Source organism: Streptomyces hirsutus, assembly GCF_001418415.1.
In the GTDB taxonomy this organism is placed as follows: Bacteria; Actinomycetota; Actinomycetes; order Streptomycetales; family Streptomycetaceae; genus Streptomyces; species Streptomyces hirsutus.
The window spans coordinates 1-47534 of record NZ_LIQT01000196.1; the positions used below are offsets into that span (position 1 = coordinate 1).

The window sequence follows — 47534 nt, forward strand, 5'->3', positions numbered from 1 at the left end:
ACCAGTAGCGGGCTACCTGGTGGCCACCGCCGGGTCCCTGCTGCTCTCCGGCGACCGCGGCCTGCGGGCCCTCGGTGTTCTGGCCGGTGCGGGCGCGTTCGTCTGCTGGGCCCTGTGGCGGCTGGAGTTCGTCTCGACCTGGTGCGCGTTCGCCGCCGTGTGCTCGCTGGTCCTGTTCGGGTGGGTGCGGGGGCGTGGGCGGCGGGCGGGTGACGGCCCCGGCCGGCAGGAGGATGTGATGCGCATCATGTCACCTCGATTGAGTCGGGCACCAGGACAATGTCCGTACCCTCACGTGACGCTCGAGATCCGGATGCGAGGATGAGGCCACCATGACCAGTGGGTGGTGTTCTCGCACGGTACGGGCCGCGGTGTTCGCGGCTGTCTGTGTGCTGCTCGCCGCCCTCGGCCACGTCCTGATGTCGGAGACCGCGGTGCCCGGGTGGGCCCTGGCGGCAGGGGCGGCGACGACCGGCGTCACCGCCTGGCTCCTGGCCGGCCGGGAGCGCGGGCCGTGGCTGGTCGGCTCCGTCGCGGTGGCCGCCCAGGCCGCCCTGCACACCTTGTTCGCCCTCGCCCAGGCACTCGTCCACCCGGACCCCGCGGGTGGAGGTTCGTTGCTCGAGCGCGGGCTGGGCAACCTGCTGATGCGTCAGCACGCCGCGCCCCACCACTTCCCGGGTGACGGCACGGGGCACGGCATGGGCGGCGGGACGGCGGACAGCCCGCATTCCGCGTACGCCGCCCATGCCGACCACGCCGTGCACTCCACGGCCGCGGACGGCATGTCGTCGACCGGGATGCTCGCCGCCCACCTGCTGGCCGCGCTGGTGTGCGCCCTCTGGCTCGCGCGGGGCGAACGTGCCGTGTTCCGCGTCCTGCGGGCCTTCGCCGGCGGGCTGTTCGCGCCGCTGCGTGGACTGCTGCTGCGGTTGCCCGCACCGCCGGACCGCCCACGCGTCCGCGCGCGCCGCGCCGGCCGGGACCGGGTGCCGCGCCGGCTCCTCCTCACCCACACGATCACCACTCGGGGTCCGCCAGCCGGGGTCGCTGTCGTCTGACGACAGCCGGTTCCCCGAGGCCTCCCGGAACCCGACGCGCCGACGGATCGACACCACGGTCGAGCCGTCGGCCGCCGGTGTTCCCGCCTCGGGCACCGGCCGCGCACTTCCGTGCCCGGCCGCCACCCAACCCCTCACCGGCACCGTCGTGCCGCACGCGTCGGGCCGTCGGGCCCGCCGAGCCGGTCGCGCCCGCGGTGTCCCACGGACACGGCCGCGCCGTACCGCTGCCCGCGTACGCCGACGGCGCGACGCGCCGACGCGGATTCGGCCGCCGGTGCCGGAACTCCCGGAAGGACAGTCGCAGGTGAGCACTGTTGCCCTGCTCCCCCCACGGAAACAGCCGAAAGAGGAGTCGATCACCGCCTGGGCGCTCGCCGCCCGCGGCGGAGACGCCGAGGCCGTGGAGCATTTCGTACGTGCTCTGCACCCGGACGTCCGCCGCTACGTGACGTTCCTCGGCGCCGACCCGCAGAGCGCCGACGACCTGGCTCAGGACACGTTCCTGCGGGCCCTGAGCAGCCTGCACCGGTTCGAGGGCCGCTCGTCGGCCCGTACCTGGCTGCTGACGATCGCCCGCCGAGCCGTGATCGACGGCATCCGTCACAGCTCCGTCCGTCCCCGCCTGTCGGACGCGGCGGACTGGGAGGCGGTCGTCGAACGCAACCAGCCGCGTGATCTGCCGGGCTTCGACGACGGCGTCGTCCTCGCGGAACTGCTGGACGCGCTCCCCGACGACCGGCGGGAGGCGTTCGTCCTCACGCAAATGCTCGGTCTCCCTTACGCGGAGGCCGCCCTCGTCACCGGCTGCCCGATCGGCACGGTGCGCTCGCGGGTCGCCCGCGCCCGCGTCTCACTGGTGCAGTGGCTGGGTGAGGCCGACGACGGGTGACGGCCGGAGCCGGGCACCGTACCGCCGCCCGGCCGGGTGAAGGCCGGGCGGCGGTCTGGACTGTTGGTCCAGCAGTTGGACGTATAATCTAAGAGGGCTGAGTCGGCCGAGGAGGAACCACCCATGCCCGCTGCCCGGATCACGCACGGCGACCGTGCCCTGGAGGCCGAACGGGACGCGATCCTGGCGGCCTTGGCGCCCGTGACCGAAGGGATCGCGGCGACCTTCGGGCCCGTGTGCGAGGTGGTGCTGCACGACTACCGGCACCCGGAGGGGTCGGTGGCCGCCGTGGCCGGATCGGTGACCGGGCGGACGGTGGGCGGGGCGATGAGCGAGATCGGCATGCGGATGCTCGCCCGGGGCGACCGGGCGGCCGACGAGCTCAACTACCTCACCCGGACCGGCGACGGGACCATGGTGAAGTCCTCCACCATGGTCCTGCGGGACTCCACGGGCGCGGTCTTCGGAGCCCTGTGCGTCAACGTCGACGTCACCGCGGTCGGTCAGGCGCACACCCTGCTCGGAGCGCTCGCCGGGATCGGCGCCGCCCCGGCCCAACCGCCGACGACCACCTTCGGCGACGACATCGATTCCGTGGTCGAGGCCATCGTCGACGCCCACCGGCTGCGGCAGCACCGCAGTTGGGTGGAGCTCGACCGGGCGGAGCGCGTACGGCTGTTTCGCGACCTCGATGCCCGCGGCGTCTTCGCCGTGCGCCGCGCGGTGGAACAGGTCGCTTCCCGGCTCGGCATCTCCCGGGCCTCCGCCTACCACTACCTCTCCCGGGCCAGAGCAACGGCCGACGCACCGGCCGACGCCCCCACCGATCCCACGGACGCAGCCGACACGACCACGACTCCCCCCGGAGGCACCGCGTGACGACCACCACCCCGCCGGTCACCCTCGACGACGTCCGTGCCGCCGCCGAACGGCTCGCCGGCGTCGCCCATCGCACCCCCGTGCTGCGCTCCCGCACTCTGGACGCGCTGGTCGGCGCCGAGGTCCACCTGAAGTGCGAGAACTTCCAGCGCGTGGGCGCCTTCAAGTTCCGGGGCGCCTACAACGCGGCCTCCCGGCTCACCCCCGAGCAGTTGTCCCTGGGCATCGCCGCCTACTCCTCCGGCAACCACGCCCAGGCCGTCGCCCTGGCCGCGCGGGAACTCGGCACCACGGCCGTCATCGTCATGCCCGACGACGCCCCGCCGTCGAAGCGGGCGGCCACCGAGGCGTACGGCGCGGAGATCGTCACGTACGACCGGTACACCGGCGACCGGGTCGCCGTCGCGGAAGCCCTGGCCGCAGAGCGCGGCCTGGCGCTCATCCCGCCCTACGAGCATCCGCACGTCATCGCGGGACAGGGCACGGCGGCTCTCGAACTCATCGAAGAAGCCGGAGAGTTGGATGCGCTCATCGCACCGGTCGGCGGCGGCGGGCTGATCGCCGGAAGCGCCACCGCGGTCAAGGGCCTGCACCCCGGGACGCGGGTGACCGGGGTCGAGCCCGAGGCGGGCGACGACACCAAGCGGTCCCTGGAGGCGGGACACCGCGTGAGCGTCCCGGTCCCGCGCACCATCGCCGACGGCCAGGCACTGCCCACCCCGGGCGAACTGACGTTCTCCGTCAACCAGCGGCTCCTGGACGGGATCGTCCTGGTCGGCGACGACGAGATCAGGGACGCCATGCGGTTCGCCTTCGAGCGGCTGAAGATCGTCCTCGAGCCGAGCGGCGCCACTCCCTTGGCAGCGCTCCTCACCGGACGCGCCGGCCGTCTCCCGAACAAGGTCGGACTGATCCTCTCCGGCGGCAACATCGACGCGGCGCGCTTCGCCCTCCTCTGCGGCCCCCGTGCCTAGGAGGACTCCATCAACTCCTTGAGCCGTGCCAGGTCGGCGGCGACCGTGCGGGCGTCACGCTCGAATGCGGCGTCGCTCGTCCCCGGCTGCCGGCGGAGGGTGAACACCACCTCGCTCCCCGAACCGTCGACGAGCACCCGGACCGGGTTGTGGACGGTCTCCCCCGAAGGCAGCGTGACGTCGTGGTCGAGTACACCCCATTCATTGCGTGGTGCGAAGGCGACCACCACCCGGCCCATGGGGGAGGACTTCGCGACCCATTGGTCATCGATTCTTTCGAGGGAGCCTCCCAGGCCATGGGCCCATGCGGGCAGGTTGGCCGGTTGTGAAGCATAGGCGTAGACATCGGCGACGGTGCGGTCGATGCGGATGCTGAGGTGGCGCGATTCCCTGCCGGTGCTCTTCATCGCAGCGACGGTAGCGGGACACCGTCCCTCTTCTCTTGAACGAATCGGACACGTGTGACCCGCCGGGCGGCCCCGGGACGTACCGGTACTGGCCCCGTCACTCGAATGGCGTACCCGTCTTGACGGACTGACGATGGAATGGTGGGCCGAGACCCCCGCCGGCGCCGCGCGGACGGACGGAGACCGGCCCCGGCCGCGCAGAGCGACGGCCGGAAGGAGCAGGGACATGCTGGAGATCAAGACACTGGACAAGCCGGACGAGCGGCGGGACTTTCCCGGGGGCCACCTCGAGGCCGTCCACATGACCGGGCTGGACTTCGCCGTGGCCGTCTTCGAGCCCGGATGGCGCTGGTCCGAGTCCGTCGGACCGATCGCCGGAACACCGAGCTGCCGGATCCACCACAACGGTTACGTCCTCCAGGGCCGCTTGCGCATCCGCATGGACGACGGCGCCGAGAGCGAGGTCGGCCCCGGCGACGTCTTCGTCTGCACACCCGGCCACGACGCCTGGGTCGTCGGCGAGCAACAGGTCGTGGTGTACGACTTCGCGGGCGCCATGGCGCAGAGCTACGCGAAGGCCGCCGACCGGCCCTCCGACGGCTAGAGCGCGCCGGGCAGGGCATGCGGTGAGGAGGGCGGCACGGCGAAGGTGATCGAGGGGACCGAGGCCGATCGGGCGTTGAAGGCCAAGCACCGGGCGATGTGGGCCCGGGGTGCTTACCCCTCCGTGGCCGCCGAGCTCATCCCGGAGCTGGGCAGGGAACTGGTCGAGGCGGCCGGCGTGGGGTCCGGGAACCGGGTGCTCGATGTGGCGGCGGGAACCGGAAACGCGGCGATTCCGGCGGCACCGGCCTGGCCGGACTCGCCCGCCGTCACGACCGGGGGATCGGGGAGGGCACCTGGTCATGGACTGGCAATACCTGTTGTACACCGCGCACCGCTCGCCCGCCTGAACCCGAGGTGTGCGGCCGCGGACGTCATACCGGCAGCAGCCGTCCGATCAGGTCGCTCAACTGGCGTACGGTACGGCACTCGTGCATGCCGACCAGCCCGGCGTACTCGAGGGCCGCCGAGTCGCCGGTGCCCCAACGGGAGCGCGGCTCGGGGTTCAACCAGTGGACGCGGCGGGCACGCCGGCCCAGCTCGCCGAGGGCCGGGAGGTTCGGGTCGCCCATGTTGGTGCGGGCGTCGCCGAGGACGAACACGGTGGTCCGTGAGCCCACGGCCCCGGCATACCGTTCGGTGAACTCGCCCAGGGCGGCGCCGTAGTCGCTGCTGCCGTGCCAGCCGGTGACCGCGGCCTCCCCGCGGATGCGGGCGCCGAGGCCGTCCGGGTCGGCGGCGCCGTGCACCAGCAGCCCGGTCACCTCGTCGATCCGGTTGACGAAGGCGAACACCCGCACCTTGCCGAACTGGTCGTGCAGCGCCTGCACCAGCAGCATCGTGAAGTCGGAGAACCCGGAAACCGACCCCGACACATCGCACAGCAGCACCAGTTCGGGCCGCGCGGGCCGACGCCGACGCAGCACGGGACGCATCGGCACCCCGCCCGTCGACAGGGAACCGCGCAGGGTGCGCCGCAGGTCGATGCTGCCGCGGGCGGCCCTGCGGCGGCGGGCGGCCAGCCGGGTCGCCAGCTTGCGGGCCAGTGGCTGCACCGTCCGGCGCAGCTCGGCCAGCCGGTCCTTCCCGGCGAACAGGAAGTCGACGCGGTCGGCCGTCGGGGCCACCGCACGCCGGGCGATCTCGTCCCGGTCCCGCCGTTCGGCGACCCGGCGCCGCGCCTCCGCGGCCACCATCCGGCGGAACTCCTCGATGCGGCGCCGGATCTCGTCCTCCAGCAGCCGGTCGCCGAACCCCGCCGCGCCGTCCCGGGCCCGTACCTCGTCCCGGACCCGCGCGAGCAGCGTCTGCGGGCGCAGCCGGTCCAATGTCTGGTACGACGACCAGCCGTCCGACGCCGGTGAACTCCCGTATCCGCCGAAGCCGTCGACCGCCTCCATCGCCAACCGGGCCATCAGCGCCGTGTCATCGGCGGCGAGCGCCGCCGCCAGCCGCTCGCGCAGAGCCGCACGGTCCGCGGGGTCCGTGCGGCCTTCGGGCGCGCCGACCCGGCGGGGGAAGTACAGGTCGAAGACCGCGTCGAACACCGGGCGTTGACCCGTGGTGTGCAGCAGGGTCGCGGCCAGGCCCTCACGGAGCGACTCCCGGTCCGCGAGCCCCAGTTCCCGGGTCGCCCGGGCCGCGTCCACGGTCTCACCGGTGCCGATGCGCACACCGTGCGCGCGGAGCGCGTCGACGAGGCCGGTCAGCCGGGCGGTGAGGTCCGCGGTGGCGTTCACACGGCGTCCAGGTCGAGTTTGGCCTCGGCCTTCAGGATGTCGTCCTGGTGCTTGAGGATCACGCCCAGGCTGTCCCGTACGACCGCCTCGTCCAGCGTGCCGGCGCCGAGCGCCAGCAAGGTGCGGGCCCAGTCGACGGTCTCGGCCACCGACGGCGCCTTGCGCAGGTCCATCGCGCGCAGCGCCCCGACCACCCGCACCACCGACTCGGCCAGCGCCGCGTCGATCCCCGGCACCTTCAGCCGGACGATCCGCCGTTCCAGCTCCGCGTCGGGGAAGCCGATGTGCAGGAACAGGCAGCGGCGGCGCAGCGCCTCGGACAGTTCACGCGTCGCGTTCGAGGTGAGGACGACGAAGGGGCGGCGGCTCGCGGTGACCGTGCCGAGTTCGGGAACGGTCACCTGGAAGTCGCTGAGCACCTCCAGCAGCAGCCCCTCGACCTCGACGTCCGCCTTGTCGGTCTCGTCGATCAGCAGCACCTTGGGATCGTTCCCGCGGATGGCCGTCAGCAGCGGACGCGGCAGCAGGAACTCCTCGCTGAAAATGTCCGTACGCGCCTCGTCCCACGTCTCGTCCCGGCCGGCGCTGATGCGCAGCAGCTGTTTGGCGTGGTTCCACTCGTACAGGGCCCGGGACTCGTCGACGCCCTCGTAGCACTGCAGACGCACCAGCCGGGCCCCGGCGACCTGGGCCACCGCCTTGGCCAGCTCCGTCTTGCCGACCCCGGCGGGGCCCTCCACCAGCAGCGGCTTCCCGAGCCGGTCGGCGAGGAAGACGGTCGTGGCCACCGCGGGCGACGCCAGATAGCCCGCCTCGGCGAGTCGCGCCAAGACGTCGTCGACGGAAGTGAACACCTGGGCCTCCAGCTCGGGGCGGCATGGACCGAGTACGGACTGAGCACTGGCTGACGCAGCTATCTAAGCGCTTGTTCACCTCCCCTGTCATCATCACGAGGAACCCCCACGGAGCCCGCGAACAGTGCCGCGCAGGCCAGAAACCGCCGTGCCCCGGGACGCCGCGTGCCGGCCCGGCCGACCCGCCGCAGGGCCAGGAACGCGGCGCCCGCCGACGAGAGCAGCGTGACGGCCACCCCGCCGAGGACGGCGCGACGCGTCCCGGAGGAACCGGAGAGGAGCGGAGTCAGTCGACCAGGACGACCTCCATGACGCGCGGGCCGTGGACGCCCTCCACCCGGTCGAGTTCGATGTCGCTCGTCGCCGAGGGACCGGAGATCCAGGTGAGGGGACGCGCCGGGTCGAGGCGTTCGAGGGCGTACGGGACGGAGGGGACGACCTGCGCGGCGCGGACGACACAGATGTGGTGGTCCGGGACGAGGGTGATCCGGCGGCGGCCCTGGTCGGGGGAGCCGTCGAGGACGATCGTGCCGGTCTCGGCGACGGCGACCGCGCAGGCGGTGACCACGCTGTCGACCCGGTCCAGTTCGTGCGGGGTGTTCTCCGCCCGGTCCGCGATCCGTCTCACGTCGCTCCCCGCGAGCCAGCTCTCGTCCAGCCCCGGCGGGACGAGGACCGACGAGGAGCCGCGCGAGACCAGGAGCCCGGCGACGACCTCGACCAGGTGGCCGGCGTCGGTGCGGTGGACGACCGCCCGGTAGTCGGCGAGGTTCCCGGCGAGGAGGTCCAGCGTCTGCGCGGGGGTGCGGTCACCGTGCTCACGCAGGTAGTCGCGGGTGACCGCCCGCTCGTAGGGGGGGTACCTCCCGGGCCGTTCAGGCGCGGGGGGAGTCTCGTCGCCGCGCGGGACGTCGGCGAGGGCGCGCCGCACCCGGCCCAGGATCCGTTCCCTGCTGCTCACCGGTCACCACCCTTGTCCTCGGCTTTGTCCGCGGCACTGTCCTTCGCCGGCGTCCCGGCACCGGGCGTCGTCCTCGGCAGGGCGGGGCCGCCCTTGCCGTGTGTGCGCTGCCACCAGTCGCGGAAGGGCTCCGCGGGCACCGCCGGAAGGTCCCGGGTGCCGCTCCACGCCCGGCCGGGGCCCGGCAGGGTGCGCGGATGGAGGCGCCGGGTGCGGGAGGCGAGGCGCTGGCCGGTGCGCAGCGCGCCCGGGTGGGAGAACGCCCAGCGGGCCGCGCGCATCGCGGCGCGCTCGGCGGCGTGCCCCTTCGCGGGCTGGAGCACGACCTTGTTGCCGCCCCGGACGACCTGGCCGCCCTCCACGATCCGTTCCCGCAGATGCACCAGCACCTCGGGGATGTCGATGGCCACCGGGCACACCTCGTAGCAGGCCCCGCACAGCGACGAGGCGTACGGCAGGGAGGCGTCGATCTCGCTTGCCGTACCCCGTAGTTGAGGGCTGAGGATGGCGCCGATCGGGCCCGGGTAGACGGAGCCGTAGGCGTGGCCGCCGGCCCGCTCGTAGACCGGGCAGACGTTCAGGCACGCCGAGCAGCGGATGCAGCGCAGCGCCTGGCGGCCGACCTCGTCGGCGAGCGTGTCGGTGCGGCCGTTGTCCAGCAGGACGAGGTGGAAGGCGCGCGGGCCGTCCTCGTCGGCGGTGCCGGTCCAGGTGGACGTGTACGGGTTCATGCGCTCGGCGGTCGAGGAACGCGGGAGGGTCTGCAGGAACACCTCCAGGTCCTGCCAGGTCGGGATGATCTTCTCGATGCCGACGACCGAGATCAGCGTCTCCGGCAGGGTCAGGCACATCCGCCCGTTGCCCTCGGACTCCACCACCACCAGCGTGCCGGTCTCGGCGACCATGAAGTTGGCCCCGGAGATGCCGACCTTGGCGCGCAGGAACTTCTCCCGCAGGTGCAACCGCGCGGCTTCGGCGAGTTCGGCGGGCGTGTCGGTGAGGCCCTCGGGCGCCGGGCGGCCCCAGCCGCTCATCTCACGGGCGAAGATGTCCCGGATCTCCCCGCGGTTGCGGTGGATCGCGGGGACGAGGATGTGCGAGGGCCGGTCCTTGCCCAACTGCACGATCAGCTCGGCCAGATCGGTCTCGTAGGCGCGGATGCCCGCCGCCTCGAGGGCCTCGTTGAGCTCGATCTCCTGCGTGGCCATCGACTTGACCTTGACGACCTCCGACTCGCCCGTCTCCTTGACGAGTCCGGTCACGATCCGGTTGGCCTCGGCGGCGTCGGCGGCCCAGTGGACCGTGCCGCCCGCGGCCGTCACCGACTCCTCCAACTGCACGAGGTAGTGGTCCAGGTGACGGAGCGTGTGGTCCTTGATCTGCTTGCCGGCCTCCCGCAGCTGTGCCCAGTCCGACACCTCGGCGACGGCCTTCGCCCGTTTGGCCCGGATGGTGTGCGTGGCGTGCCGGAGGTTGCCGCGCAGGGTGGCGTCGCGCACCGCCTCCCGCGCGGCCCGGGGAAAGGCCGGCATTCCGACGAACGTTCCGCTCATACGGCCGCCGCCTCCTCTTCCGTGCGCGCCAGGATCTCCGCGAGGTGCACCGGCCGCATGCCGGTCCGCAGCCTGGTCATCGTCCCCCCGATGTGCATCAGGCACGAGTTGTCCGCCGCGCACAGCACCTCGGCGCCCGTCGACTCGGCGTTGCGCACCTTGTCGGCGCCCATCGCCGCGGAGACGTCGGGGTTCTTCAGTGCGAACGTGCCGCCGAAGCCGCAGCACTCGTCGGCCCCCGGCAGTTCGACCAGCTCCAGCCCCTTCACCGCCTCGAGGAGACGCCGGGGCCGGTCGCCGAGTCCCAGGGAACGCAGCCCGTGGCAGGTCGGGTGGTAGGTCACCGTGTGCGGGTAGTACGCGCCGACGTCCGTCACCCCCAGGATGTCCACCAGGAACTCGGTGAGTTCGTACGTCTTCGGCACCACCGGCGCCAGCGTGGCCGCGAGGCCGCCCCCGCGTCCCTCCGCACGGGCCCGCTCGCCCATCCGCGGATACAGCTCCCGCACCATCGCCCCGCACGACCCGGAGGGCGTCACGATCGCCTCGTAGTCCCCGAAGACCTCGGAGAAACGCCGGGCCATCGGCTCGGCCTCGTGCCGGTACCCGGTGTTGTAGTGCGCCTGCCCGCAGCAGGTCTGCGCCATCGGGAAGTCGACCTCGACGCCGAGCCTGGTCAGCAGCTTCACCACCGCGCGCCCGGTGTCGGGATAGAGCGTGTCGTTGACGCAGGTCAGGAACAGGGCGACACGCATCGCGGCTCCTTGTGGATCGAACATCGGGTGAGTGCAGGGTAGTGCGCGGTCGCTCGCGCGGGGAGACCCCCGAGGGGGCCGTGGCCCGTCCGGCGGATCCGGGGGGGTCCGCTCGGGGCAGGCCCTACGTGAGCCGGGCCTGTGCGGCCTCCCACCGCCGCGTGCCGCCGCGCGGTTCGTACCGGGTCAGCGGCTGGGTACGGGTGAGCAGGCGCCGCATCCCGGCCAGGTCGCCGGCCGGCCCGTGCGCACGGGCCTGCACGAGGACGTTGCCCAGCGCGGCCGCCTCGGTCGGGCCGGCCACCACCGGCAGCCCGCAGGCGTCCGCGGTCAGCTGGCACAGCAGGGCGTTGCGGGTGCCGCCGCCCACGATGTGCACGACGTCGACCGCCCGCCCGGCGAGCCGCTGGGCGTCCCCGACGGCCCTGCGGTGCGCGAGCGCGAGCGAGTCGAGGATGCAGCGGGTGATCTCGGCGGGGGAACCGGGCACCGGCTGCCCCGAGGTCCGGCAGGCCTCGGCGATCCGCTCCGGCATCCGCCCCGGCGCCAGGAACGCCGCGTCCCCGGCGTCCACCACCGACCGCAGCGCGGGCACCTTCGCCGCCTCCAGCAGCAGCGCCCCCAGGGCGTCCGGTCCGCCCCAGGCCCGTACGCACTCCTGGAGCAGCCACAGGCCCATGATGTTGCGCAGGTACCGGACCGTTCCGTCCAGCCCCAGCTCGTTGGTGAAGTTGGCGGCGCGGCTCTCCTCGGTCAGGACCGGAGCGTCCAGTTCGAGGCCGGCCAGGGACCAGGTGCCGGTGCAGATGTAGGCGAACCGCTCGCCGGTGGCGGGGACGGCGGCCACCGCGGACGCCGTGTCGTGCGAGCCGACCGCCGTCACCGCGACGGGCCCGGCCAGACCGGTCTCCTCCAGCACCTCGGGCCGCAGCTCCCCGGCCGGGTCCCCGGGGTGCCGCAGCGGTGCGAAGAGGGAGAGGTCGATGCCGAGGCGCTCGGCGACGCCGTGGGACCAGTCGCGGGTGCGCGGGTCGATCAACTGCGTGGTCGAGGCGTTGGTCAGCTCCGTGCCCTGCTCACCGGTGAGCCAGTACGTCAGCAGGTCCGGGATCAGCAGCAGCCGTCTGGCCTGCGCCAGTTGGGCTGTGCCACGGGCCGCCGTCAACTGGTACAGCGTGTTGAACGGCGCGTACTGCAGACCGGTCGCCGCGTACAGCTCCCCGGCGGGGACGCTCGCCCACACCTTCTCCGCGACCCCCTCCGTACGGCGGTCACGGTAGTGCACCGGGTTGCCCAGCAGTGCCCCGTCCGCGTCCAGCAGACCGTAGTCCACGGCCCAGCCGTCGACACCGACGGACACGAGCCCGTCGCCCGCCTCCCGCAGCCCCTCCAGCACTCCGGCGTACAGTCCGAGCACGTCCCAGCGCAGCCCCTCGGGCACCCGCACCGGCCGGTTCGCGAAGCGGTGGACCTCGGTCAGCTCCAGACTGTCGGGGCCCACGCGGCCGACCATGACGCGCCCGCTGGACGCGCCGAGGTCGACCGCCGCGTACGGCCGCGCACCGGCGTTCATCGTAGGAACGCGGCGGCGACGCCGGCGTCGACCGGGACGTGCAGGCCGGTGGTGTGGGTGAGGTCACCGCCGGTCAGCGCGAAGACGGCGGCCGCGACATGGTCGGGCAGCACCTCCCGCTTCAGCAGCGTGCGCTGCGCGTAGAACTCGCCCAGCTTCTCCTCCGGCACCCCGTACACCGCCGCCCGCTGCGCACCCCACCCGCCGGCGAAGATGCCCGAGCCGCGCACCACACCGTCCGGGTTGACGCCGTTGACCCGGATGCCGTGCTCACCCAACTCGGCTGCGAGAAGCCGTACCTGATGGGCCTGGTCGGCCTTGGCGGCCGAGTAGGCGATGTTGTTCGGACCGGCGAACACCGCGTTCTTGGACGCGATGTAGACGAGGTCGCCGCCCAGTCGCTGCGCGATCATCACGCGGGCCGCCTCGCGGGAGACGAGGAAGGAACCGCGGGCCATGATGTCGTGCTGGAGGTCCCAGTCCTTCGCGGACGTCTCCAGGAGCGGCTTGGAGATCGAGATCCCGGCGTTGTTCACCACCAGGTCGACCCCGCCGAACGCGAGCACCGCCGCCCGGAACGCCTCCTCGATCTGCTCCTCCGACGTCACGTCCGCTCTCACCGCGACGGCCTTGTCCGGACCGCCCAGTTCCTCGGCGACCGCGGCCGCGTTGTCCCCGTTCAGGTCCGCCACGACGACACAGGCGCCCTCGGCCGCCAGCCGCCGCGCGATCGCCTTCCCGATCCCGCTTCCGGCCCCGGTGACCAGCGCCACCCGGGTGGCGAGCGGCTTCGGCTCCGGCATCCGCCGGAGCTTCGCCTCCTCCAGGGCCCAGTACTCGATGCGGAACTTCTCCGACTCCTCGATCGGCGCGTACGTCGAGACCGCCTCGGCACCGCGCATCACGTTGATCGCGTTGACGTAGAACTCGCCGGCCACGCGCGCGGTCTGCTTGTCCTTGCCGAAGCTGAACATGCCCACGCCCGGCACCAGCACGATCGCCGGGTCGGCGCCGCGCATGGCGGGGGAGTCGGGCGTGGCGTGGGCCGCGTAGTAGGCGGCGTACTCCTCGCGGTAGGCGGCGTGCAGCTCCTCCAGCCGGGCCACGGCCTCGTCCGTCGGGACCGACGGCGGCAGGTCGAGGACGAGCGGCCGGACCTTGGTGCGCAGGAAGTGGTCCGGGCAGGAGGTGCCGAGCGCGGCCAGCCGGGGGTGCTCGGCGCGGGCCAGGAAGTCCAGTACGGCCTCGGAGTCGTCGAAGTGCCCGACCTGCGGCCGGTCCTGCGAGGCGACGGCCCGCACGTACGGTGCGAGAGCCGCCGCCCGCTCCCGGCGCTCGGCCTCGGGCAGCGGCTCGTACCCGTCGAGCACCGGCCCGAACGGCTCCGGCCGGCCCCGCTCGGCGAGGAACCGCTCGGCGGTGCGGATGATGTGCAGCGAGTTGCGCTCGCACTCCTCGGACGTGTCGCCCCACGCCGTGATCCCGTGCCCGCCCAGGACGCACCCGACGGCCCGCGGGTTGGCCTCCTTCACGGCGGCGATGTCCAGACCGAGCTGGAAACCGGGCCGTCGCCACGGCACCCATACGACGGTGTCACCGAAACACTCGGCGGTCAGCTTCTCCCCGTCGGCCGCACAGGCGAGCGCGATGCCGGAGTCGGGGTGCAGATGGTCCACGTGCGGGGCTTCGACCAGCCCGTGCATCGCCGTGTCGATCGAGGGCGCCGCACCGCCCTTGCCGTGCAGGCAGTAGTCGAACGCGGCGACCATCTCGTCCTCGCGGTCGACCCCGGGATAGACGTCGGTCAGCGCCCGCAGCCGGTCCAGCCGCAGCACGGCGAGCCCCGCCCCGGTCAGTGTCCCGAGATCCCCACCGGACCCCTTGACCCACATCAGCTCCACATCACCCCCGGTGACGGGGTCGGTCGCGGTGCCCTTGGCGGAGGTGTTCCCGCCGGCGTAGTTGGTGTTGCGGGGGTCGGCACCGAGGCGGTGGGAACGGGCGAGGAGGGCGTCGGCTGCGGGGTGGGTAGACATGAACCTCAGTCCTTATCCAAGAGACGTAGGGGAAAGCGCGCCCCTTCAGGGGCGCGGGGAAGTGCCCATGTGCGGCTACCGCCGCGTGGGCGCGGCCGGCCACATCCGGCCCGCGGTCCGCGACGAACAGAAAACGAGCAGCCGCCTACGCCCCCCATCCCGCCTGCTCCCCGCCCACCCGCTCCGCGACGATCCTCTCGGCCCACCCGGACCGCCGGTACGCCCCGACGGGGTCGGGGTCCAGCCCCATCTCCTCGCGGACCTCCCGCAGCAACGGCCGCACATCCGTGTTGTACGCGTCCATCAGCACGGCGTTGGCACCCAGCACATCGCCGGAGGCCTGCGCAGCGGCCAGCGCCTCCGCATCGACGAGCAGCGCCTTCGCCGTGGCCTCCTGCACGTTCATCACCGACCGGATGATCGCCGGGATCTTCGCCTCGATGTTGTGACACTGGTCGAGCATGAACGCGGCCCCGGACGTGAACCCGCCCCCGCGCACCACCTCGTGCATGATCCGGAACAGCTGGAACGGGTCGGCGGAACCCACCATCAGGTCGTCGTCGGCGTAGAAGCGCGAGTTGAAGTCGAACCCGCCGAGCCGTTCCTCGCGCAGCAGTGTCGCGACGATGAACTCGATGTTGGTGCCCGGCGCGTGGTGACCCGTGTCGACGACGACCCGGGCACGCGGCCCGAGCTTCAGGCAGTGCGCGTACGCGGTGCCCCAGTCCGGGACGTCCGTCGTGTAGAACGCCGGCTCGAACAACTTGTACTCCAGCAGCATCCGCTGCCCCTCACCGAGCCGCTCGTACACCTCCGCGAGAGCTTCGGCGAGCCGGTCCTGCCGGGCACGGATGTCGTCCTGGCCGGGATAGTTCGTACCGTCGGCGAACCACAGCTTCAGGTCCGTCGAACCGGTCGTGTCCATGATGTCGACGCACTCCAGGAGATGGTCCACGGCCTTGCGGCGGACCGCCGCGTCCGGGTGGCAGACACTGCCGAGCCGGTAGGCGTCGTCCTGGAAGGTGTTGGAGTTGATCGTGCCGAGCCGCACACCGCGGTCCTCGGCGTGCTCGGCCAGCGCGGTGTAGTCGTCGACCTTGTCCCACGGAATGTGCAGCGCCACCGAGGGCGCCACTCCCGTGAACTCGTGCACCTTGGCCGCGTCGTCCAGCTTCTCCTGCGGGGTGCGGGGCACACCCTGCTGTGCGAACACCTTGAAACGGGTCCCCGAATTGGCGTACGCCCACGACGGCGTCTCGACGGCCTGTGTCTTGAGAGCGGCCTTCGCCGCGGCGAGCTCGGTCACGTCAGGGCTCCTGTGACATCGGGTCCTATCGACCACGGAGTGAAACGATTCAGGACGGGAAACTATGGTGCCCCCGAAGGGGTGTCAACCCCTCCGGCCAAGACCGCCCTTCGTGACCAGGGCGTGATCCGAAGCTGTCGAAACTTTTTCGACCGGGACCCATTGACGTGACATGCGCCGCGCGCCTAACGTCCCGGCAACCCAGTTGAAACCTTTCACGACGCCGCGAGGGCCGCCCCGCCGGACGTCGTCGAGGAGCCCTCATGACCCACCCGTCCGACACGGGTCCGGCCGCCCCGGTTCTCGCACTGAGGGACATCTCCAAGTCCTTCGGCGCGGTCCGCGCCCTGCGGGACGTCTCCCTGGACCTGTTCCCCGGCGAGGTGCACGCCCTCGCCGGCGAGAACGGAGCCGGCAAGTCGACCCTCATCAAGACGCTCGCCGGAGTGCACCGGCCGGACGCCGGCCAGGTGCTGCTCGACGGCGCGCCCGTCCTCTTCCACGGGCCCGGCGACGCCCGCGACGCCGGCATCGCCGTGATCTACCAGGAGCCCACGCTCTTCCCCGACCTGTCGATCGCCGAGAACATCTACATGGGCCGGCAGCCCAGGCGTGCTCTCGGCCGGATCGACCACAAGGCCACCCGCACCGCGACCGCCGCCCTGATGCGGCGGCTCGGCGTCGCACTCGACCCCGACCGCCCGGCCCGCGGCCTGTCCATCGCCGACCAGCAGATCGTCGAGATCGCCAAGGCGCTCTCCTTCGACGCCCGCGTCCTGATCATGGACGAGCCGACCGCCGCCCTCACCGGCAGCGAGGTCGCCCGCCTCTTCGGCGTCGTGCGCACCCTGCGCGAACAGGGCGCGGCGGTCCTGTTCATCTCCCACCGCCTGGAGGAGATCTTCGAGATCTGCGGGCGGGTCACCACCCTGCGCGACGGCGCCCGGATCGCCAGTGAACCGCTGGACGGCATGACCGAGGACGACCTGGTGCGCCGCATGGTCGGCCGCGACCTCGAGGAGCTCTACCCCAAGCAGGAGGTGCGCCCCGGCGAGATCGCCCTGAGCGTGCGCCGGCTGACCCGCGAGGGCGTCTTCACCGACGTCTCCTTCGACGTGCGCCGCGGCGAGATCGTCGGCCTCGCCGGGCTCGTGGGCGCCGGGCGCACCGAGGTGGCCCGCGCCGTGTTCGGCATCGACCGCTGGGACGCCGGCGAGGTCGAGATCGACGGACGCGCGCTCACCAACGGCGCTCCCTCCACCGCCATGGCCGCCGGCCTCGCCCTGGTCCCCGAGGACCGGCGCGCCCAGGGGCTGGTGATGGACATGTCCATCGAGCGCAACATCGGCCTGACCGGACTGCGGACGACCGTCCGCGCCGGCCTGATGGACCGGGGCGCCGAACGCAGCCGCTCCCTGGACTGGGCGGTCAGACTGCACGTCAAGTACGCCCGGATCGCCGACACCGTCAACACGCTCTCGGGCGGCAACCAGCAGAAGGTCGTCCTCGCCAAGTGGCTCGCCACCGGACCCAAGGTGCTGATCGTGGACGAGCCGACCCGCGGCATCGACGTCGGCACCAAGGCCGAGGTGCACCGGCTGCTCTCCCAGCTCGCCGCCGACGGTGTCGCCGTGCTGATGATCTCCTCCGACCTGCCCGAGATCCTCGGCATGGCCGACCGCGTGCTGGTGATGCACGAGGGCCGTCTCACCGCCGAGATCCCCCGCACCGACGCCACCGAGGAAACCGTGATGGCCGCAGCCACGGGGAGGGCCGCATGACGGTCGTCAGCCCCGACCCCACCCCCGTCGTCGAGGTGCCGAAGTCCAGCGGCACCCGGCTGGTCGACCGCGTGTTCAAGGTGCGCGAACTCGCCATCCTGCTGGTCTTCCTGGTGATGATCGCCGTCACCCAGGCCGGCAACAGCGAGTTCCTGTCCGAGCAGGGCATCAAGGACCTGCTGCTGAACGCGACCATCCTGGTCCTGGTCGCCACCGGCCAGGCCCTGGTGGTCATCACCCGCAACGTCGACCTGTCCGTCGGCTCCACGCTCGGCATCTCCGCCTTCGCCGCCGGCGTGTATCTCCAGGACGGCGGGAACCCGGTCGTCGCCGTCGCGCTGGCGGTACTGCTCGGCATCGGCTTCGGACTGCTCAACGGACTGCTCGTCAGCCTCGGCCAGGTGCCCGCGCTCGTCGTCACCCTCGGCACCCTCTACATCATCCGCGGCATCGACTCCATCTGGGTCGGCTCCCGCCAGATCACCGCCGCCGACCTCCCCGCCGGATTCGTCGACTTCGGCTCCGGCGGCATCTCGGCCGTGCCCTACCTGGCCCTGATCGCCCTCGCCGTCCTCGTGGCCACCGCCTACTACCTCAAGCACTTCGGCAGCGGACGCGAGCTGTACGCACTCGGCTCCAACCCCGAGGCCGCCCGGCTCGCCGGTATCCCCGTCCGCAAGCGGATCCTCGCCGCCTACACCTTCTGCGGCGCCCTCGCGGGCCTCGCGGGCGCGCTGTACCTGGCCCGGTTCGGCAACGTCGACTCCGGCACCGGCACCGGCTACGAACTCACCGTCGTCAGCGCCGTCGTGGTCGGCGGCGTGGTCTTCACCGGCGGCTCCGGCAGCGTCTACGGCGCCGCTCTCGGCGCCCTGCTGCTGACCTCCGTCAACAGCGTCCTGCCCGCCCTCGGCGTCAGCTCCGTATGGGTGCTCGCCATCAACGGCACCCTGCTCATCCTCGCCATCGCGGTCGACCGGATCGTCGCCCTGCGCGTGGCCGCCGCCCTGAAGAAGAGGAACGCCCGCCATGGCTGACTCCGCTCTCGCGCGCGCCGTCCGCCGGTCCCCCTCCGTGCGGTGGGACACGGTCGTGGGCGCCCTGCTCGTCGTGGTCCTGCTGCTGTCCTTCACCACCGTCGACGGCTTCGGCAACGCGCTCAACCTGTCCTTCCTGATCGGCAACACCCTGCCGATCGCGCTGATCGCCCTGCCCATGACGCTGCTCGTGGTCTCCGGCGAGATCGACCTCTCCGTGGCCTCCACCGCCGGCCTGTCCGGCGCGGTCATGGGCGCCCTGTGGAACCAGGGCATGACCATCGAGGCGATCATTCCCGTCTGCCTGCTCATCGGCGTCGTCTGCGGTCTGGTCAACGGCCTGCTCGTCACCCGGCTGGGACTGCCCTCCCTCGCCGTCACCATCGGCACCCTCGCCGCCTACCGGGGCATCGCGCAGATCGTGCTCGGCTCCGACGCGGTGACCGACTTCCCCGCGCAGTACCTGGACTTCGCCGCCGGACGCATCGGTGACACCTTCGTCCCGTACGCGCTCCTGCCGTTCCTGGCGCTGCTCGCGATCGCCGTCGTCGCGCTGCACGCCACCCCGTTCGGGCGGTCGCTGTTCGCCATCGGCGCCAGCGAGGAGGCGGCCCGGTTCGCCGGCATCCGCGTCAAGCGGCAGAAGCTGATCCTGTTCACGCTGACCGGCCTGATGGCCTCCCTCACCGGAGTCTTCTGGGCCCTGCACTACGCCAGCGCCCGCTACGACAACGCCACCGGCCTCGAACTCTCCGTCGTCGCCGCCGTACTGCTCGGCGGCATCGACTTCGACGGCGGCAAGGGCACCCTCGGCGGCGCGATCGCGGGCGTCTTCCTGCTCGGCGCGCTGCAGAACGTCATGAGCCTCGTCAACGTCTCCGCCCAGTCGCAGATCGTCGTCACCGGCGTCCTGCTCGTCGTCTCCGTGCTCGGCCCGCGCGTCGCACGGCAGGTCTCCGCCGCACGTGCCGGACGCCGGGCCGCCTCGCCACCGGCGTCCGCCTCTCCACCACCGGTGTCCAAGGCGTCCACCCCGGCCCCGTGAATCCTCCTCGCCCGTCTCACCCGTAAGGAATCCACCATGCGCCAGTCCTCCCTCCGCCGGACCTGTGCGGCCCTCGCCGCCGTCACCTCCCTCGCCCTGGCCGCCACCGCCTGCGGCGGCACCACCAAGGACGACGTCAAGAACGAGGGCGGCGGCTCGGCGGCCACGGCCGGCAAGGCCGACCCCGACGCGCCCACCAAGAAGGGCCTGACCGTCGGCTTCCTGCCCAAGCAGGTCAACAACCCTTACTTCACCAGCGCCGACAAGGGCGGCGAGAAGGCCCTGAAGGAGCTGGGCTCCAGCTACAAGGAGGTCGGCCCCTCCAGCGCCACCGACACCGCCGGCCAGGTCTCCTACGTCAACACGCTCACCCAGCAGCAGGTCGACGCCATGGCCGTCTCCGCGCAGGACCCCGGCGCGCTGTGCACCGCGCTCAAGCAGGCCATGAAGAACGGCATCAAGGTCGTCACCTACGACTCCGACACCACCGCCGACTGCCGCAACGCCTTCGTCTCGCAGGCCAGCGGCGAGGACCTGGGCCGTACCGAGGTCCAACTGCTCGCCGAACAGATCGACCACAAGGGCGAGATCGCGATCCTCTCCGCCGCGCAGACCGCGACGAACCAGAACGCCTGGATCGAGTTCATGAAGGACGAGCTCGAGGACCCCAAGTACAAGGACATCAAGCTGGTCAAGGTCGCCTACGGCAACGACGACGCCCAGCAGTCCTTCCAGCAGACCCAGGGCCTGCTCCAGGAGTACCCGAACCTGAAGGGGATCATCTCCCCGACCACCGTCGGCATCAAGGCCGCCGCCCAGTACCTGTCCGGCTCCAAGTACAAGGGCAAGGTCAAGCTGACCGGCCTCGGCACCCCCAACGACATGCGCAAGTACGTCAAGAACGGCACCGTCGAGGCGTTCGAGCTGTGGGACCCGGCGAAGCTCGGCGAACTCGCCGCGCGCACCGCCGTCGCCCTGTCCTCCGGTCAGATCACCGGCAAGGAGGGCGAGACCTTCGAGGCCGGCGCGATGGGCGAGTACACCATCGGCAAGGACGGTGTGATCAACCTCGGCAAGCCCACCGTCTTCAACGCGAAGAACATCGACGACTTCGACTTCTGAGTCGGGCCCGTCGGTCCGACCGCCCCTGTCCGACCGCCCCCTGCACGACCGGATCCGAGCTTCCGTCAGCATTCACCGAAGAAACGCCGAAGGAGCGGTACTTCATGCAGCGCGTCTGCTTCCTGCTCAAGGTCCGCCGGGACCGGATCGCCGAGTACCGCGAACGTCACGCCGCCGTGTGGCCCGAGATGCGCGAGGCGCTCTCGGCCACCGGCTGGCACAACTACTCCCTCTTCCTGCGCGACGACGGCCTCCTCGTCGGCTACCTCGAGACCCCGGACTTCGAGGCCGCCCGCTCCGCAATGGAGGCCACCGACGTCAACGCCCGCTGGCAGGCGGAGATGGCCCCCCTCTTCGAGACCCTCGACGGCGCCCGCCCGGACGAGGCGATGAAACCGCTCACCGAAGTCTTCCACCTCGCCTGACCACGGACCCCACCCGAGGAGCCCCGAGATGAGACGACGCACCCTGCTGGCCGGAGCCGTACTCGGCACCGTGGCCGGACCCGCCCTCGGCGGGTCCGCCGCCCGCGCCGCCGCCCCCGGCCCGTCGGTCACCCCGGCCGGCCGCACCACCCTCGACGACCGGGCCGTCTACTTCGTGTCCTACGACGGCCTGGTCAACAACAACTCCTTCCAGAAGAACGGCCTGCTGACCCACAAGGGCCACCAGTACGCCGTCTGGTACACCGCCGACCGCAGCGCCGTCGTCGGCCGCCGCGCCCTCGGTGCAAGCACCTGGCAGACCGTCAGGGCCGGCCACACACTCCGCTACGACGACTCCCACAACGTCATCTCCATGGGCGTCTCCAGGACCGACGGCCGCCTGCACCTCCACATGGACTCCCACAGCGACGGCTTCACCTACGTCAAGTCCACCGCCGGACTCATGGACGACCCCTCCGGGCTCAGCTGGACCGCGAGCCGTTTCGGCGCCCCGCAGTCCACGCTCGACGGCCTCGCCCTCACCTCGCAGTTCACCTACCCCCAGTTCGTCTCCACCCCCGAGGGCCGGCTCCAGCTCAGCTACCGCGCCGGCGTCTCGGGCAACGGGCGCAACGCGCTGGCCGAGTACGACGGCACCCGCTGGACGGCGCTGGGGGAGTGGACCGCCTCCACCGGCACCTATCGCAGCGAGCACGGCTCCTCCACCGCCCGCAACATGTACCTGCACGGCATCGACTACGACCGAAGAGGCCGCCTGCACGCCTTCTTCACCTGGCGGGAGCAGAACAGCGCCGTCATGTGCAGCCCCGGCGGCATCACCAACCACGACACCGGCTACGCCTACTCCGACGACCGCGGCCGCACCTGGCGCAACGACGCGGGCACCGCCGTCGCCACCACCGGCACCGCCGACCGGGTCTCCGTCACCGACCCCGGCCTGGTCGTCGACCCGCTGAACCCGGACCACTCCCTGATGAACCAGGAGAGCCAGTCCACCGACTCCGCCGGCCGGCCGCACGCGATCATCAGCTACGTCCCCGGCCGCTTCGGCCAGTGCACCACCGACTACGTCGCCGACCGCACCGCGAACGGCCGCGCCTTCCACGTCCGCCGCACCGCCTCCGGCACCTGGCGCAAGACCGAGATCCCCGTCCCCCTCCACTCCAGCCAGCGCACCCGGCTGCTCCTCGACCGGTACGACAACGCCTACGCGATCCTCCCCTACGGCCGGATCGCCGGCGCCTCCGCGGCCTCGGACCACACCGACTGGACCCTGCTGTACGACGGCGCCGGTCTGAACGCCTTCGGCGAGGTCCTGATCGACGAGACCCGGCCGGCGCAGGACGGCGTGCTGTCGGTCATGTACCAGGAGCGGTCCACCGGCACCACCCCGTCGGCGCTGCACGTCGCCGACTTCCGGCTGCCCGCCTGACCCCGCCCTCCCGATCTCCGCCCGGTTTCCGTCCGCACCGCCGACCGGTCCCGCCCGACCCGACCACCGCCGATCGCGGGGCGGCCGGGCCGGTAATGTGAACGACCACCGGCCGCCCCTCGCCTTCCGCCCCTCGTCTCCTCGGAGGTCCCTGCCCGATGGCCCAGTCGGTGGGTATCAAGGACGTCGCCCGCGTCGCCGGAGTCTCCGTCGGCACGGTCTCCAACGTGATCAACCGCCCGGACACGGTCGCCGCCGAGACCCGGGCCCGAGTGCTGTCCGCCATCGACCGGCTCGGCTACGTCCGCAGCGAGTCCGCGCGGCAGCTGCGCGCGGGCCGCAGCCGGATCATGGGCCTGCTCGTCCTCGACATGGGCAACCCGTTCTTCGTCGACGTGGCGCGCGGTGCCGAACGCGCGGCGCGAGCGGCCGGCCTCGGCGTGATGGTCTGCAACAGCGCACAGAACGCGAGCGAGGAGGCCGACTACCTCTCCCTCTTCGCCGAGCAGCGGGTACGGGGCGTGCTGCTCACCCCGGCCGACGCCACCGGACGCAACATCGAGGCCTTCCGCCGGCACGGCATCCCCTTCGTCCTGGTCGACCGGGTCGCGGAGGGCACCACCGAGTGCTCGGTCTCCGTGGACGACGTCGCCGGCGGCGCGCTGGCCGTGCGGCACCTGGTCGACGCGGGGCACCGGTCCCTCGCCTACGTCAGCGGGCCGCCCGGTCTGAACCAGGTCAGGGACCGGCGCACCGGCGCGCTGAACGCCCTCGCCGAAGCCGGACTCGGCCCACAAGCCCTGCGCGAACTGCCCACCGAGCGGCTCGACGTCGCCGCCGGACGGGACGCGGGCGCGCGGCTGCTCGGGCTCGCCGACCGCCCCACCGCCGTCTTCTGCGCCAACGACCTGCTCGCCCTCGGCGTGCTCCAGGCGATGTACGCGGCCGGGGTGGGCGTCCCGGACGACTTGGCGATCGTGGGCTACGACGACATCGAGTTCGCCGCCGCCGCGGCCGTCCCCCTCACCTCCGTACGCCAGCCCGCCGTCACGATGGGCGCACTGGCGGCGGAACTGCTGCTCGAGGAGACGGAGACCGGGACCGCGCCCCACGAACACCGCAGGGTCGTGCTGCGACCGGAACTCGTCGTCCGGCGCTCCAGCCTGTCGGCCCGCTGACCAGCGGGTCCCGTACGCACGTGGTGATCCCGGGTCCGAGGGCCGGACGGTCATGTGCTGAACTGGGCCGCGGTCCGACCGTCCGTTCGTCCCGGGAGCCCCGTTGACCGTCAGCTACCGCCAGCCCGGCGTCGTCCTCACCGACCGCCGCTTCACCGTCCCCCTCGACCACGACGTGCCCTCGGGGGAGACGATCGAGCTGTACGCACGGGAGGTCGTCGCCGGCGACCGGGCGGGCCAGGAGCTGCCGTGGCTGCTGTACCTCCAGGGCGGCCCCGGATTCGGGGCGAACCGATTCGTCGGGAAGCCGTCCTGGCTCGGCCGGGCCCTGAAGGAGTACCGCGTCCTGCTGCTCGACCAGCGCGGCACCGGCAGCTCCACCCCCGCCAACCGGCAGACGCTCCCGCTGCGCGGCGGCCCCGCCGAGCAGGCCGACTACCTCGCCCGCTTCCGCGCCGACTCGATCGTCCGCGACTGCGAGGCGATCCGCCCGCAGGTCACCGGCGGCGCCCCCTGGACCGTCCTCGGCCAGAGCTTCGGCGGATTCTGCACCGTCGCCTACCTCTCCACCGCGCCCGAGGGCCTCGACACCGCCGTGATCACGGGCGGCCTGCCCTCCCTGGACGCCCACGCCGACGACGTCTACCGGGCCGCCTACCCGCGCATCGAGCGCAAGGTCGCCGCCCACTACGCCCGCTACCCGCAGGACGTCGAACGCGCCCGCCGCATCGCCGAGCACCTCCTCGAGCGCGAGGTCGTCCTCCCGAACGGCTACCGGCTCACCGTCGAGGCGTTCCAGTCCCTCGGCCTGATGCTCGGCAGCGGCGACGGCAGCCACCGGCTGCACCACCTCCTGGAGGACGCCTTCGTCCCCACCCCGGCGGGCCCGGCGCTCTCCGACGCGTTCCAGGAGCAGGCCCAGGGCCTGCTCTCGTACGCGGGCCATCCCCTGTACGCCCTCGTCCACGAGCCGATCTACGGCCAGGACGCCCGGCCCACCGCCTGGTCGGCCGAACGGGTCCGGGCCGAGTTCCCGCGGTTCGACGCGGCGAAGGCCCTCGCGGGCGACGGGCCCCTGCTGTTCACCGGCGAGTCCGTGCACCCCTGGATGTTCGACTGCGACCCCGCGCTGCGCCCGCTGCGCGAGACCGCCGAACTGCTCGCCGCCCGCACCGACTGGACGCCCCTGTACGACCCGGCCCGCCTCGCCGCCAACGAGGTCCCGGCCGTGGCGGCCGTCTACCACGACGACATGTACGTCGACACGGCCCACTCGCTGCGCACCGCGCGGGCGATCCGCGGCCTGCGCACCTGGGTCACCGACGAGTTCGAGCACGACGGCATCCGCGCGGGCGGCCCCCGCGTACTGGACCGGCTGCTGGCGATGGCCCGCGACGAGGTGTGAGTCCTTGAGCGCCGCGGGTGCCGTGTGCGGCGCGTGTGCCGTGCGTGCTGTATCGCGTCCCGGGGCGTTGTCGGTGGTGAAGGTTAGTCTGCGGGCATGACCGAGGTGACACCCACTCAACTCGCCCCCATGCCCGACGACTGGCAGCGCGCGCTGGCCGTGGTCGCCCATCCCGACGACCTGGAGTACGGCTGCTCGGCGGCGATCGCGTCCTGGACCGACGCGGGCCGCGAGGTCACCTATGTGCTGGCGACCCGCGGCGAGGCGGGCATCGACACCCTGGCCCCCGCCGAGTGCGGCCCGGTCCGGGAGCGGGAGCAACGGGCGAGCGCGGCCGTGGTCGGCGTGTCGACGGTGGAGTTCCTGGACCACCGGGACGGCGTCATCGAGTACGGCACCGCCCTGCGCCGGGACATCGCCGCCGCGGTCCGCCGCCACCGCCCCGAGCTGGTGATCACCCTGAACCACCGCGACACCTGGGACGGCACCTTCTGGAACACCCCGGACCACGTGGCCGTCGGACGCGCGGTGCTCGACGCGGCCGGTGACGCCGGCAACCGGTGGATCTTCCCGGAACTGACCGAGCAGGGCCTCGAACCCTGGAACGGGGTCCGCTGGGTCGCGGTGACGGGCTCCAGCACCCCCACCCACGCCGTGGACGCGACGGACGGCCTGGACAGGGCGGTGCGCTCGCTGCTGGAACACCGCGCCTACATCGAGGCACTGACCGACCAGGATCCCGAGGAGTACGTGCGCGGCTTCCTGACGGAAAGCGCCCGGGAGACGGGCAAGCGGTTCGGCGACCGGCCCGCGGTCTCCTTCGAGCTGTTCTCCCGGTGACGGGCGACGGCATGGACGGGACAGGAGGGGACGGCGGAGTGGAAGCGGCGCAGGCGGACGCGGACGCGGGCGGCCGGGACGCGCTGGCCCGGCGCTTCGAGGCGCACCGCGGGCGCCTCACGGCGGTCGCCTACCGCATGCTCGGCTCGCGGGCCGAGGCGGACGACGCCGTTCAGGAGGCCTGGCTGAAACTGGGCCGGACGGACCCCGGCACCATCGCCAACCTCGGCGGCTGGCTCACCACCGTGACCGGCCGGATCTGTCTGGACCTGCTGCGGTCGCGCACCGCGCGCCGGGAGCAGCCGATCGACGAGACCTTCGTCCCGGACCCGGTGATCGGACCCCTCGCACCGGCCGACCCGGAACAGGAGGCCCTCCGGACCGACTCGGTCGGCGTGGCCCTGCTGGTGGTCCTGGAGAACCTGGAGCCGGACGAGCGCCTGGCGTTCGTGCTGCACGACATGTTCGCCGTGCCGTTCGACGACATCGCCCCGGTGGTGGAGCGCAGCCCGGCCGCCACCCGGCAGCTCGCCAGCCGCGCCCGTCGTCGGGTCCGGGACGCCACCCCGTCGTCCGATCCCGACCTCGGCCGGCAGAAGCAGGTGCTCGACGCCTTCATGGCCGCCGCCCGCGGCGGTGACTTCGACGCACTGCTCGCCGTCCTCCACCCGGACGTGACCCTCAGGGCGGACGCGGGCACTCTGGTCCGCGGCGCCGCCGTGTCCAAGGCGCTCCGGGGCGCGAGGGCGGTCGCCGAGTCGGCGCTCCTGTTCGCCCGGTATACCGCGGCCGCGCAGCAGGTCGTGGTCAACGACTCCCTGGGCCTCATCAGCGTGGTCGAGGGCCGGCTCAACTCGGTCATGGCCGTCACCGTCACCGACGGCCGTATCACCGGCATGTACATTCTCGCCGACCCCGAGCGGCTCGGCCGTCTGGAGGTGCCCGGCCTTACGGGATGAGCCCGGCCGACGGGGGCATGGTCCGGCACCCGTCCCTCGTTCCGTATGCTGAACGCCATGTCGGAACCGAAGACCGGCCGCCCCGGACTGCGCGGTGACTGCGCCCAGTGCTTCGGGCTGTGCTGCGTCGCCCTGCCGTTCACCGCCTCCGCCGCCTTCGCGGTGGACAAGGAGGCAGGCCGGCCCTGCCGGAACCTGCGCGAGGACCACCGCTGCGGTATCCACGCACGGCTGAGGCAGGAGGGATTCAGCGGCTGCACGGTGTACGACTGCTTCGGCGCCGGGCAGAAGGTCTCGCAGGTCACCTTCGGCGGAGAGGACTGGCGCACCCTGCCACCGGAGCGGGCCCGCCGCATGTTCGACGTCTTCCCGGTCGTCCGGCAGCTGCACGAGCTGCTGTGGTACCTGACCGAGGCGCTCACCCTGCCCGCGGCCCGCCCCGTGCACACGGACCTGCGTCGTGCGCTGGAGACGACGGAGCGGCTCACCCGGGGGACCCCGCAGGACCTGGGGGAGCTGGACGTGGATGCGCACCGGCGGGACGTCAACGTGCTGCTGCTGAAGGCCAGCGAACTGGCCCGGTCCGGAGTGCGCGGGCGCCGGAAGGACCGCCGGGGCGCCGATCTCATGGGCGCCCGCCTCAAGGGGGCCGACCTGCGCGGAGTGAGTCTGCGCGGCGCCTACCTCATCGCGGCCGACCTCACCGGCGCCGACCTGCGGGGCGCGGACCTGATCGGCGCCGACCTGCGCGACACCGACCTCACGGACGCCGATCTCACCGGGGCGTTCTTCCTCACCCAGCCCCAGCTGAACGCGACCCGGGGAAGCGCCGGCACCACCCTGCCGGGGACACTCACCCGTCCCGCCCACTGGACGGCGGGAGCCTGACACCGCGCCGACGGGCCCGGGTGAACCCGGGTGCGTCGGCTGCCCCGGCCGGGCCGGGACACCGCGTCGCCGGGCCGGGGCCTCCCGTCCGTCCTGGGCGCCGCCGGGCAGAGCGCTTGTCGTCGCCGGACGGGCCACATCCCGCGGGCGGTGAAGGTGGCGGCACGGCCGCCGGCGGGGAGCCGGGACCGGACGAGAGCCCCTCGCACGTCGAGCGAGCCCGCTGACGACTGCCTCACCCCCAGGCCACGCCTGTGAGGGGCCGTCGGGCCCCCGGACGCCCCCGGGTTGACCGGGGGACACCAGCCCGCCCCCAGCCGACCGGCCCCAGGTTCTAGTCCGCCGAGGGCCCGGCCGGCGCCGGCGCCGTCCGCCGCTTCGGGCGGAGCCGCAGCCCTTCCGGCATCAGCGTCAGCCGCTCGGTCACGCGCAGCCGGTAGCCGGGCTCGGGCCGCAACTCGTAGCGGCGCAGCAGGAGCCCGAGCACCAGCGTCGCCTCGTGCAGCGCGAACTGCCGCCCGATGCAGGCCCGCGCCCCCGTGCCGAACGGCTTGAAGGTGTGCGGGGGGCGGGACCGTACGGCCGGCGCGTCGAAGCGGTCCGGGTCGAACCGCTCGGGGTCCGGGCCCCACACCGCGGGGTCCCGGTGCAGCATCGGCGTCAGCACCATCGTCCACGCTCCCCGCCGCATCGGATGCTCCCCGGCCAGCACCGTGTCCGCACGGGCCTCCCGGGCGAAGGCGGGCGCGGTAGGCCACAGCCGCAGCGACTCGTCGAGCACCCGGCGCACGTACCGCAACTTGGCCACCTGCTCGTAGCCCGGCGCGGCCGAACCGCCCCAGACACGGTCCACTTCGGCGCGGGCGCGGTCCGCGACGTCAGGGTGCAGGGAGAGGAAGTGCAGGGCGAAGGAGAGCGCGCCCGAGGTGGTCTCGTGCCCCGCGATCAGGAAGGTGATGACCTGACGGCGGACGTTCTCGGACGACAGCCGCTCACCGGACTCGGGGTGCGCGGTGTCCAGCATCCGGTCGAGCAGGTCGCCCTCCCCGCCGCCGTCCGCGCGCCGGATCCGGACCACCTCGTCGACGATCCGGTGGAGACGGTCGATGTCGGCGGCGTTGCGCCGGCTCGCGCTGCGCAGCAGGAGCGGGGCCAGCGGCGCGGGCACCGCGTTGAGCCGCTGCGCGTAACCGAGCGTGCCGACCATCGCGGTGACGAAGGGGTGCGGCCGGGACCGTTCGAACGACCCGAAGTCGTGCCCGAACCCGGTGCGCGCGATCGTCTCCAGCGTCAGCTTGGTCATGTCGCCGGGCACGTCCACCGTCCGGCCCGCCCCGGCCGCGCGGTCCCAGTGGTCGGTCAGCCGCTCCGCCACGGCCAGCATCATCGTGTGATAGCCCGCCATGGCCTCACGGTTGAAGCCGGGGGCGAGCACGTCGTGGGCGAGCTGCCAGTTGGGCTCGTGGTTGTACGCGGTGAACAGGCCGTCGCCCGCGACCGGCCGCAGATTGGCCACGCCCAGCCCCACATGCTTGGCGAAGCGCGCCTCGTCGGCCAGATCGGCCGCCAGGTCCGCACCCGCCACCAGCACGAACTCCTTGCCGAAGGCGTTCCGCCGGAAGATCGGCCCCAGCCGTCGGGCGAGTCGCATCGAGTCCTGCACCGGGGTGTTTCTGCTCGAGCCGATGACGTCGCCGACGAGCGGGACCCGGTAGGGAGGATGCGGGATGCGGTGCAGTGCGGGCCAGCCCTGCTCCGCACCGCGAAACCCCCTCGGCAGCACGGTCGGTGTCGTCGTCTCCGCCATGCGATCCCCTTCGGTCCGGCAAGCGACTGCGACGCGGTGGGCGCCCGCGGAACCCGTGTTGTACGCGGGTTCAATACGCCTTTCCAGTCTGGTCCCGTTGCTGAACCGGCGTCAAGTAAGGTGCGGGAATGGCCGCGAACGAGGGCGGGCGCACACGGCGCCGGCTCAGCACCGAGGAGCGTCGCGAGCAGCTCCTGTCGGTCGGCGCGCGGCTGTTCTCGGAGAGTCCGTACGACGACGTGTGGATCGAGCAGGTGGCCGGGATCGCCGGGGTCTCGCGAGGCCTGCTGTACCACTACTTCCCCACCAAACGGGACTTCTTCGCGGCGGTGGTGCAGCGCGAGAGCGACCGGATGCTGCGGATGACCGCGGCGGTTCCCGGAGCTCCCGTCCGGGAGCAGCTGGCGTCGGGGCTCGACGCGTACCTGGGGTACGTGGCGGCGCATGCGCACGGCTACCGTGCCTTCCACCGCGCCGAGGCGGCAGGGGACCTGACGGTGCGCCGGGTCTACCACCGGGCTCTGGCCGCGCAGGAGCGGCAGATCCTGGCGGCGCTGGCCGGGGACCCCGAGTTCGGCCCGGTGTTCGGGCGGCGGCCGGACGCGCGCCTCGCCGTGCGCGGCTGGCTGGCCTTCACCACCGCGGTGTGCCTGGAATGGCTGCGCGGTTCCGAGCTGAGCCGGGAACAGGTGCGGGACCTGTGCGCACGCGCCCTGCTCGGCGTCCTCGCGCCTTGAAAGGTCACGCAAAGGTCACGTGATCCGCTTGGCGTACGCCTCGATCTTCGCTAGGTTAGGCAAGGCTTACCTAATAGGAGGTTCGAGGATGGGTGACGACACGCACGGCTGGACGGCCGAACCCGGCGCGGCGGAGCGGGCCCGCTCCGTGCTCGCCACCGCATGGTCCTGCGCGGTGACCGCGGAGGGCTCGCGCGAGGAGTTCGTCGGCGCGCACGGCGTGGCCGACGACGGCCGCGTCCTGCTGCACGTGCCCGAGGACAGCGCGCTGCTCACCGCCGCGATCTGCGCGCCCCGGGGCGAACCGTCCGCCGTACTGGAGTTCGCCGACGTCGCACCCGTCCCGGTGCGGAAGAGGATCCGCGCCCGGCTGTGGCTCGCCGGCTGGTTCACCACCGAGGACGACCACCTCGCCTTCCGCCCCACGCGGGTGGTGCTGCGGCGGGAGTCCGGAGCCGTCGTCGTCGATCCGGACGAGTTCGCCGCGGCGCGGCCCGACCCGCTGGCCACCGCCGAGGCCCGGCTGCTGACCCACCTCGCCGACTGCCACGGCGACGCGGTCGAGCGGCTGACCCGTCTGGTCGAACCGAACAGCCTGCACGGCGTGGTCCGCGTCCAGCCGCTCGCCGTCGACCGGCACGGACTCACCCTGCGCATCGAACGCGTCCGCGCGGGCGGTGACGTACGGCTGCCCTTCCACCGGCCCGCCGACGACCTCGGCCAGCTCACCGAACGCATGCACGTACTCCTCTCCCAGGCGAGCGCGGTCACCTGCCCCCGTCCGCTGCAACGGCAACGCGCCGACGGCGACGGCTGATCGGCGCCGCGTACACGGCGGGCCCCCGTTCTCGGTCCCGACGTCCGGCGGCTACCAGTCACCGTCCTCCACCGGCTTGCCCGGTGCGTCCCCGAGCTGCTTCACCTGGTGCGGCGACGGCGGCTGCCAGGGCTCGTGGTCGTCCCCGAGCCAGTCGCCGACCGGCTTCACCGACTGGAGCGGGCCGGCCGGGCCGAGGTCCTGCGCGTCCTGGTCGTAGTAGTCGAACCAGGGCAGCCCCGCCCGGGTGTAGGCGGCCCGGTCCACCGGGGACGGAGGCGGCGCCTCGCCCGTGATGCGCCGCCACTCGGGAGGCGTCACCAGGTGGACGAACACCCGCCCCGACGGCTGCTCGGCCCAGTCCGTCAGCGGCCGGTCGTCCCGGTAGACCTCCTGCCGCATGGAACCGCCGACACCGAGACCCATCGCGGCGGCGGGCTGCGGCGCGCCGCGGGGCCCCGTGGGGGCCGCGCTCGGCGCGGGCGGCACGGCCATGGCGGATGCGGCGCCGTAACCCTCGGTGTGGGCCGGCGACCGGGCGGTCAGTTCCGCCCGCCGCCGCTCCAGCCGCTCCTGCTCCGCCCGGCGCCACCGGGCCAGCGCGCCCTCGCCGAGCGGGAACGACTGCAGTTGGACGCCGCCCCACACCTCCTCGCCGGTGACCTGGCCCTCCACCGTCGCGCCCAGGCCCAGCGGCACGGCCACGAACTGGCGGACCGTCCCCTTGCCGGAGTTGATGCCGTCCAGCCAGCGCTGCCGGGGCAGCACCACGTAGTTCTGCGGCGAACGGGCCGGCCGGTCGCTCCACGGGCGGCCCGAGACCGCGCACACCTTGCCGACCCCCACCTGCAGCGCGGCCGGCTCCTCCGTACCCGCGAAGCTCAGCCACAGGGCCTCCCGCAGATACACCGGAAGCATCACACCGCCGCGCGCCCGCCAGGCTTCGGGCACCGAGTCCGCGTAGTCCGCGACCCGCCGTACCGGGAACTCGCCCAGGCCCGGGGGCAGGGCGTGCATGCCCGTCTCCGGCAGCCGCAGCGTACGGATGAACCGCACCGCCGCCCCGCCCGGCAGCCGCAAGGTGTTCCCGTCGATCCGCACGTCGGTGTCGGTCATCCGCGCGCCCCCTTCGTGTGCTCGTGGCCGGCGGTGTACCCGCCCGCCGCCGGCTTCCCTCACCGAGAACGCCCGGCGGTGCGCCGACGGTTCCGGCGCAGCCGGCCGGGAAGGCGCAGCCGGTCCCGCGTCCGGGTGATCCGGGGCATGCGCTCCCGCTGTTCACGGGTGTGCCGGTCCAGCTCCTCCATCAGCCGGTGCGTCCGGTGCTCGGTGTCCATCTCGTCCAGGATGCGGTCGACCTCGGCCAGCAGCGCGCCGTACAGCTGCCACTGCCGGGCGTCCTTGCGGATCTCCTCCAGCAACAGCCGGCCCAGCCGGTCGCGCGTGGCGGCGGCCTGCCGCAGTGCGGCGATGAGCCGGTCCTCGGCGGACTCCGCACTCTCACTGACACTCGAGGTGACCAGCACCGCGAAGCTGACCACCGCGTCGGAGATCTCGGACAGCAGCCGTTCGACGACGGCACCCGTTTCCCGAGAGAACAGGGGGTCCGGCTCGTGTTCCTTCGCGAGGTCGGTGAAGGTGCGGGCGAGCACCCGCAGGACGACCGTGCAGATCTCCAGGGTGTCCAGCCCGGTGCGCAGCACGACCCGGTGCAGCAGGCCCTCGCGCACGCGCGGGTTGAGCCGCAGGCTGTCCTCGGCCTGCCGCAGGTCCGCGTCCACCTCGGAGATGTCGTGATCGAGTCGGCGCGCCTCGTGCAGCCGGGCCGCCGCTTTGCGATGGGCCGTCTGCCCGGAGGCCTGCTCGCCCAGGCGCAGCATCAGCCGCCGCACCCGCCGCGCCAGCTCCTCGATCGACTCACCGGCCTCCTCGACCCACACCGGCGGGGCCAGGAGCAGATTGAACGAGAGTCCGACGACGGCGCCGATCAGCGTCTCCAGGATGCGCTCCCACGCCACGTCCCCGACCGACGTCACACCGAGCACCAGCATCGCGCTGATCGCCACCTCGGGCACGAATTCGTGCACGCGTACGAGGTGTCCGACGATCAGCGACGCCAGGATCAGCAGACCCAGACTCCACCAGGTCAGGCCCACCAGAAGGCTGAAGAGGATGGCGACGATCACCCCGGCCACCACGGCGTTCACCCGGCGCACGCCGGTGGTGAGCGTGGAGTACAGGGTGACCTGGACGACGAGCAGCGCGGTCAGCGGCGCGGTGAGCGGGGCGGGCTCCGGGCTGAGCCGCAGCGCGATGACGTATGCGATCGTCGCCGCGGCCGTCGAGCGGATCGTCTGCACGGACTCCGGATCACGGTGCCGCTTGACGAACTTCCTGACCGGCGCCGTCCACTCACGTACCTCTCGCATCCTTCGACGCTTCCCTCTCACCGGAAGCGTCGAACGTCTTCGGGAGGTTCCGCAGTCGTGCGGGGGACACGGCGATGCTCAGGGATCCCGGGGACGCTCGCGGACCGATGGCCCACCGGAGCCCCCGGGACGTCACACCTTGTCGAGGAAGGCGTACAGATTCCCCAGGGTGCGGGCGACCTGCTCGTCGAGCGTGAGGCTCTCCTCGATCCGCATGCCCGACTCCGGCACCTTCCGGCCCCGTAGGTAGAGGGAGCACGCGAGGTCGGCGCACATGTAGGCGCCCACCGAATTGCCCTCGCGCCCGGCCGCGCCCGCCCGGCGCGCGGTCATCAGGGAGACGCCTCCGCGCGGATGCGTCGTCAGGCACAGCGAGCACATGCTGCGCTGCAGAGAGCCGCGTCGAGCGGGCTGGAACCGCAGTGCCACCCCGACCGGACGGCCCTGGTCCGCCCGCTCGGTGACCAGGTAGGCGCGGTCGGGCGCACCCGGATCCCGCCAGCCCAGGAAGTCCAGATCCTCCCAGACCCGCTCCCCGAGGTCGCGGGGCACGAACAGACGCTTGGCCTCACCCTTCGAGCAATTGACGAAGGAACCGCGTATGTCCTGGTCGGTGAGTGGTCTCATGGTGGCTCTCCGGCGTTCTCCTGGTACGGCCTGCCGAAACCAGGAAGGCCCGGGTTTCCGTCCCACGGTAAAGATCCCGAAGGGCCCCGATCCAACGGTTTTTCGGGGTGGCTCGGGACGGTGCGGGCGGACGGCTTTAGTTCACCACATTAAATAAGGGTGCGAGAAAGTCGCGCCGAGGTGGTTCCCGGCGGTATGTTGCAGGTCGGGCAGGGGTTCGGGAGGAGCAGCCACATGGCGGGGCGGAACGGGCGCACGGTACGCGACCTCAGGCGGGCCAACCGCAGGGCCGTGCTGCAGCGGCTCTACTTCGACGGACCGCTCAGCCGCTTCGCACTCGGCCCGGCGACCGGGCTCAGCTCCGGCTCGGTGAGCAACGTCGTCGCGGACCTGATCGGTGACGGACTGGTCGAGGAGGCCGGCAGCGTCGACTCCGACGGCGGCCGTCCGCGCACCCTGCTCCGGGTGACACCGGACAGCGGCCACATGATCGGCGTGGACGTCGGCGAGACCCGGGTCCGGGTCGAACTGTTCGACCTGACGCTCACCGAACTCGCCCGCGCCGAGCGCCCGCTGGAGCAGCAGCGCTACGAGGTCGACGTCATCGTCGACCACATCCACGCCGGCATCACCGAGGTGCTCGCCGCCGCCGGCCTCGCCCCCGAGCGGCTGCTCGGCGTCGGCATCGGCGTCCCCGGCATCGTCGAGCACACTCCCGACCGGGGCGCCGTCGTCCACGGGCAGACCATCGGGTGGGACGCCATCGAGCTGGAGTCCCTGCTGCGCAGCGGCTCGCCCCTGCCCGAGGGCGTGCCCTGCTTCATCGACAACGGGGCCAGGACCCTCGGCCAGGCCGAGATGTGGTTCGGGGCGGGACGCGGCGCGCGCAACGCCCTCGTCGTGCTCTTCGGCTCCGGCGTCGGCGCCTGCCTCGTCACCCCGGAGGCGGAGCACGGCCGCGCGGTCGAGTGGGGGCACCTGACCGTACGGGTCCGTGGACGGCGCTGCCGCTGCGGCGCGCTCGGCTGCCTGGAGGCCTACGCGGGCGCCGAGTCGCTGCTCGCCCGGTGGCGGGAGGAGGGCGGCCGGGTCCCCCGAGGAGCCGACGAGGAGACGGCGCTGACCGCGATGCTCGCCGCCGCCTACCCTCCCGACGGCACCGCCGCCGACCCGGTCGCGCTCGCCGTGCTGGAGGAGACCGCCGAGTACCTGGGCGCCGGCCTGTCCGACCTGATCAACCTCTTCCAGCCGGAACGCATCCTCATGGGCGGCTGGGCCGGACTCCAGCTCGGCGCCCGTTTCCTGCCCGCCGTCCGCACGCACGCCCTGTCGTACGCGCTGCGTCATCCCGCTGAGAACGTGACGATCGAGCTCGGCAGCCTCGGTCCCGACGCCGTCACGGTCGGCGCCGCGATCCTGCCGCTCGCCGACTTCTTCGCCCGCGGCGGACGGCGCCCCGACCCGGACCCGGAATCCCCGCCGCCCGCATGGCACAGAGCTCTGCGGGAACGGACGCCGCACTGAGCGTTTCGCCGGGTGCCGCAGCGGTACCCGCGGGGCACGCGTACGGAAGAGCGGAACCGCTTACGGAGGAAGGGAGCGTGCCGTGACCGACCACCGCCACGAAGGACCGGGTGAGAACGGCCGGGGCATCCCCCGGGATCTGCCCGACCAGCAGGCGGGCGAGGGCGAGGACCCCTGGGAGGTCGCCCAGGGCGTCGACGAGGGTGTGGCCGCCGAGGAGTCCGACGCGGATGCGGCCGCGGAGCGGCAGCCCGACGTCCCCGACACGGACGAGGCCGGGACCGGGCGGCGGGGCGCACCGCACTCGGCCTCCGCCGACCCGGAGCAGCCGGTACCGGACGAGCCCACCGGGTAGCGCGCATCGCGGACCCGCACGACGGGCCGTGCCCGCGCAACGGGAGGTTCCCGCTCGCCCCCGCCCGTGGACGGAAAAGAGGAAGCCCCGACCGCGACGGGGGAATCGCGGTCGGGGCGGCTCGGTGGTGGGTACGGAAGGCGGTCGCCTCTCGGCGAAGGCTCCACAGGGCTTCAGCCGAACGATCGTCCCTGTGGGCGGAAGGGGTGAGGCCCGGGGACACTGTTCCCGCCGTACCCACGTTCTCTTCAACGGAGGACGGTCCCGGTGTGTTCCAGGTGTTCCGGCCGAATGCTCCGACTTTGTGGTGATGCACGTCACCCCGGCCCGGGAACCCTGCGCGAGCGGTACGAACGCGGGCCCACCGGCCTGCCCACCGGTTCGCAGAGAGCCCCGGGCCGCGGTCGGCCCCGGCGAGCGGTCGGTGAGGGCCGCCCACGCCGGCCGAGCGCAGTCGCCGAGCAGCGACACCCGCAGCTCCGGCCCGCCCCGTACCGCCGCCGTGCCGACGGCCTCCTCCCCGAGGGTGCACGGGCAGCCGGGCGCCTCACCGGCCACCGCCCTCGGCGCACCTCGCCCCCGCCCGGCCGGTCAGCACCCGTGCGGGGGTACGGAAGGCCCGGACGAGGCACCCCGGTGGCAGGGACCGCTCCTGCGGAAAGGTGATCCGCTCCAGCGCCTCGACGGGAGCCATGGGGGCGCCCCGCGCTCCAGGGGCGCCCAGGGCACACGGCCGGACGACGGACGGAACCAGGACAGCGGCCGAAGGCCCCAAAGAGCCCCGGCGCTCGCTCCAGCCCTCCCCCACCGACACGCAACCCGCGCTCGTCCGGTTTGCGCTCTACGCTCGTATGCATGACCGAAAGCGCGAGCCTCTACATGACCCATCCACGGATCATGGTGCTCGGCGTACAGCCCGGTACGCCGCCGTTCCGGATCGTGGAGATCGACGGAGAAGTGATCGGCGAGGCCAAGACCATCACCGACGTGCTGCTGGCCGCCGCCGCGTTCGGGATCACCGTCCATGACCTCGACGATCCGGACGTGGTCCGCTGGGTCGGCGGGGACAAGTACACCTGGACCCCGCGCCGGTAGGCGCCGCGGCGGCACGCCGGTCCTGCCCGGCGTGCCGCCCCGGTCATGCCTCGGCCCTGGTCTCCGCCCTGGACTTCGCCCCGGTCCGGTCCCTGCCCTTCGCCTTGCCCCGCAGCCTGCTCAGTGCCGTGCCCTTCGGCGCGCTCTTCGGCTTGGTGACCGGCCTGGCCCCGGCCCTGGTTTTCGGCGCGGCCCCGGCCTTCGGCTTGCGTGCGTGCACGGCCCGGCTGAGCCGACGCCCCAGCAGGAGGTATCCGATCAGCGCCCCGCTGGTGTTCAGGATGACGTCGTCGATGTCGAAGGCGCGACCGGTGATCAGCGCGCCCTGCGCGAACTCCACCATCAGCATCACGATCCCGGTCAGCAGCAGCACCTGCAGGAATCCGCGGGTGCGCGGCGCCAGCACCGGAGCGAGGACGCCGAAGGGCACGCCCAGCAGGAGGTTGCCGCCGACCTGGCGGACGGCGTCGCGCAGCGCGGGCTGGTCCAGATAGGTCCGCAGGGAACGGCCGGGGTGCAGATTGGTGTGGATCAGCGACTCGGAGGCGGGCGAGGGCTGCAGCGTGAGCCGGGCCAGCGCCACCGCGAAAACGACCATGAACGCGAAGGCGCAGAGCATCACGAGCAGCCGGACCGGCAGGGGGAGCGGACGCCGCTCGTTCCCGCCGCCCCCGCGTCCGGGCGGCACGCTGTCCGGTTTCCGGCGCCGCGTGAAGCGTGGGCGTGGGGCTGTACGGGTCATTCCGTCCTCCGACCGTCAACTGCTGTCATGAATGGGATGGGCCGGCCGCCCGGGGCGCCGTAGTTACGCCGGGGCGGCGCGGACACCGCTGCCGTCAGTCGCCGTAGGAGACGTCCACCTTCGTGAACCCCAGGGAGCGCAGCAGGCCTTCGAGCATCCCCGTGGTGTTGCTCTCGGCACGGGTGGTCAGTTCGCTCTCCTTCGCCGCGGCGCCGATGTGCCGCACCGCGAGCTTCTGCACGGCCTGCTCGCTGTTGGGGTTGTCCGAGAAGAGGTCACCGAGACGGTCGAGCAGCCCGCGCTCCTTGGAGACGGCGTAGGAACGCTCGGGGTCGAGCGCCGGAGTGCCGAGGCGGGCGTGCGGCAGCCGCAGGGTCGCGGACGTACGGTCCTCGTCGACCTGCACGTCGTCCTTGCCCAGCTTTCCGAGGTCGACATAGGCGTCGACGGTGCCCGCGCCCACGTACAGGGTGCGGCTGCCGCGGATCGCGTCGGGCAGGAACTTGGTGTCCTTCTCCAGGTCCACCACGACCTGGAAGTTGCCGGTCGCCGCGTCGTACCGGCTGATGTCCTGGATGGATTCCAGCAGCGCGGGACCGGAGCGGTCATGGGTCTCCGTGCCGAACAGGTCCTTCAGGCCCGGCAGGACGCTCAGCCGGATCCCGGCGAAGAGCACGGCGAGCACCACCACCACCGCGGTGAGTACCTTCGCCCAGCCCGGCACGCGCCCGGGGAGGCGCCTGATGGGAGTCGTCATGGTGACGGCCCTCCTTCCTAGTGACCGAATGCCCCCCACTTCCCGGAACAGACACGGGAGTTGAGGCCTGAAAGGCGCCGCTGGGAGCATGCGGGGGCGCACGGGGCGCCGGGAGTTGCGGAGGAGTCGTCGAAACGATGGTCGAAGGGGTCACCGGATGGTGCCCGCGGTGGCCGGACGGCGGCGGCCCGGGGGTCAGGGGCCACTAGCATGAGCTTTCCGGTCGACATGATCATTCGAGGAGCCGACCCGTGCGAGACATCGCCGTGTTCAGCGGCAGTGCCCATCCGGAACTGGCGGCGGAGGTCTGCACGCATCTGGGCGTGCCGCTCAGCCCCATCCGGGCCAGCAGGTTCGCCAACGACTGTCTGGAGGTGCAGCTGCTGGCCAACTGCCGCGAGCGCGACGTGTTTCTGGTGCAGCCACTGGTCAGACCGGTGCAGGAACACCTCGTGGAACTGCTCCTGATGTGCGACGCGGCCCGTGGGGCGTCCGCCTCCCGGATCACCGTCGTGATGCCGCACTATTCCTACGCCCGCTCCGACAAGAAGGACGCCCCGCGCATCTCCATGGGCGGACGACTGGTCGCGGACCTCCTGGTGGCGGCCGGAGCGAGCCGCGTCCTGGCGATGACCCTGCACGCACCGCAGGTGCACGGATTCTTCTCGGTGCCCGTCGACCATCTGCACGCACTGCGCGAACTCGCTTCGCACTTCAGGCAGTACGACCTCAGCCGCACCACCGTCGTCTCGCCCGACCTGGGCAACGCGAAGGAGGCGGCGGCGTTCGCCCGTCTCATCGGAGCGCAGGTCGCGGCCGGGGCGAAGCAGCGGTTCGCCGACGACCGGGTGCGGATCAGTTCCGTCATCGGCGAGGTCGCCGGGCGGGACGTCATCGTCCTGGACGACGAGATCGCCAAGGGCAGCACGGTGCTCGAACTGCTCGACCGGCTGAGGGAACTGGGCCCCCGCTCGATCCGGGTGGCGTGCACCCACGGCCTGTTCGCGGCCGGGGCGCTCAAGCGGCTGGGCGAGCAGCCCGACGTGCTGGAGATCGTGTGCACCAACACCGTCCCGGTGCCCGCCGAGGAGCACACGGACAAGCTGCGGGTCCTGTCCATCGCCCCGGCGCTCGCCGAGGCGGTACGGCGCATTCACAACGGTGAGTCCGTGAGCGCCCTGTTCGACGCGCCGCCGACCGAATAGCACTCGCTCGTCACACCGGGCCCGGCGTGGCCTCCGGCTGGTCCAGGGCCGCGTCCAGGGTCGGCCGCGGAGGCAGCAGCCGGGCCAGGCCGGTGATCCGCAGCACCCGCAGGGTCAGTGCGTCGGTGCACACCAGGTGCAGACTGCCGTGCTGCTCCAGGACCCGCTTCCGGGCGCGGTACAGCAGGCGCAGACCGGAGGCGTCCAGGAACTCGACCCGGGTCAGATCGATCACGACGCGGCACTTCGGGTCCGAGGTCGCCGCGTCCAGGTGCGGGACGACCTCCACCTCCGCGACGATGTCGATCTCGCCGCGGAAATCCAGCACCGTGTGCCCCCGGTCCTGACGGACGCGGAGAAACCGGGTCGGCGGTGCAGGTTGGTGCCGCACCACGCCATCGCCTCCAGCCTGCTTCGTGCACGGACCGGTCCCCAACGCCGGTCCCCGCACTGAAAGTTACCCCCGAGCGCATGGATGTGGGCATGTTTGATCGTCATATGTCTTCGAATTGCGATCGAGTTTTTGCGGATCTGGCCAGTCCGGTGTCGCGCGATGCGGTCACAGGCGGCCCGAGACCCGACTGGATGCTCAACTGCCCATACAGATCAAGCCACTTGTTCTTGCCATCTCTCCTCACGGGCGTGACGGAACCCTCACTTCCACCGCCTCACGAACTTGATCCTTTTGTGGTCGGAACCGATAAGCTCCTTGTCGGCGCTGCGAGTTGAAGTGATCGCACTGCGCCGGTTCGCGATACGTACCCATGAGTGCGGTCCCCTTGCACGCCCCCCGTGTCTGATCGTGTTGCTTCGAAGGATGCAGATGGAACTCGCCACTTTGCCACCGGCGGCGCGGCCCCCTGCCGCCTGGTACAGCTGGTGGCTGATGCCGCTGGGCCTGGGCGGCGGGACGATCGCCGCCACGTTCATGAGCTCGGAGCGCATAACGGCCGCCGTCGCCGGCGCCGCCGCCACCATGGCCGGCGCGTGGTGCGTACGACTGCTGCTCCGTACCCGTACCCGGCTGTTCCGGGCCGAGGAAGCCCTCCGCGCCGCACAGGTCGAGCAGGCGCGGAAGGCACTGCAATGGCGGGAGCAGGCGGCGGGCCTGGAGCGGGACTTCGCCGCCGAGCGCACCGCCCAGGAGGAGCGGTTCGCCGAGCGGAACGCCGCGCACGAACGGCTCCTCACCGAGCGGAGCACCACACACGAGAGTCAACTCGCCGAACAAACCGAGGACTTCGAAGCGCGACTGGCCGGACTGGCCGAGCGCCATGAGGCCCGGATCGCCGAGCAGGCCGAAGCCCTGGAGGAGCGGCTGGCGCTTCAGCTCGCCGCGGTGGCCCGGCTCGCCGACGAGCAGCTGCCCGAGGCGATCGAGCGCCTGCGTGCCGGTGACGCCATCGACGACCTGCTGCCGAGCGTCCACCGGTGCGCCGGGGCCGGCGCCGAACTCCAGGCGGAACTGCGCAAGATACTGCGGATCTCCCTGATGGCGCTCGAGGAGGAGTTCGACCGCTCCACCTCCGCCGAACAGGCCGTCATCAGCATCGGCAACCGCATCCACGTGCTGACCAGCAAACTCCGCGGCCGGCTGCACGAGATGCAGGGGGAGCACGGCCGCCTCCCGGCCGTCGCCCGGGGCCTGATGGAACTCGACCAGGAGATCGGCCCCGCCGACTGTCTCGCCGCCAGCGTCGGCGTCCTCGGCGGCTCGGACCGGCCGGGCAGGCAGTGGCAGGAGCCGCAGCGGCTGCTGAGTGTGATGCGCGGCGGCATCGGCCGGATCAAGGACTTCCACCGCGTCCAGCTGCGCCGGCTGCCCGAACTCGGCGTCGACGGCGGGCTGGTGGACCACCTCACGCTGATCTTCGCTCACCTGCTGGACAACGCGGCGCGCTACTCACCGCCCACCGAGCCCGTGGTGGTCTCCGGCAAGGAGGTCCCGAACGGCGTCGGCATCGAGATCCAGGACTCCGGCAAGGGCCTGAGCGAGGAGAAGAAGCGCGAGGCCGAGCACGCCCTCGCGGGCACCGCGCCCGGCGCGGGCATCGGCGGCATCACCGAGGACGCGAACATCGGCCTGCGGGTCGTCGGCGTCCTCGCCCGCCGCTACGGCATCCGCGTCACCTTCGCCGACTCGCCCTGGCTCGGTACCTCGGTGGTGGTCGTCGTGCCGCACAAGTACTTCAGCCCGCTGCCCACGGCCACCGAGGCCGCGGCCGCCCCCGCTGCGGGGGCTCCTGCCGCGACGCCCGTCCTGCCGTGGACCGCGGTCACCGACGACGGGGAGGCCGACCTGTGGCCGGCCGACTCCGCCGAGGCACCCGGCTCCGACACGTTCCCCGGGTCCGCCGGGGCGTTGGACACCACGCCCGGCGGGCTGCCCCGGCGCCGCAGCAGCAGGCGGGCCGAGGCGGAGCCGCGGCAGACCGGACGGCCCGAGCGCGGCGGGCGGAGCACCGTCACCGCCGTACCACCGGACGCGTCCTTCACCGGACTCGCCGCCTTCGCCACCGCCGGCCGCGACATCGCGGGGCGTGACGTGGGCGAACGCGAATCCGCAGAACGCGACACCGGCGCGGCGCCCGGGGCGGCCGCCGGTGACACCCCCGCAGGACGTGAGTACACGAAGCACCGCACCGAGGAGAGCGACCACACCCCATGACACACCAGGGAAACGACGTGAGCTGGGCGCTCCGCGATCTCGTCGAGAGCATCCAGGAGATCCGCTTCGCCCTTGTGGCCTCCAGCGACGGCAAGGCCATCACCTCCTTCGGGGCGGAGGACCCCGACGACGTGGACCGCTTCGCGGCCGTGGTCGCCGGGCTGCAGGCACTGGCCCAGCCGGTCGCCGAGCAGTTCCCCGCCTACGCGGGGCAACTTCGGCTGGCGATGATCGAGGTCGACGGCGGCCACCTCTTCGTGGTCAGGGCGGGCGTGGAGACCTACCTCGGCGTCCTCGCCCGCGAGGGCCTGGACCAGGGCCTGCTCGGGCACCAGATGAGGGACCTCGCCCGCAGAATGGGTGAGCTGCTCGGCACCACTGTGCGCCAGGAGGAGCACTCTGGATGAGTGCTCCCCGCCGGCCGTCGGACCCGTCCGGTCTCGAGCGCTACTACGTCCTCACCGGAGGGCGCAGCGGACCGGGCGGTTCGGCGTCGAGTCTCGACGTGGCGACCCTCGTCGTCTCCCGCTCGGACCCCGTCCCGGGGATGCAGCACGAACACGAGGAGATCATCCGCCGCTGCCGTGAACCGCTCTCGGTGGCCGAACTCGGCGCCCACCTCGGGCTGCCGTTCAACATTCTCGCCGTACTGCTGTCGGACCTGCTGGACGGAGGCCGTGTCGAAGCCCGTGACCCCATTCCGGCCCACGACGCCGACCGCGGGCCCGACCTCGCGCTCCTTGAGGAGGTACTCAGTGGACTTGAAAGGCTTTGACCAAGCCGGTCGGCATACGGCCGGGGACACCCGCTCGGTGAAGGTGATGATCGCCGGCGGCTTCGGTACCGGAAAGACCACGATGGTCCGGTCGGTCAGCGACATCAAGCCGCTCACCACCGAGGAGACCCTCACCCAGGCCAGCGCCGACGTCGACCGGCTCATCGGCGTCGCCGACAAGACGGAGACCACCGTCAGCCTGGACTTCGGCAAGATCGGCATCAACGACAGTCTGGTGCTGTACCTGTTCGGCACACCCGGCCAGGAGCGGTTCTGGTTCCTGTGGAACGGGCTGTTCAAGGGGGCGCTCGGCGCGGTCGTCCTGGTCGACACCCGGCGACTGGCCTCCAGTTTCCGGGCGATCGAGGAGATGGAACGGCAGAACGTGCCCTTCGTCATCGCCCTCAACGTCTTCCCCGACTCCAAGGACTATCCGGTGGACGAGATCCGGGACGCTCTGGACATCCCCGGGCACATCCCGGTCGTCGCCTTCGACGCCCGCGACCGGTCCGCCAGCCGCGACGTGCTCGTCACCCTCATCCACCACCTGCGGGACCGCTCGGCCGCGGCCGTGGAGTCCCGATGAACGACCCGGCCGGGACCGCTCCCGGCGCCGCCCGCGGCTGCCCCGTCGCCCACCACGGCGCGGACCTGGCCCGGTTGTACGGGCCGGACCTGGCCACCGACCCGGCCGGCGTCCAGGAGCGGCTGCGCAAGGGACACGGGCCGGTGGCGCCGGTGCTCCTGGAGGGCGACGTACCCGCCTGGCTGGTGCTGGGCTACCGGGACATCCGGCGGGTGCTCGACAACCCCCGCCAGTTCACCCGGGACGCCCGGATCTGGCGCGACCAGCGCGACGGGCGGGTCGCGGACACCTCACCACTGGTCCCGATGCTCGGCTGGCGCCCCGACTGCGTCTCCCAGGACGGCGAACCGCACCGGAGGCTGCGCGGAGCCGTCACCGACGGACTCCAGGCCGCGGCCGGCCGTGGCATCCGCCGGCACGCCACGCACTTCGCGAACAAGGAGATCGACGCTTTCGCGGACACCGGCCGCGCCGACCTGGTGAGCGACTACGCCGAGTACCTGCCGATGCTGGTGATCGCCCGCGTCCTGGGGCTGCCCGAGGCCGAGGGACGCGACCTGGTCGAGTCGTGCGCCCAGGTCCTCAAGGGCGGTGAGGACGCGGTCACGCACGACAGCCGCATCCAGGAGATCCTCGGCGCGCTCGTCGTGCGCAAGCGGTCCGAACCCGGCAGCGACCTCACCACAGCCCTGCTGACGCACCCCGCCCGGCTCGACGAGGAGGAGGTGGTCAGCCATCTGCGCCTGGTGCTGATCGCCGGCCACACCACCACCAGCAACCTGCTCGCCCGGGTGCTCCAACTGGTCCTCACCGACACCGCGCGGCTGTCCGGGCTGATCAGCGGCCGGCTGAACATCTCCGCGGTCGTCGAGGAGGTCATGTGGAACAGCCCGCCGCTCGCGGTGCTGCCCGGCCGGTTCGCCACCAGCGACCTGGAGATCGGCGGCCACCGGGTCCAGGAGGGCGATCTGCTGGTCCTGGGTCTCGCGGCGGGCAACCGGGACCCGGAGATCCGCCCGGACTCCGGGGTGTCCGTACAGGGCAACCAGTCGCATCTGGCGTTCAGCGGGGGACCGCACGAATGCCCCGGCCAGAACATCGGCCAGGCCGTCATCGAGATCGCCGTGGACGTCCTGCTGCACCGGCTGCGGGACCTGCGCCTGGCGGTGCCGCCGGACGAACTGTCCTCGACCGCCTCCACCTGGGAGACCAGACTGGACCGTCTGCCGGTCGAGTTCAGCGCCTGACCACCGGGCGGCGCCGCCACAGCCGCTGCGACCGGCTGCCGCGCCGGCCTCCGTGACCGTCCGTGTTGCCCCGCCCCGCCACGGGGCGGGGCAGCACGGACGTCTCACACGGTCAGCAGATCGTCGACCGAGCCGCGGCCCGCCTGCTCGGCCGTGGCCACCTCGCCCTCCTTCGACGCCGAGTACCGGCCGCTGGTCAGGGCCCACTCGTAGTTGCCCTCGATCCAGTGCTGGATGGCCTGCACACCCTTGTCCACCCGCTTGCGCTCGTCCGCGTCGAGCGTGAGCTCGTCGCACATGCGGGGCACCCGCGCCTCGAGCTCCAGGTACTCCTCCAGGCAGGCGGTCGTCATGCGGTACGCCTCGGCCGCGGCCTCCTCCCACGAGCAGCCGCGCTCCCGGTGCAGTACGGCGATCAGGTTGTGGCCGTCGCCGCGGCGCCGCTCCCGCTCGAAGGAGTGGATGTCGTTCATGAATCCGATGGTGTCCGCGGCCAGATCACGCATCCGCTCCATCAGGGGATGGGCCATCGCCCGCGCCGGCACCTCGAAGCCGCGGCTGCGCTCACCGGCGTCGATACTGTGGTGGATACCGACGGTACGGCGCCGGAACACGGCGTACTCGTCGAGGCCGAGCGTTCCGGTCAGCCCGCGGGCCGCCAGGTCGACCTCCTCGCAGTGGGCCACCAGGAACCGGCCCCAGGAGGCGGCGAACCGGGTCTGCCAGGTCAGGGACATGCCATCCGAGAGGCGTTCCCAGACCTGCGCCCAGGCCAGCGTGATCGGGCAGATCACCCGGGGCGTGCTCCCCGCCGGCCGCAGCGGGGTGACGATGAGTTCCCGCGCCACGTCGGCTATCACGTCCGCCCGGTCCGGCCGGCCGGCGTCGAACTGGTCGTCGAACAGGAACGCCAGCGAGAACCAGTTCATCAGCACGACCATGTCCTCGGCCGAGGCGTACGGGTAGGTGCGGGCAGCGGCCTGGGGCAGGTCCCAGGAGCGGTACTCGTCGAACCCGGCCCGGCTGCGTACCAGTCCCATGTCCCACACCCAGCGCAGATGACGCGCCCGCGCGTACTCCAGATGCTCGCTGACCGGGGTGTTGAAGGGAAGGTCGAACCGGACATCCTGAGACATGTGCTTCCTTTCGGGAGACGAAACGCAGAGTCCCCCCGCCCTGCGGGCGGGCCGTCGCGGAGGCGACCCGCACACTCGAACTCGGCTTTAACGCACGAAAGTTGAACCAGTAAGCGGAACGAGGCTGCCCAGGTCCTAGATGATCTACACCGGGTGGCCGTCGTGATATCCGTTACTGCACACGTCACTTGAGGTGTATGTGCTCCCAAATGCCCCAGGAGTCATTGGACTTGGTGCTGATTGAATCCGCGGAACCGGGACAGGTGCCCCGTACGGGCAGGGGAGCAGCCCCGGCCCGTGGACGGACCCCGGACCCTGTGGAGGAGACATGCCGACCGTGCCTGCGGGAGTGGTGGTGCTCGACTGCGCCGAACCCGAGAAACTCGCCGAGTTCTACCGCGAGCTGCTGGCGGCGGAGGTGGTGGACGCCCAGGCCAACCGGGTGGAGATCCGGGCCGCCGACGGCTTCCGGCTGGCGCTGCGCCGTGACACCAACGCCACCGCGCCGAGCTGGCCGCGTCCAGAGAACTCGCTCCAGGCGCACCTGGAGTTCGTGGTCGACGACCTGGACGCCGTGGAACGTCTGATCGTGGGTCTCGGCGGCCGCCCGGTGGAGACCAAGGACGCCACGGGCCCCCTGGAGGAACGCGGCTACGCCGACCCGGCCGGGCACTCCTTCACCGTGCGCTGCGATGTCCCGGTGGCGCCGAAGCTGGGCTGACGCCCGCCGAGCGGCCGGGCCCGGCGAGGGCCGGCCGGGACTCCTGAGGGCCGCGCCCCGGCGCGCAGAGGCGCCGGGGGCTTCGTGCGGTGGGGGAGAGGGGCCTGGTCAGGCGCTTCCCTTCTCGTGGGCGGGCCAGGAGCCCGTCGAGCGTTCGATGGCCTTGGCGCCCGCGCGGTTCACTGCACTGCGCACCACCGCGAAGATGGCGCCCTGGATCGCCGCGGCCAGCAGGATCTCGCCCCACCGGCGGTCCCGGTCCAGTGCGTCGGGGGCGTCGTCCTCGTGCCGGATCAGCTTCCAGGTCTTCCGGAACGCGAGCCCCGCCACGGTGCCGCTCGTCCAGCCCAACACGAACCCCACGGGCTTGTACGCCAGGGGCAGCTTCTTGCTCTTCTTCTTCGCCACGTGGATCTCCCAGGTCGGTGCAGACGTTCGGAAAGCTCCTGTGCCCCACGTTCCCCGTTTTCCGCCCTCCGCACGGCCCGACCGGGCCCGACCGGGGTAATCCCCGCCCATGGCGTGACGGCAGGGGTGAGCCCCGCCGCGTACCCCCGAACGCGGCGGGGCTCACCCCTGC

At 72.3% G+C, this 47534-nt stretch carries 47 protein-coding genes and 1 pseudogene; 29 read left to right on the forward strand and 19 right to left on the reverse strand.

Annotated elements, in window-relative coordinates:
• From AOK11_RS44945 to AOK11_RS15560, 5 genes are all read left to right on the forward strand, one after another.
• Positions 1 to 325, forward strand: a 325-nt coding sequence (locus AOK11_RS44945) for a DUF6629 family protein (protein ID WP_338058927.1), incomplete at its 5' end; no start/stop codon positions are given.
• A gap of 7 nt (positions 326 to 332) precedes the next feature.
• Positions 333 to 1061, forward strand: coding sequence for a hypothetical protein (locus tag AOK11_RS15545; RefSeq protein WP_055594312.1), 729 nt, complete (start codon positions 333 to 335; stop codon positions 1059 to 1061).
• 307 nt (positions 1062 to 1368) lie between these two features.
• Positions 1369 to 1953 (forward strand): sigma-70 family RNA polymerase sigma factor, encoded by a 585-nt coding sequence (locus AOK11_RS15550; RefSeq protein ID WP_055594313.1) that lies wholly within the window; start codon positions 1369 to 1371, stop codon positions 1951 to 1953.
• Between the two features lie 123 nt (positions 1954 to 2076).
• Positions 2077 to 2832: a helix-turn-helix transcriptional regulator gene (locus AOK11_RS15555; RefSeq protein ID WP_055594314.1), complete on the forward strand. Its 756-nt coding sequence runs from the start codon at positions 2077 to 2079 to the stop codon at positions 2830 to 2832.
• A complete protein-coding gene (locus tag AOK11_RS15560) occupies positions 2829 to 3806 on the forward strand; it encodes a pyridoxal-phosphate dependent enzyme (protein ID WP_055594315.1) in 978 nt (325 codons plus the stop codon). Before AOK11_RS15555 ends, AOK11_RS15560 begins: the two co-directional genes overlap by 4 nt.
• Here AOK11_RS15560 and AOK11_RS15565 read toward each other — a convergent pair.
• Positions 3803 to 4213: an SRPBCC family protein gene (locus tag AOK11_RS15565; protein WP_055594316.1), complete on the reverse strand. Its 411-nt coding sequence runs from the start codon at positions 4211 to 4213 to the stop codon at positions 3803 to 3805. The two genes, AOK11_RS15560 and AOK11_RS15565, sit on opposite strands and share 4 nt — an antisense overlap.
• A gap of 226 nt (positions 4214 to 4439) precedes the next feature.
• Here AOK11_RS15565 and AOK11_RS15570 point away from each other — a divergent pair, with 226 nt between their 5' ends.
• Positions 4440 to 4817 carry a cupin domain-containing protein gene (locus AOK11_RS15570; protein WP_055594317.1) on the forward strand — a complete coding sequence of 126 codons (378 nt, stop codon included), beginning with the start codon at positions 4440 to 4442 and terminating at the stop codon, positions 4815 to 4817.
• A 373-nt stretch (positions 4818 to 5190) separates the two neighbouring features.
• Here the strand turns inward: AOK11_RS15570 and AOK11_RS15575 are convergent, their stop codons facing one another.
• From AOK11_RS15575 to rhaI, 8 genes are all read right to left on the reverse strand, one after another.
• Positions 5191 to 6555: a vWA domain-containing protein gene (locus tag AOK11_RS15575; RefSeq protein WP_055594318.1), complete on the reverse strand. Its 1365-nt coding sequence runs from the start codon at positions 6553 to 6555 to the stop codon at positions 5191 to 5193.
• Positions 6552 to 7409 (reverse strand): AAA family ATPase, encoded by an 858-nt coding sequence (locus AOK11_RS15580; protein WP_055594319.1) that lies wholly within the window; start codon positions 7407 to 7409, stop codon positions 6552 to 6554. Before AOK11_RS15580 ends, AOK11_RS15575 begins: the two co-directional genes overlap by 4 nt.
• Positions 7410 to 7695: 286 nt before the next feature.
• On the reverse strand, positions 7696 to 8370 hold the full coding sequence (locus AOK11_RS15585; RefSeq protein WP_055594320.1) for a LutC/YkgG family protein: 675 nt from the start codon (positions 8368 to 8370) through the stop codon (positions 7696 to 7698).
• Positions 8367 to 9923, reverse strand: a complete 1557-nt coding sequence (locus AOK11_RS15590; protein ID WP_240497360.1) for a LutB/LldF family L-lactate oxidation iron-sulfur protein — start codon at positions 9921 to 9923, stop codon at positions 8367 to 8369. The genes AOK11_RS15585 and AOK11_RS15590 overlap by 4 nt, the downstream gene beginning before the upstream one ends.
• Positions 9920 to 10678, reverse strand: coding sequence for a (Fe-S)-binding protein (locus AOK11_RS15595; RefSeq protein WP_055594321.1), 759 nt, complete (start codon positions 10676 to 10678; stop codon positions 9920 to 9922). The genes AOK11_RS15590 and AOK11_RS15595 overlap by 4 nt, the downstream gene beginning before the upstream one ends.
• A gap of 124 nt (positions 10679 to 10802) precedes the next feature.
• Complete coding sequence (locus AOK11_RS15600; protein ID WP_055594322.1) at positions 10803 to 12251, reverse strand: rhamnulokinase; 1449 nt, start codon at positions 12249 to 12251, stop codon at positions 10803 to 10805.
• Positions 12248 to 14287, reverse strand: a complete 2040-nt coding sequence (locus AOK11_RS15605; protein WP_055594323.1) for a bifunctional rhamnulose-1-phosphate aldolase/short-chain dehydrogenase — start codon at positions 14285 to 14287, stop codon at positions 12248 to 12250. The genes AOK11_RS15600 and AOK11_RS15605 overlap by 4 nt, the downstream gene beginning before the upstream one ends.
• A gap of 145 nt (positions 14288 to 14432) precedes the next feature.
• On the reverse strand, positions 14433 to 15593 hold the full coding sequence (gene rhaI, locus AOK11_RS15610) for an L-rhamnose isomerase (protein WP_055594324.1): 1161 nt from the start codon (positions 15591 to 15593) through the stop codon (positions 14433 to 14435).
• 263 nt (positions 15594 to 15856) lie between these two features.
• Here rhaI and AOK11_RS15615 point away from each other — a divergent pair, with 263 nt between their 5' ends.
• The 11 genes from AOK11_RS15615 (at position 15857) to AOK11_RS15665 (ending at position 27726) form a co-directional block, all read left to right on the forward strand.
• Positions 15857 to 17374 (forward strand): sugar ABC transporter ATP-binding protein, encoded by a 1518-nt coding sequence (locus AOK11_RS15615; RefSeq protein ID WP_055594325.1) that lies wholly within the window; start codon positions 15857 to 15859, stop codon positions 17372 to 17374.
• Entirely contained in the window at positions 17371 to 18411 is a 1041-nt protein-coding gene (locus AOK11_RS15620) for an ABC transporter permease (RefSeq protein ID WP_055594326.1), read from the forward strand. Before AOK11_RS15615 ends, AOK11_RS15620 begins: the two co-directional genes overlap by 4 nt.
• On the forward strand, positions 18404 to 19456 hold the full coding sequence (locus tag AOK11_RS15625) for an ABC transporter permease (RefSeq protein ID WP_055594327.1): 1053 nt from the start codon (positions 18404 to 18406) through the stop codon (positions 19454 to 19456). The genes AOK11_RS15620 and AOK11_RS15625 overlap by 8 nt, the downstream gene beginning before the upstream one ends.
• A 36-nt stretch (positions 19457 to 19492) precedes the next feature.
• Complete coding sequence (gene rhaS / locus AOK11_RS15630) at positions 19493 to 20578, forward strand: rhamnose ABC transporter substrate-binding protein (RefSeq protein WP_055594328.1); 1086 nt, start codon at positions 19493 to 19495, stop codon at positions 20576 to 20578.
• 104 nt (positions 20579 to 20682) lie between these two features.
• On the forward strand, positions 20683 to 21003 hold the full coding sequence (locus AOK11_RS15635) for an L-rhamnose mutarotase (RefSeq protein ID WP_055594329.1): 321 nt from the start codon (positions 20683 to 20685) through the stop codon (positions 21001 to 21003).
• A gap of 28 nt (positions 21004 to 21031) precedes the next feature.
• On the forward strand, positions 21032 to 22456 hold the full coding sequence (locus tag AOK11_RS15640) for a BNR repeat-containing protein (protein WP_055594330.1): 1425 nt from the start codon (positions 21032 to 21034) through the stop codon (positions 22454 to 22456).
• A gap of 158 nt (positions 22457 to 22614) precedes the next feature.
• On the forward strand, positions 22615 to 23634 hold the full coding sequence (locus tag AOK11_RS15645; RefSeq protein WP_055594331.1) for a LacI family DNA-binding transcriptional regulator: 1020 nt from the start codon (positions 22615 to 22617) through the stop codon (positions 23632 to 23634).
• 103 nt (positions 23635 to 23737) lie between these two features.
• Positions 23738 to 25039, forward strand: coding sequence for an alpha/beta fold hydrolase (locus AOK11_RS15650; RefSeq protein WP_055594332.1), 1302 nt, complete (start codon positions 23738 to 23740; stop codon positions 25037 to 25039).
• A gap of 96 nt (positions 25040 to 25135) precedes the next feature.
• Positions 25136 to 25879 carry a PIG-L deacetylase family protein gene (locus tag AOK11_RS15655; RefSeq protein WP_055594333.1) on the forward strand — a complete coding sequence of 248 codons (744 nt, stop codon included), beginning with the start codon at positions 25136 to 25138 and terminating at the stop codon, positions 25877 to 25879.
• An 11-nt stretch (positions 25880 to 25890) separates the two neighbouring features.
• Complete coding sequence (sigJ, locus tag AOK11_RS15660) at positions 25891 to 26838, forward strand: RNA polymerase sigma factor SigJ (RefSeq protein ID WP_079034870.1); 948 nt, start codon at positions 25891 to 25893, stop codon at positions 26836 to 26838.
• A gap of 45 nt (positions 26839 to 26883) precedes the next feature.
• On the forward strand, positions 26884 to 27726 hold the full coding sequence (locus AOK11_RS15665) for a pentapeptide repeat-containing protein (protein WP_055594335.1): 843 nt from the start codon (positions 26884 to 26886) through the stop codon (positions 27724 to 27726).
• 334 nt (positions 27727 to 28060) lie between these two features.
• Here AOK11_RS15665 and AOK11_RS15670 read toward each other — a convergent pair whose 3' ends face one another.
• Positions 28061 to 29533, reverse strand: coding sequence for a cytochrome P450 (locus AOK11_RS15670; protein ID WP_055594336.1), 1473 nt, complete (start codon positions 29531 to 29533; stop codon positions 28061 to 28063).
• Between the two features lie 128 nt (positions 29534 to 29661).
• On the opposite strand from AOK11_RS15670, the gene AOK11_RS15675 reads away from it, so the two are divergent.
• The gene (locus AOK11_RS15675) at positions 29662 to 30270 is read left to right on the forward strand and encodes a TetR/AcrR family transcriptional regulator (RefSeq protein WP_055594337.1); all 609 of its coding nucleotides are present in this window, start codon (positions 29662 to 29664) and stop codon (positions 30268 to 30270) included.
• Between the two features lie 88 nt (positions 30271 to 30358).
• Positions 30359 to 31087: a DUF2470 domain-containing protein gene (locus tag AOK11_RS15680; protein WP_055594338.1), complete on the forward strand. Its 729-nt coding sequence runs from the start codon at positions 30359 to 30361 to the stop codon at positions 31085 to 31087.
• A 51-nt stretch (positions 31088 to 31138) separates the two neighbouring features.
• Here the strand turns inward: AOK11_RS15680 and AOK11_RS15685 are convergent, their stop codons facing one another.
• From AOK11_RS15685 to AOK11_RS15695, 3 genes are all read right to left on the reverse strand, one after another.
• Positions 31139 to 32203 carry a hypothetical protein gene (locus AOK11_RS15685; protein WP_055594339.1) on the reverse strand — a complete coding sequence of 355 codons (1065 nt, stop codon included), beginning with the start codon at positions 32201 to 32203 and terminating at the stop codon, positions 31139 to 31141.
• Between the two features lie 59 nt (positions 32204 to 32262).
• Positions 32263 to 33516 (reverse strand): FUSC family protein, encoded by a 1254-nt coding sequence (locus tag AOK11_RS15690; RefSeq protein WP_055594340.1) that lies wholly within the window; start codon positions 33514 to 33516, stop codon positions 32263 to 32265.
• Between the two features lie 132 nt (positions 33517 to 33648).
• A complete protein-coding gene (locus AOK11_RS15695) occupies positions 33649 to 34143 on the reverse strand; it encodes an FBP domain-containing protein (RefSeq protein ID WP_055594341.1) in 495 nt (164 codons plus the stop codon).
• 234 nt (positions 34144 to 34377) lie between these two features.
• Between AOK11_RS15695 and AOK11_RS15700 the strand changes: the two genes are divergently transcribed.
• Both AOK11_RS15700 and AOK11_RS15705 read left to right on the forward strand, forming a co-directional pair.
• Positions 34378 to 35667, forward strand: coding sequence for an ROK family transcriptional regulator (locus AOK11_RS15700; RefSeq protein ID WP_055594342.1), 1290 nt, complete (start codon positions 34378 to 34380; stop codon positions 35665 to 35667).
• Positions 35668 to 35749: 82 nt separating this feature from the next.
• Positions 35750 to 36022 (forward strand): hypothetical protein, encoded by a 273-nt coding sequence (locus AOK11_RS15705; RefSeq protein WP_055594343.1) that lies wholly within the window; start codon positions 35750 to 35752, stop codon positions 36020 to 36022.
• Positions 36023 to 36569: 547 nt separating this feature from the next.
• Here AOK11_RS15705 and AOK11_RS41835 read toward each other — a convergent pair.
• Positions 36570 to 36716 carry a hypothetical protein gene (locus AOK11_RS41835; protein WP_338058928.1) on the reverse strand — a complete coding sequence of 49 codons (147 nt, stop codon included), beginning with the start codon at positions 36714 to 36716 and terminating at the stop codon, positions 36570 to 36572.
• Between the two features lie 161 nt (positions 36717 to 36877).
• On the opposite strand from AOK11_RS41835, the gene AOK11_RS15710 reads away from it, so the two are divergent.
• Entirely contained in the window at positions 36878 to 37117 is a 240-nt protein-coding gene (locus AOK11_RS15710; protein WP_055594344.1) for a hypothetical protein, read from the forward strand.
• 199 nt (positions 37118 to 37316) lie between these two features.
• Here AOK11_RS15710 and AOK11_RS15715 read toward each other — a convergent pair.
• Positions 37317 to 37859, reverse strand: a pseudogene (locus AOK11_RS15715) (VanZ family protein); the annotation flags it as partial.
• A gap of 94 nt (positions 37860 to 37953) precedes the next feature.
• Positions 37954 to 38616: a DUF4230 domain-containing protein gene (locus AOK11_RS15720; RefSeq protein WP_055594345.1), complete on the reverse strand. Its 663-nt coding sequence runs from the start codon at positions 38614 to 38616 to the stop codon at positions 37954 to 37956.
• Positions 38617 to 38867: 251 nt separating this feature from the next.
• On the opposite strand from AOK11_RS15720, the gene AOK11_RS15725 reads away from it, so the two are divergent.
• Positions 38868 to 39821: a ribose-phosphate diphosphokinase gene (locus AOK11_RS15725; RefSeq protein WP_055594346.1), complete on the forward strand. Its 954-nt coding sequence runs from the start codon at positions 38868 to 38870 to the stop codon at positions 39819 to 39821.
• Positions 39822 to 39831: 10 nt separating this feature from the next.
• On the opposite strand, the gene AOK11_RS15730 is transcribed toward AOK11_RS15725, so the two are convergent.
• On the reverse strand, positions 39832 to 40149 hold the full coding sequence (locus tag AOK11_RS15730) for an anti-sigma factor antagonist (RefSeq protein ID WP_420902992.1): 318 nt from the start codon (positions 40147 to 40149) through the stop codon (positions 39832 to 39834).
• A gap of 495 nt (positions 40150 to 40644) precedes the next feature.
• Between AOK11_RS15730 and AOK11_RS15735 the strand changes: the two genes are divergently transcribed.
• The 5 genes from AOK11_RS15735 to AOK11_RS15755 are packed head-to-tail and all read left to right on the forward strand — an operon-like array spanning position 40645 to position 45097.
• On the forward strand, positions 40645 to 42489 hold the full coding sequence (locus AOK11_RS15735) for an ATP-binding protein (RefSeq protein ID WP_055594347.1): 1845 nt from the start codon (positions 40645 to 40647) through the stop codon (positions 42487 to 42489).
• A complete protein-coding gene (locus AOK11_RS15740; RefSeq protein ID WP_055594348.1) occupies positions 42486 to 42896 on the forward strand; it encodes a roadblock/LC7 domain-containing protein in 411 nt (136 codons plus the stop codon). Before AOK11_RS15735 ends, AOK11_RS15740 begins: the two co-directional genes overlap by 4 nt.
• Positions 42893 to 43264, forward strand: coding sequence for a DUF742 domain-containing protein (locus AOK11_RS15745; RefSeq protein WP_055594349.1), 372 nt, complete (start codon positions 42893 to 42895; stop codon positions 43262 to 43264). Before AOK11_RS15740 ends, AOK11_RS15745 begins: the two co-directional genes overlap by 4 nt.
• Positions 43245 to 43850, forward strand: coding sequence for a GTP-binding protein (locus AOK11_RS15750; RefSeq protein ID WP_055594350.1), 606 nt, complete (start codon positions 43245 to 43247; stop codon positions 43848 to 43850). Before AOK11_RS15745 ends, AOK11_RS15750 begins: the two co-directional genes overlap by 20 nt.
• A complete protein-coding gene (locus AOK11_RS15755; RefSeq protein ID WP_055594351.1) occupies positions 43847 to 45097 on the forward strand; it encodes a cytochrome P450 in 1251 nt (416 codons plus the stop codon). The genes AOK11_RS15750 and AOK11_RS15755 overlap by 4 nt, the downstream gene beginning before the upstream one ends.
• 104 nt (positions 45098 to 45201) lie before the next feature.
• Here the strand turns inward: AOK11_RS15755 and AOK11_RS15760 are convergent, their stop codons facing one another.
• On the reverse strand, positions 45202 to 46233 hold the full coding sequence (locus AOK11_RS15760; RefSeq protein WP_055594352.1) for a 7-epi-alpha-eudesmol synthase: 1032 nt from the start codon (positions 46231 to 46233) through the stop codon (positions 45202 to 45204).
• Between the two features lie 328 nt (positions 46234 to 46561).
• Here AOK11_RS15760 and AOK11_RS15765 point away from each other — a divergent pair, with 328 nt between their 5' ends.
• Positions 46562 to 46954, forward strand: a complete 393-nt coding sequence (locus AOK11_RS15765; RefSeq protein ID WP_055594353.1) for a VOC family protein — start codon at positions 46562 to 46564, stop codon at positions 46952 to 46954.
• 108 nt (positions 46955 to 47062) lie between these two features.
• On the opposite strand, the gene AOK11_RS15770 is transcribed toward AOK11_RS15765, so the two are convergent.
• Positions 47063 to 47362: a DUF4235 domain-containing protein gene (locus tag AOK11_RS15770; RefSeq protein WP_055594354.1), complete on the reverse strand. Its 300-nt coding sequence runs from the start codon at positions 47360 to 47362 to the stop codon at positions 47063 to 47065.
• Positions 47363 to 47534: the final 172 nt, after the last annotated feature.

What these genes read in the sequence shown, in the direction of transcription:
- AOK11_RS15545 (WP_055594312.1), top strand. Translation starts at nt 333, where the DNA reads ATGACCAGTGGGTGGTGTTCTCGCACGGTACGGGCCGCGGTGTTCGCG.
- AOK11_RS15555 (WP_055594314.1), top strand. Translation starts at nt 2,077, where the DNA reads ATGCCCGCTGCCCGGATCACGCACGGCGACCGTGCCCTGGAGGCCGAA.
- AOK11_RS15565 (WP_055594316.1), bottom strand. Translation starts at nt 4,213, where the DNA reads ATGAAGAGCACCGGCAGGGAATCGCGCCACCTCAGCATCCGCATCGAC.
- AOK11_RS15570 (WP_055594317.1), top strand. Translation starts at nt 4,440, where the DNA reads ATGCTGGAGATCAAGACACTGGACAAGCCGGACGAGCGGCGGGACTTT.
- AOK11_RS15590 (WP_240497360.1), bottom strand. Translation starts at nt 9,923, where the DNA reads ATGAGCGGAACGTTCGTCGGAATGCCGGCCTTTCCCCGGGCCGCGCGG.
- AOK11_RS15595 (WP_055594321.1), bottom strand. Translation starts at nt 10,678, where the DNA reads ATGCGTGTCGCCCTGTTCCTGACCTGCGTCAACGACACGCTCTATCCC.
- AOK11_RS15600 (WP_055594322.1), bottom strand. Translation starts at nt 12,251, where the DNA reads ATGAACGCCGGTGCGCGGCCGTACGCGGCGGTCGACCTCGGCGCGTCC.
- AOK11_RS15605 (WP_055594323.1), bottom strand. Translation starts at nt 14,287, where the DNA reads ATGTCTACCCACCCCGCAGCCGACGCCCTCCTCGCCCGTTCCCACCGC.
- AOK11_RS15615 (WP_055594325.1), top strand. Translation starts at nt 15,857, where the DNA reads ATGACCCACCCGTCCGACACGGGTCCGGCCGCCCCGGTTCTCGCACTG.
- AOK11_RS15620 (WP_055594326.1), top strand. Translation starts at nt 17,371, where the DNA reads ATGACGGTCGTCAGCCCCGACCCCACCCCCGTCGTCGAGGTGCCGAAG.
- AOK11_RS15625 (WP_055594327.1), top strand. Translation starts at nt 18,404, where the DNA reads ATGGCTGACTCCGCTCTCGCGCGCGCCGTCCGCCGGTCCCCCTCCGTG.
- rhaS (WP_055594328.1), top strand. Translation starts at nt 19,493, where the DNA reads ATGCGCCAGTCCTCCCTCCGCCGGACCTGTGCGGCCCTCGCCGCCGTC.
- AOK11_RS15635 (WP_055594329.1), top strand. Translation starts at nt 20,683, where the DNA reads ATGCAGCGCGTCTGCTTCCTGCTCAAGGTCCGCCGGGACCGGATCGCC.
- AOK11_RS15640 (WP_055594330.1), top strand. Translation starts at nt 21,032, where the DNA reads ATGAGACGACGCACCCTGCTGGCCGGAGCCGTACTCGGCACCGTGGCC.
- AOK11_RS15645 (WP_055594331.1), top strand. Translation starts at nt 22,615, where the DNA reads ATGGCCCAGTCGGTGGGTATCAAGGACGTCGCCCGCGTCGCCGGAGTC.
- AOK11_RS15655 (WP_055594333.1), top strand. Translation starts at nt 25,136, where the DNA reads ATGACCGAGGTGACACCCACTCAACTCGCCCCCATGCCCGACGACTGG.
- sigJ (WP_079034870.1), top strand. Translation starts at nt 25,891, where the DNA reads ATGGACGGGACAGGAGGGGACGGCGGAGTGGAAGCGGCGCAGGCGGAC.
- AOK11_RS15665 (WP_055594335.1), top strand. Translation starts at nt 26,884, where the DNA reads ATGCTGAACGCCATGTCGGAACCGAAGACCGGCCGCCCCGGACTGCGC.
- AOK11_RS15670 (WP_055594336.1), bottom strand. Translation starts at nt 29,533, where the DNA reads ATGGCGGAGACGACGACACCGACCGTGCTGCCGAGGGGGTTTCGCGGT.
- AOK11_RS15675 (WP_055594337.1), top strand. Translation starts at nt 29,662, where the DNA reads ATGGCCGCGAACGAGGGCGGGCGCACACGGCGCCGGCTCAGCACCGAG.
- AOK11_RS15680 (WP_055594338.1), top strand. Translation starts at nt 30,359, where the DNA reads ATGGGTGACGACACGCACGGCTGGACGGCCGAACCCGGCGCGGCGGAG.
- AOK11_RS15685 (WP_055594339.1), bottom strand. Translation starts at nt 32,203, where the DNA reads ATGACCGACACCGACGTGCGGATCGACGGGAACACCTTGCGGCTGCCG.
- AOK11_RS15690 (WP_055594340.1), bottom strand. Translation starts at nt 33,516, where the DNA reads ATGCGAGAGGTACGTGAGTGGACGGCGCCGGTCAGGAAGTTCGTCAAG.
- AOK11_RS15695 (WP_055594341.1), bottom strand. Translation starts at nt 34,143, where the DNA reads ATGAGACCACTCACCGACCAGGACATACGCGGTTCCTTCGTCAATTGC.
- AOK11_RS15700 (WP_055594342.1), top strand. Translation starts at nt 34,378, where the DNA reads ATGGCGGGGCGGAACGGGCGCACGGTACGCGACCTCAGGCGGGCCAAC.
- AOK11_RS41835 (WP_338058928.1), bottom strand. Translation starts at nt 36,716, where the DNA reads ATGGCTCCCGTCGAGGCGCTGGAGCGGATCACCTTTCCGCAGGAGCGG.
- AOK11_RS15710 (WP_055594344.1), top strand. Translation starts at nt 36,878, where the DNA reads ATGACCGAAAGCGCGAGCCTCTACATGACCCATCCACGGATCATGGTG.
- AOK11_RS15720 (WP_055594345.1), bottom strand. Translation starts at nt 38,616, where the DNA reads ATGACGACTCCCATCAGGCGCCTCCCCGGGCGCGTGCCGGGCTGGGCG.
- AOK11_RS15735 (WP_055594347.1), top strand. Translation starts at nt 40,645, where the DNA reads ATGGAACTCGCCACTTTGCCACCGGCGGCGCGGCCCCCTGCCGCCTGG.
- AOK11_RS15740 (WP_055594348.1), top strand. Translation starts at nt 42,486, where the DNA reads ATGACACACCAGGGAAACGACGTGAGCTGGGCGCTCCGCGATCTCGTC.
- AOK11_RS15745 (WP_055594349.1), top strand. Translation starts at nt 42,893, where the DNA reads ATGAGTGCTCCCCGCCGGCCGTCGGACCCGTCCGGTCTCGAGCGCTAC.
- AOK11_RS15755 (WP_055594351.1), top strand. Translation starts at nt 43,847, where the DNA reads ATGAACGACCCGGCCGGGACCGCTCCCGGCGCCGCCCGCGGCTGCCCC.
- AOK11_RS15760 (WP_055594352.1), bottom strand. Translation starts at nt 46,233, where the DNA reads ATGTCTCAGGATGTCCGGTTCGACCTTCCCTTCAACACCCCGGTCAGC.
- AOK11_RS15765 (WP_055594353.1), top strand. Translation starts at nt 46,562, where the DNA reads ATGCCGACCGTGCCTGCGGGAGTGGTGGTGCTCGACTGCGCCGAACCC.